The organism is Cytobacillus horneckiae, assembly GCF_002835735.1.
Taxonomy (GTDB): domain Bacteria; phylum Bacillota; class Bacilli; order Bacillales; family Cytobacillaceae; genus Cytobacillus; species Cytobacillus horneckiae.
Genome location: NZ_PISD01000041.1, coordinates 1 through 57,538 on the forward strand (window position 1 = coordinate 1; position 57,538 = coordinate 57,538).

Consider the following 57,538-nt stretch of genomic DNA (forward strand, 5'->3'; position numbering starts at 1 on the left):
AAAAGCGACCTTATTATCTTACCTCATCTTATTAAGTTGTGTCAACAACTTTTTTAAAATGTTTTTTATGTCGATGCTGTTTAGCAGCAACAGATAATAATATACCACCTTATTTCATGCGTGGCAATAGGTTTTTTATATTTTTTCATAGATTTTTAAAGATGTAATATTCTTATTTTTCCACTTATAAAAAAAGCAAAGTGCTTTTATTACACTTTGCTTTTATTCACAGCTTTTTATCGTTGTCGCATATGAGGAAATAATAGTACATCTCTAATAGACGCTGCGTTGGTTAATAACATAACAAGGCGGTCTACACCTATCCCTAATCCACCTGTAGGCGGCATACCGTATTCCAAAGCTTCAACAAAATCATTATCCATCATATGTGCCTCATCATTGCCTTGTTCGCGCTCTTTTAATTGCGCTTCAAAACGTTCGCGCTGATCAATAGGGTCATTAAGCTCTGTAAATGCATTTGCATGCTCACGAGCGACAATAAACAGCTCAAAGCGATCAGTAAAGCGCGGGTCTTCTTCATTCTTTTTAGCAAGAGGAGAAATCTCAACAGGATGGCCGTAAATAAATGTTGGCTGGATTAATTCCTCTTCTACCTTTTGTTCAAAGAATTCATTAACAATATGTCCATAAAGCATATTATCGTTAATTTCTACACCATGTGCTTTTGCATGAGCACGAGCTTCCTCTACACTTGTCTCTTTCCAGAAGTCTACTCCAGTGTATTCTTTTATCGCATCTACCATATGAAGTCTCTTCCATTCAGGTTTCAGGTCAATTTCATATTCTCCATATTGGATTGATGTTGTACCTAGTACATCCTCTGCTATATGAGCAACAAGATTCTCAGTGAGATTCATGATATCACGGTAATCAGCATATGCCTCATAAAGTTCAATCATAGTGAACTCCGGATTATGTCGAGTGGATACACCTTCATTACGGAAGACACGGCCGATTTCATAAACTTTTTCCATGCCACCGACAATTAGACGCTTTAAGTGCAGTTCAATGGCAATCCTCATATAGAGCTCCATATCAAGCGCGTTATGGTGAGTAATAAATGGACGAGCTGAGGCTCCGCCCGCAATTGCATGCATCATAGGTGTTTCCACTTCTAGATAGCCATGGTCATCCAAGTAACGGCGCATAGATTGAATAATTTTACTTCTAGTGATGAATGTCTTCTTGCTTTCTTCACTCACAATCAAATCTAAATAACGCTGACGGTAACGCTGTTCTACATCTTTTAAACCATGAAACTTGTCCGGTAATGGACGAAGTGACTTAGTTAATAACTCAAATTGCTTTACCTTTACTGAAAGTTCCCCTACTTTTGTTTTAAATAAAGTTCCAGATACACCGACAATATCACCTAAGTCAGCAGATCCGAAGATTTCATATGCCTCATCACCGATTGCATCCTTGCGGACATAAAGTTGAATTTGGCCAGAAAGATCTTGAATATGAGCAAACCCAGCTTTCCCTTTGCCGCGTTTTGTCATTATTCTTCCTGCAATTGTTACTTGTATATCTTCTTGTTGTTCTAGTTCTTCTTTTTCTAATTCTCCGTATTGGTCAATTAGCTGTTGCGCTTGATGTGTACGGTCGAATCTTTTACCAAAGGGGTCCATCCCTTTTTCACGAAGACTGTTCATCTTTTCACGTCTGACTACTAATTGGTCATTTAATTCTTCATGACTTTGACTCACTGATACCATCTCCAATTTTGTAAATCTTTTATGTAGGCGCATCTTGCGGATTCAATAAAATTTATTTATTTACTTCTATTATTATTCTACACAATGCAGCCTTTACAGACATCAAAAAGTTCATAAATAGAATAAAAACTGCCAGTTAGTCTACTGGCAGCCGATTGATTGTTAACAGAAATATTATAGATAATTATCATTTTTATGTCAAACTAGAAAGCGGAAGGGTCTCGCTCCCACCGCTGAAGTTAGACCTATCAAAAGTAAGGGACCTGGCTTAAATGGTTCCTTACTACTTATTAGACCGCTTCAGAAGCTTTGCGCTCTTTTTCCTCAATTTCTACGACAAGCTCATTTAAGAGCGTTACGACTTCTTCTCTAGAATTGCATTCGTTAATTCCGTTACGAGCTTTTGCATTGCCACGGATGCCTTTTAGGTACCATGCAGCATGTTTTCTCATTTCGCGGACAGCTATATCCTCATTTTTCAATGCAATTAGACGATCCATATGAAGAATACAAACGTCCATCTTCTCTCTTACAGATGGCTCATCCATTAGTTCTCCTGTTTCCAAAAATTTCACAGTACGGTAGATCATCCATGGATTTCCTAATGCAGCGCGTCCAATCATTACGCCGTCTACACCTGTTTCTTCCAACATTCTTTTTGCATCTTGCGGCGTTTTAACATCGCCGTTTCCGATTAATGGGATGTTTAAGTTTTGTTTTACTTCACGAATGATATCCCAGTTCGCAGTACCTTCATACATTTGTACACGCGTACGGCCGTGAAGCGCTACCGCTTTTCCGCCTGCACGTTCTACTGCTTGTGCATTCTTTACAGCATAGATATGGTCTTCATCCCAGCCCATACGCATTTTTACTGTAACTGGTTTTTCAACTTCTGCTGTTACTGCAGAAACCATTTCATAAATCTTATTCGGATCAAGTAGCCATTTAGCACCTGCATCGCATTTAGTAATTTTCGGTACTGGGCATCCCATATTGATATCGATGATGTCTGCATTCGTATTTTGGTCAACGAATTTAGCCGCTTCGACTAAAGTGTCTCTTTCACCGCCAAAAATTTGCAAGCTAAGCGGTTTTTCACGTTCATCAATATATAGCATATTCATCGTTTTCTCGTTTTTGAAAATAATACCTTTATCACTAACCATTTCCGCACAGACGAGACCCGCACCAAATTCTTTTACTGTTAAGCGGAATGCTGAATTACATACTCCGGCCATCGGCGCTAGTACGACTCTGTTTTTTAACTCAATATCACCGATCTTAAACAATGGGTACCTCCCAATATTATTTATTTATTTTTTGCTCCTCAGGCGGAGCTAAATCTTCTACAGACACATTTAGTTTCTGCGTAACCTTTTCTAATAATTGCTCCGTAGGCATGCGATTTCCTCTTTCAATTTCACCAATTATAGAAACCGATATACCTAGCTCTTTAGCAAACCCTTCTTGGGTAAAACCTTTTAGTTTTCGAAAAGCGCGAATACGTCTTCCCCATTTTTCCGCTTCCATATCCGAACTCCTTTTCTGTCTGGGATGGCCTCTAATAACCTTTGTAGAGGCTGTTCCATCTCCGGAAGGCTGACGTTTGGATGTATCTCTAGAAGTGGTATTAGCACAAAGGCTCTTTCATGCATCCGGGGATGTGGAATAATTAACTTATCTGTTTCAATATTTTCGTGATTATATAATAAAATGTCAAGGTCTATATTTCGCGGCCCCCAACGAAACAGCCTTTTTCTTCCAAGGTTTTTTTCTATTTCTAAGCACGCATCTATTAATTCAAAAGGGGTGAGTTCTGTTTCCACTTGAATGACCATATTTAAAAATTGATCCTGTTCTTCATAGCCAACTGGATCTGTTTCATAAATAGAAGAAGAATTTACCACATTGATTTCTTTGACTATAGATAGAGCTGTAATAGCTTCCCTTAAGTTTTCAAGTCTATTTTCTATATTGGAGCCTAGACCAATATAAGCGATATTTCCCACTTTTTATCTACCCCTTGTTATTTCTACAGCAACAGACTCATAATGTCCTGGTATAGGAGGGTCTGGCTTGATAACCTTAACAGTTACTTGGGCTATCGCAGGAAAATGATTTAGTAAATCCCCAGCTATTTTTTCAGCCACCGCTTCAACTAGCTTAAATGGTTTTCCCTCAACAATGCTTTTACACGCTTCATACAGCTCTGCATAATTGATAGATTGAGCTAAATCATCCTTTTCTCCTGCTTTTTTTAAATCTGTTTCCACTATTAAATCTACTATAAATCGCTGGCCAAGACGAGTTTCTTCGGGGAAAACACCGTGATATCCGTAAAACGCCATTTTATTCACAAAGATTTTATCCACTATATTCACCCTTCCCCATTAAAGCATCCATCATTTTTGCCATTCGACTAATTTCTTTGACATCATGTACACGCACGATTTGACATCCTTTTTGGATACCATAACAAACCGTTGCTCCTGTTCCTTCCATTCTTTCATTTACAGGTAGGTCGAGGACAGTACCAATCATACGCTTTTTAGAGGTGCCTAACAATACAGGATATCCGAAAGCAACAAGTTTATCTAGATGGCGCATCATTTCCATATTGCCATTAAAATCTTTAGCAAAGCCAATACCTGGATCTACTATAATGTTTTCATCCTTCACACCCGCTGCCTTCACTAAAGCAACACTTTCATAAAGATCATTCATACAATCGCGAAAAAAAGAATCATAATCTTCATTATTTCGATTATGCATTAACACAATTGGAACATTGGTTCTTGCAGCGATTTTTGCCATTTCCGGATCTGCCTTCGCACCCCAGATATCATTAATTATATGTGCTCCAGCTTCGATTGCCTGTTTGGCCACTTCCGCTTTATATGTATCAATCGAAAGCGGTACAGGCACTTCTTTTACAATTTCTTTTATTACAGGCACAACCCGCGCGATTTCCTCTTCGACTGAGATTTCCTCATATCCTGGCCGAGTAGACTCTCCGCCAATATCGATAATATCTGCACCGGCTTCAACAAGTTCCTTCGCTCTTAAAACCGCTTGTTGAAGGTCGGTAAATTTGCCGCCATCTGAAAAAGAATCAGGTGTAATATTTAAAATCCCCATAATCAATGTTTTCTTACTATAGTCTAAAGTGTATGGACCACAGATTATTTTTTCCTCTGTCATTATAAAACCTCCTATAATTCCAGCCTGCTCCATAGCCGCTTGCGGTATTGCCCGTATAGCTTCGTCAGTTCGTTCACCTTTAAACCCTTCAGTCCAGGCAAAGGTCGTTCCTCAAGGGATGATAGCGGGATGATTTCCTGAATAGAGTTCGTCATGAATACTTCATCCGCTTGCTTTACATCACCTATGTGATAAAAGCCTTCTTTTACTATCCAACCTTGGCTATATGCCAGGTCTATAATAAATTGTCTTGTGATTCCGTTCAGTATCCCTGTTCCTGCGGAAGGAGAATATAAAGTATCATTCTTCATCCAAAATAAGTTGGATGTAATTCCTTCTGCAACATAGCCTTCTGAAGTAAGAAAAATCCCCTCTATGTTTGGGTTTGATCCAATCTCATGCTTTGCTAATACATTATTAAGAAAATGATGCGACTTTAACCGCATCTTTCCTTCAGGTGTATTACGTGTTAGCGCCAAAACCGTTCCCTGCTTTTCATTCAGCGTGGGAACTGCCGGTAGCTCGCTTGCAAAAAGAAGGATATTGGGTTCAGTATACGGAGCAGCTTGCAAGCCGACATCAGCATTTCCGGCTGATACGTTTAGTCTAATTCTAGCATTCTTAAAGCCATTTTCCTTTAATAAAGGATTTAATTGATCCAGCAAATCCTGTCTTGTTAAATGAAAATCAATATTAATGGATATCAGTCCATCATTTAAACGCCGCAAATGATCGTCTAGTAAAAACGGATGGCCGTCATACACACGAAAAGTCTCAAAAAGCCCTAAGCCATATAAAAATCCATGATCAAAGGGAGAAATCCTAGCCTGTTCTTTATGGACAATGTGTCCATTTACACTAATATACAAGCGTGTCCCCTCCCCGCTTTACGGCAGTGCTACCATAATATGAAAGGAAGTTTTTCAGCAAGTCCTTTCCTGCAGAGGTCATGATAGATTCAGGGTGGAATTGGACACCTTCAACAGGAAGCTCCTTATGTCTAATTCCCATAATTTCACCGTCTTCCGTCCAGGCAGTTACTTCGAAACAATCAGGAAGTGACTCTTTTTTAACGATAAGCGAGTGATACCTCGTAGCTGGAAACTGCTGCGGTATACCTTGAAAAATCGTTTTGTCATCATGAACGATATTGGATATTTTCCCGTGCATAAGACGCTCTGCTCGAACGACTTCTCCCCCAAAGCTTTGAGCGATTGATTGATGTCCTAAACAAACACCGAATATAGGGATTTTGCCGGCAAATGCCTTAATGGCTGCCAAGCTAACACCCGCTTCATTAGGGCTGCATGGACCAGGAGAAATCATAAGGAATTCAGGATCCATTTCCCGGATTTCTTCAATTGTCACTTCATTATTCCTCCTAACAATCAGCTCCATCCCAAGTTCACCCAAATATTGGACAAGGTTATAGGTAAAAGAATCAAAGTTATCAATCATGAGTATCATAAAGAATCTCCTTTTATGCCTTCTGCTAGTTGTTTTGCTCTCCATAAAGCCTTCGCTTTTTTCAATGACTCCTTATATTCCGCTTTCGGGTTGGAATCGATGACAACACCTGCCCCAGCCTGAACATACGCCATGTTATCTTTAACGAGCATCGTTCTAATCATTATGTTAAGCTCCAGATCACCATTAAAATCAATCCAGCCGAGAGAGCCTGTATAGATTCCCCTTCTTACAGGTTCAAGTTCCTCAATTATTTCCATTGTTCTCACCTTTGGTGCACCCGTGATTGTCCCACCTGGAAAAGCAGCATCTATCAAGTCAAAACCATCCTTATCTTCCGCAATTTCCCCTTTTACATTTGAAACAATATGCATCACATGAGAGTATTTTTCAATCACCATAAACTCATCGACTTCGACGGTACCATAACGGCAAACTCGCCCTAAATCATTTCTTTCTAAATCAACAAGCATGACATGCTCTGCACGTTCCTTCTCATTGTCTATTAATTCATTAGCAAGCCTAAGATCATCGGCTTCATTCTTTCCTCGTGAGCGCGTACCCGCTATTGGGCGTGTGCTGACTATATTCCCTTTTTTCTTCACCAATAGCTCTGGAGAACCGCTTACAAGCTGATAATCAGGTGTGTGAACATATCCCATATAAGGAGAAGGATTTAGTTCTCTCAGCTGTTTATATACATCCAAAGCGGCCACTGCTATCGGCTTGCTGCCTCTCACTGATAAATTCACTTGAAAGACATCCCCTTGAGCGATATAATTTTGCACTTTTTTTACCGCTTCCACAAAACCTGCCTCATCCATAGATACCTCCAAATCGGAATGTATATCTATTGATGGGATTAATTCATCAGCCTGTATCTCCCTCGTCCAGCGGTCCATCCAATAATTTCTTTTATCCTCTATATCTTCTCCTTGTTCATGAAGAAATAATAACCATAATACTTTCTCTACATGGTCAAAAATAAACCATTCTTTGAACGCAAAAAAATGAAGTTCTGGCATTTCTAAATCATCTGTTGCACCTTCAGGCATTTGTTCAATATAACGGCCATAATCATAACTTAGAAAACCGATTGCTCCGCCTTTAAAATCAGGCAACCCTTCAACTCCTTCTATTTCAAAAGCACTAAACCAGTCTTTCATTAAGTGCAGCGGATTCCCCGCTAGCGTTTGCTTTTCGCCGCCTGTCATAATATCGAGCTTCGAATTTTTTCCGGTAAAAATGGTATCTGGATTAAATGCGGCTATGCTGTAACGCCCGCTTCTTCCGCTTTCTAAAAGTATGTGATAATCATATTTATCTGCAATCATTGTATATTGGTCAAAAAACCGATTATGTGAATATGGAATTTTTTTCGCATCAATTATTAATTTTTTCAAACGTAATCACCTCTTTTTCATCATACATGAATCAAGGCAATTTACTAGCTAATTACAGGGAAAATTTTGTGGCAATCACTGGGGAAAAAGAAGAAAACAGCAGCTATGAATTAGCTGCTGTTTCACTTAATTATTCTGTTTCAAATTGATATAGAGGGGTGCTCAAATAGCGTTCACCATTACTCGGGATGATCGCCAGCACCTTTTTGCCTGCCCCAAGCTCTTTAGCCACTTTTAATGCCGCATGGATAGCAGCACCGGAAGATATCCCGCCTAGTATTCCTTCTTCCTTCGCTGCACGTCTTGCTTGTGCGAAAGCATCCTCATTTACAACTGGAATAATTTCATCATAAATTTTTGTATCTAAAATATCAGGAACAAAGCCTGCACCAATTCCTTGGATTTTGTGAGGACCTGGTTTACCGCCGGATAAAACCGGGGAATCCGCAGGCTCTACCGCATAGATTTTAATATCATTATATTTCTCGCGAAGCACTTGGCCAGCTCCGGTGATGGTACCGCCTGTGCCAATGCCTGAAATAAAAGCATCCAGCTGTTCGCCCATTTGCTCAACGATCTCTTTACCCGTTGTTAAGCGATGAACTTCCGGGTTGGAAAGGTTCTTAAACTGCTGAGGCATGAAATAGCCATGCTCCTTCGCAAGCTCCTCTGATTTGCGAATTGCTCCACCCATGCCCTCTGGGCCAGGTGTTAAGACAAGCTCAGCTCCATAAGCTCTTAATAGGTTTCTTCTTTCCATACTCATTGTTTCAGGCATAACTAAAACTGTTTTATAGCCCTTCGCTGCAGCAACCATTGCAAGACCAATTCCTGTGTTGCCACTAGTAGGTTCAATTATGGTATCTCCTGCCTTTAAGTCTCCGCTTTTTTCAGCAGCTTCAATCATTGCATACGCAATACGATCCTTTACACTGCTTCCAGGATTCATATATTCCAATTTTAGATAAATGTCTGCACTGCCTTCTTCAGCCATTCGATTTAATTTTACAATCGGTGTTTGTCCAATTAACTCTATAATAGAATTTGCTACACGTACCATGTCCTCCACCCCTTAATCCGAGTATTTTTATTGGTTTTATTAAAACTTATCAATCCAAACATGAAAAGTCAATGAATAAGCAGGAATTTTGTCCTTGTTTTTTGCAAATATTCAAAACTTTATTCCCAACTATTACTTTGTATGCTGTTATTATCATACTCATGATTGTTTATTTTTAAATCGCTTCATCATAAAACCATTCAATATCGACCTCATCTTTAAATGGCTGAGTCGATACCGGAATATCCATCTGTTCAATCGCTACTTGACGGCGAATTTGATTCTTTACTTCTTTATATGAATAAGTCTCGCCAGGTATATGTTCATGCAGCATAACAATGGCAAACCCATCGTCTGTTTTGATAGGATCTGTCCATTTACCAGGCTTCATATCTTTTGCTTCGTCAATCAGCATGGCATATTCTTCATTTTCCTCATTCACATAGCCTATATTACCGCCTTGAACAGCCGTAAATGAATCCATCGATTTTTCCATTGCAAGTGCTGAAAAGCTCGATCCTTGTTTCAACTCATCCATCGTTTGCTTTGCTTCTTTTTCTGTTTTCACCACAATTTGTGATAAATGATATGTATCCTTTATGTTAAACTGACTAATATTCTCTTCATAATAGGCATCTAATTCTTCTTCAGGGACGCTTACATCCTTTGTTAATAATTCTTCTAATATAAGGCTATTTTCAATTTGCTTCCGCCATTTTTCCTCATCGGAAGCGAGCGCACTCGTAGTGGTTCCATATGTTGTTTTAAGCATTTTCATTTCACGATCAATTTCTTTATCAGAAATCTCTATTTTATATTTCTTCCCCGCGGCTTCAATTACCTTTTGATCAATCATTTCGTCTAATACTTCTTTTCCATATCTTGACTCCATTTCACCGAGCCATTCCTGCCTAGTAATTTCCTGTTTGCCTATTTTGGCGACGACTTCCTTCACACCTTGATCGCCCCTTCCTAGGAAAAAAGCAACAGTCACACAATTAATCAATACCAGGCCAATAATTACCAACCATAAATGCTGCCTCTTCAAGGCTCCTCCCCCTAATTCTAAAAGCGTTATTTATTTTACACAAAGAAGGAGATGACGCCTTTTAACAGTTGGGCTAAAAGGATCCACCCCTTCCAAAATTATTTTGCTTCTTGTTTTAACTCTTCAAGGTCTTCTTTTGAATAGTGGTATTTCTCGTTACAAAAATGACATTGTGCTTCAGCTTTACCATCTGTCTCGATCATATCTGTAATTTCTTCCTGACCTAAGCTAATAATCACATCTGCAAAACGCTCCTTAGAGCAAGTGCACCTGAAAGAAACAGGTAGTTTTTCTAAGAATTTCACTTCTTCTTTCCCTAGAACTTCTTCAAGGAGCTCTTCTGGTGTTAAACCTTTTTCAATCAATTTTGACACTGGAGGAATCGATTTTAATCTTTCCTCTATTAGTGTGATGATTTCTTCCTTTGTTCCAGGCATTAATTGAATGATAAAGCCACCAGCAGCAAGAATCGTATTATCAGGGTTCACTAATACACCTACACCTACAGACGATGGCGTTTGTTCTGATACAACGAAATAATAAGTGAAATCATCTCCTAGTTCCCCTGAAACAAGAGGTACTTGTCCTGAAACATTCTCACGCATACCAATATCCTTCACTACAGTTAATGTTCCTTCTGTACCAACCGCACGACGAACATCTAGCTTGCCATTTGCATTAGATTCGAAATGGACATGTGGATGAGTGACATATCCCCGGACATTGCCTTTTGCATCACTGTCTACAAGAATTGGACCAATTGGGCCATTTCCTTCGATTTTAACTGTTATTTTATTTTCGCCCTTAAGCATCGCACCCATCATCACACCTGCAGACATCGATCTGCCTAACGCTGCGGAAGGTATAGGCCATGTTTGGTGTCTGCGCTGAGCTTCTCCCACTGTTTCAGTTGAACGCAATGCATATGCACGGATCTGTCCATCATATGCTAGAGCTTTTACTAAATAATCACTCATTCTTTTACCCCTTTCAAAATCAAACACTGTTAAACTCATGATGAGATAGCGTCTTTATTATAATGACATTCATTTGTTTACTTTTTTATCGTATCCATATTTCGTTTATAAATAAGCTGAAGCCCTTTTAATGTTAAAAAAGGATCAACGACATCGATTATATTTGATTCTTTGGAAATCAAATTGGCAAGTCCTCCTGTTGCGATGACAGTTGGAGTTGTTTTTGACTCTTCCTTCATTCGTCTAACGATACCTTCTACTTGTCCAACATAACCAAATAATATGCCAGATTGCATAGCAGCGACAGTGTTTTTACCCACAATTCCTTCCGGACGTGCAATTTCTATCCGCGGCAGCTTGGCAGCTCTGGAATAAAGCGCTTCCGTTGATACACCTATCCCCGGAGCAATTGCGCCGCCCATATACTGTTTATGTTCGTTAATATAACAATACGTCGTCGCCGTTCCAAAATCGACAATGATGAGCGGAGAACCATAAACATGGATGCCAGCGATCGCATTCACAATTCGGTCTGCGCCTACTTCTTTCGGGTTATCATATTTAATGTTCAGACCCGTTTTAATTCCCGGTCCAACCACTAATGGCTTTATATGAAAGTACTTTTCGCACATTCGCTCTAACGTAAACATAATCGGGGGTACAACTGACGAGATAATGATTCCATCAATATCTGAAAAAGAAAGCTTTTCATGCTCGAATAAAGACTTTATGATCATTCCATATTCGTCCTCAGTCTTATGGCGATTCGTCTCGATACGCCAATGATACTTTAGTTCATCGCCCTCATAAACACCCAGAACCATATTTGTATTTCCAATATCAAAAACAAAAATCAATCATCTCACCACTTTAACTATAATATCAACTAAATTTTCACTGAAAACATCATATCACACCTCACCCAATATGAGAAAAGAAAAAGAAACTGGGTGCCTGTCACCTCCACGATTCGACACTTGTGTCGAACTGTGGAGGTGACAGGCACCCATATAAACTAAAAGGATCAAAAAAGCGCCCGCTTTGGGGCGCTTTGGGTGTGATTATTGTTTGCGATCTTCGTCGATTGCTGGAGGGTTTTCTTCTTCAGCAGGAGATTTGTTTTCTCTTACTTCTGTAATTTCCCCTTCTCCATCATTCTCATCGTCTTTTTTGATATTGATTTTTACTTTCATATCATCTGAAGTTTCGATTTGTTTGACAGCACGATCAGGAAGTTTTCCGTGATCAGATAAATGCTTGATTTGTTCTGCATCCAAAGTTTCTACTTCTAGAAGTGTTTTAGCAATCAAGTCCAGCTTATCGCGATGTTCAGTAAGAATTTGTCTGCATCGCTCATAGCTTTCTTTAATCATCCGCTGAATTTCTAAATCAATTTCGTATGCAATCGCATCTGAATAGTTTTGTTCGTTATTAAAGTCTCTGCCTAGGAACACTTGACCGCCTTGGGATTGACCGAATTGCATTGGTCCTAGTTTATCACTCATACCGAATTCAGTAACCATTCGACGCGCAATGCCTGTTGCACGCTGGAAGTCATTATGAGCACCTGTGCTCACTTCTCCAAACACGATTTCCTCAGCGACACGGCCGCCAAGTAATCCAACAATCTTATCAAGAAGCTCTGGTTTTGTTTGGAAGTAACGATCTTCCTTAGGTAACATCACCGCATAACCACCTGCTTGCCCACGAGGGACAATGGTTACTTTGTGAACCATTTCTGCTTCATCTAAGATCAATCCAATCACCGTATGACCCGCTTCATGGAAAGCAACAATGTTTCTTTCTTTTTTAGAAATGACGCGACTCTTCTTCGCTGGTCCCGCAATAACACGATCGGTTGCTTCATCGATATCTGTCATATCTATCTTTTTCTTATCGAGACGAGCGGCTACAAGCGCTGCTTCGTTAAGAAGGTTTTCTAAGTCTGCACCCGAGAAACCAGGTGTTCTTTGTGCAATCGCTTTTAGATTAACTGATTCATCAAGCGGTTTATTCTTAGCATGTACTTTTAATACTGCTTCACGTCCTGTAACATCTGGGCGATCGACAGTGATTTGACGGTCAAAACGACCTGGACGCAATAAAGCAGGGTCTAAAATGTCAGGGCGGTTAGTTGCCGCAATGATAATAATCCCTTCATTTGCACCGAATCCGTCCATTTCAACAAGCAATTGGTTGAGCGTTTGTTCACGCTCATCATGTCCGCCGCCAAGACCAGCGCCACGTTGGCGACCAACCGCATCGATCTCATCAATAAAGATAATACATGGTGCATTTTTCTTTGCATTTTCAAACAAGTCACGAACACGTGATGCACCGACACCGACGAACATCTCTACGAAGTCAGAACCACTGATTGAGAAGAATGGTACGCCTGCTTCACCAGCTGCTGCTCGTGCAAGCAATGTTTTACCAGTACCTGGAGGTCCTACTAGCAGGACGCCTTTTGGAATTCTCGCACCTAGCTCCGCGAACTTCCTAGGGTCCTTCAAGAATTCAACAACCTCTACAAGTTCTTGCTTCTCTTCATCCGCACCTGCTACATCTTTAAAGCGTACTTTCTTTTTACTTTCATCGAATAGCTTCGCTTTACTTTTACCAAAGTTCATCACACGGCCGCCACCGCCTTGAGCTTGGTTCAGCAAGAAGAAGAATAAGATGAAAATAATGATGAATGGAATCATCGTAGTAAAGAATGTAACCCAGCCGCTCGTTTCCTTAGCTGGAATAATTTCTACCTTTGAATTTGATGCAAGTTCATCAACTCTATCAAGGATTGCATCACTATTCGCAATATAAGTGATGAAGTATTTGCCTTCTTCATAATCCTCTAATTGACCTCGCACCTCAAAAACGCCTCGTTCAGGCTGTAAGGAGACTGACTTAAGCTCTCCGCTTTCTAAATATCCGACAAATTGATCATATGTAACCTGTTCTGTCGGTTCGTTATTGCCATTAAAGAAACTGACAACCCCTATAATGACTAAAAATATTAATAAATAAAAGATGGTATTACGGAAAATCCGATTCATCCCTTACCTCCTCCCACGGTAAACAAACTACATAGTATAGTATCATAGAAAATCGTGCCAATACAAGGATTTACACTTATCATAACCGGGTATTCTCATGTTGCAGTTAAGGGTTTTTCAAAGAAATTCACTCAAAACTTTCCTCTTAGTTATTATTGCTATATACCTCTGGTTTAAGGATACCAATATATGGTAGGTTGCGATATCTTTCCGCATAATCAAGACCATATCCTACTACAAATTCATCTGGTACATTAAACCCAACATAATCCGCTTTGATTGCTGCTTTACGGCCTGTTGGCTTATCAAGCAACGTGACAATCTTAATGGTCTTAGCTTTTCTATAACGGAACAGCTCTACCAAATAGCTCAATGTTAAGCCACTATCAATAATATCCTCAATAATTAAGATATCACGGCCCTCAACTGAAGTATCCAAGTCTTTTAATATTTTCACTTCTCCAGTAGAAACCATAGAATTTCCATAACTAGAAACGTCCATGAAATCCATTTCTAAATGAGTATCAATACGTTTAATCAAGTCGCTCATGAATGGCATAGCACCCTTAAGCACACCGATCACTAGCGGAAATCTATCTTGATATTCCTCAGTCAGATGAGCGCCTAGATCCTTAATCTTTTCCTGAAGCTCTTCTTCCGTTATTAAAACCTTTTCAATCTCATGTTTCATCATCGTTTTCCTGTGCCCCCTAGAAGATCATTGCTTTATGTATTTGAGAAGAATATAACTGTTATCAGACTGATGCTCTGCAGTTCCATTATATTTTTTCAAACATGGAAGCCACAATATTTGACCATCGCCATCTGTTACGACAGGCCAAGTCGCTCTTTCATTCAGAGGAATCTTATGATCAATAAAGATATCCTTTAACTTTTTACTGCCTTTTATTCCTTTCAATGTCATCCGATCTCCGTTTTGGCGTGATCTTATGATAATAGGAAGGACAGTACTGGATGATAAGAGGAGCCTATCAGAACATTGATTTCCTTCAATCTGTTCTGTCATTTCAAAAATAAGTTTTCCTCCATTTGGAATATTAACCTCCCCAGGTTGTGATAAATGAAAATGATATGGCTGTACGGTTTTATTCTCTAAAAAATGGAAGATACATTTTTGATAGGAACGTACAATATTTAAACCGTTAGGGAAATTTAAAGTTCCGGATGGATGAGGATGAGTAAGCAAGGAAAAAACATTCTCGATATGCGTTGCAGATAAAGAAGGTGGCTTTTCCTGATATAGATAGTTTAATATTAGTTGAATCGCTCTTCTTTGTAAAGGTTTTGGAATCCCCTGAAAAGCTTCAATATTAAGGGTAATCTCATCTGATTGCTTCTTATCCATTACTCTATTCAATTGCTCTCTCGTTAATTCCTGCAGAAATGCCTCATCGCTTTGCATTTCTTCACTAAATCTTTGAAAATGTTCATGCACATGAGGGTTTTCCTGTTTTAAGAAAGGCAGGATATTTTTTCTAAACCGATTTCTGCTATAGATTTCTTTTTCATTGCTAGGGTCCATGCGCGGGCTTAAATCATTTTTTGTACAGTAATTTTCAATTTCTTCACGATTCAAGCACAGAAACGGACGAATGATATATCCATTGCCAAATGCTCTTTTAAAAGAGATACCTGCTCTAGCACTGCCCGTACTTCCTCTTGTTAAACGCATAAGGATGGTTTCTACCTGATCATCCCCATGATGCCCCAAAGCAATATATTGCAAATCATCCTCTTCCATCACTTGCTTATAAAATTCGTAGCGGCACTCGCGAGCAGCTATTTGCGAACTCTTTCCAGTTTCAGCCATGTACTCAAGGACATTTACCCGCTTCATCTTGAAAGGGATGTTTCTCTCCTCACAAAACTGCTGAACATATAGGGCATCATGATAGGATTCTTCTCCCCTGAACATATGATCAACATGCATCACAGAGATATAAAACCCTTCTCTTTTGGATTGCTCGAACAAATAATGAAGGAGCGCTAAAGAATCAGGCCCGCCAGACACACCTATCCCCACTCTTTTATTACTCATATGAAAACCTTGTTTTTTTAAAAACGCTTTAACTTTTGAACCAACCATACGAATCTTCCTTATTCATTTAAAAGATAATTTCTAACAAGACATTCACCGAAAGACTCGAGGGACGCCAAGTTTCTCTAATAAAAGCATACACTTTTAAGCAAAGCTTTTCAAAAAACTTAAAGAATTATCCTCAAACTAATTGCCCATAAATATAGAAGAAATATAAGCAGGAAATGACTAGAATCAACATAACCGTCTCTTTAAACCCGCCCTTGCTCTTTTTGTGCTGACGACTCCGGCTCCTTATTGGTGCTGACTGATTAGCTGCTTTGGCGTTACGCGTCACAGTTTTTGTATTCTTTTTCGTCTGCAAAGCGCTCATCTCATCCAATAAGGCTCGTTTCATTTCAAGGGCCGATTGATATCTCCCTTTTAATGCGCCAACAATTACCTGCTCATATGGTTGTAGCAGCTTACTTTGCTTTACCCTTCCTCTTAGCTGGTCCAAACCTCCAGAATCTTTATTAAATCTGCTAGGGTATGCACAATTAATAAAAATCATAGCAGTGGCGAATAAATCATAAGCAGGATCAGCCTTTCGGGAGCCAAGTCCCCAATAGCCTCGATCATAGAACTCTGTAAATTCCTTTATAGCACGTCCTTTCATCGTTGTTCCTCCCACATCGATGCACCGTATTTTAGGCGGTGGACCAGTCACAATTAAATTTTCAGGCTTTAAATCACCAAAAACCCAGCCTGCACGATGCAATTGATCAAGGTCGTTTAAAAGTTGTAAAATAAGGACAATCGTCCATGAACTTCCATTACTCTCTATGAACTTTAATAAGTCTGGACCATGAATATATTCCATCACGTAAAATGAATAGGTTTTCCCTTGTGATGTTTTCCAATCATCAACATCAAGCAAAGAAGGTCCTAGGGTAGACCCTTGGACCTTCGAGAAGGATTTTAAGACATTAACCTCGGATGTGACAGACAATCCATTATCACTCATCTTCAAAGCTACAAGCGTACCCTTTAGCCTCGCTAAATAGACTACGCCATTTGCGCCATATCCTAATTCCTTCTCAATTAAATAGCGATTTTTATGCCATTTCCCATCAATGCATGTTCCTTTAGTGACGTTAAATTGACTCTTCATAGAATTCATCATCATCACGAGAAAGTAGATTTCTTAATGAACGCTTCTTATTGAAATAGGTGAGGGCCTCACGTATTGCTGGTCCTGTCGGAGTGATTCCTCCAGTCGATAATTTAGAAAAAATGCTTGTTAATGATTCGAGCTTTGGCGTCCAATCCAGCATTTTTTCGACATCATTCTTTTTCCCGGGAAATACAAATAGCGAAAATCGGTTTTGACCTGAACGTGCATTCAAGCTTAATGAAAGATCAAATAGCGCCTCCTTAACGGTAGGGAGTTTATGCTTCATACTCGCACTCGTATCAATGAGAATGAGGACCTCCACTTCAACTGTTTCACCTAGCTCATCTACAACTTCCATGACCTCTCCACGCTGATCTGGTGGTAAATCCTCAATCGTTGTTTGTTTATTTCCTAATATTTGTGTAAGTTCACGATTTACAACCCCTTGCAAGGTTTGTGTCATCGCCTTCCTTGTCACCATTTGTACGGTTTGTGAAAGCTGCTTCGCATATACAACTTGACTTACGCCTCCACCTGACATCGCAATGCCTTCGATTTCTTTTAAACCTTGGTCATCAATTACATCATTTTCCATTACTCCGATGACATTGACTGAAATTCCTTGTTCTTTTGCCAATGCAGCCATAGCAATAGGGTCTTCTCCTTGATTTGAGCAACCATCAGTAATAAGCAAAATTTGCTTCAATGTTCCAGTTTTCATATTTTCCCTCCTAGAAATGTGGAGGTGGCTTCTTCTTCAGAAAAAAATACAACCACCACAACTAGATTTATGATTACTACCATTTTCAACTTCTTTTCGAGGAAATATACATATTAAAACTGAATACTGGAGAAGATAATTTATTAATCATCTATAAGTAAGCAGAATATCATTCTGTTATTATCTTAATTTGCCTTTTTTTGCAAGGGAATACTCGACCACTTAGGTATATTATGCTTCACTTTCGATACAACAACAGTCATGTCATCTTCAATATGGCCAGACCTAGATCTTATCACCTCCTCCATAATTAAATCAGCAACCTCCTGCGGATCATCTGTTTTTAGTTCAGTAATTTTCCGCTTCATCCATAAATCAAAGTTCTCTACATGCTTCGGCCCCTCAAACACCCCATCACTCATCATAATTAATAAATCTTCCGCCTTCAGCTGCTTGCTTACAACATCCACATCAAATTCTTCTATGATGCCAATTGGTAAATTGCTTGCTTGCACCTTCATTACTTGCGCACCTCTCTTAATAAAGCTTGGCGTTGAACCTATCTTTAAAAACTTGGCGTCAGCATTTTGCAAGTCAATCATGGCCAAATCCAATGTAGAAAAAATCTCATCAGTCGTTCGTAAAGAGAGAACGGAATTCACTGATTTGATAGCAACTTGTTCCTCAATACCTGATTGAAGGATTTTTTGCAATAGCTGCAAGGTTTCCTGGCTTTCACTATGAGCCCTTTCTCCATTGCCCATCCCGTCACTAATGGCAATTGCATATTTACCGCTACCCAACTGGATCGTAGAGTAGCTGTCTCCCGAGACGAGACCGCCATCTTTAGCTGCATGTGCAACCGCCGTGTCGACAACAAATGCTTTAGCAGAATGGAAAGTCACATGACAGAAGTCGCTGGCAAAGGCCGCGCATTCCTCTGAATTAACTAATATCGTTTCTCCTAAAATGTCTGACAGCATCGGTGCAATTAATTTTTCACATTCGCCAAGCCCATTGCAATACGGGATGGTCATTTCTATATCAACATTCCCCTGTTCTAAGCTATATATTTCTACCTGCTCCACTTGTATACCAAATTCCTGCATAGCTTCTAAAATAAGCTCCTCCTGCTTATGATGATTTTCCCGCTCTCTCTGAATTTCCTTAGCAAAGTCGCCCATTACTGCTGATACGCCTAATAATTGATCAGCGACAAGCTTTCTGCTTTCCTGTACCTGTTTTTTTAATTTTTGGTTCGCTTTATAGAAAGTTAATTCCTGTTGAATGACCTCTGTTGTTTTCTTTGCGCGTGTACAGTGCTTATCCCATTCTCTTGCAAGCCGAGGCGAAATCTGACCATCCTCATAATCTAAATCATTCATAATTTCCTTCATATAATCATATGTTGTATCAAAGTTCCTTGCCCAGCAATGATCCTTTTTAAAGCAGGTTTGGCACGTCTTTTCTGTCACATTGCTTAAAAAATAATCAAATTCTCTATCTGAATTCTCCTCCCAGCCAGAAGGCTCATTATGGGCGGAGAAGCTTTTTGACAGTGCCTGAAACACATTTGAAAATTGTGAAACCCTTTGTGCTGTGACATCCCGCATTTTTCGCATATATTGCTGCTGCTCTGCAGCGTATTCAGGTGTGCCCGGTATGTGCTTTGATAATTTCATTGTTAAATTTTGCGGTGTAAGCAAAAAGAGGAGAATCGCGGCTCCTGTTTCGTATAAGCTAATAATTAAGTTCGCACCACCGTCTACATACATGCCCATTAATAAAGTGGCAATTAATAATCCCAGTGCTACGCCAATTTTTCTCCCCTCTTTTAATAACCCGCCCAGCAAACCTGAAAAAGCAAGCAAGCTCATATGGTACAGGCTTGAGATGTTCGCTAGACTAAAGATTAAACCTGTCACAACGCCGACTGTCGACCCTACGGTTGCACCTGCGACAAAAGCAAAGATTAACACTAAGTACCTCGACATAATATGTTCAACTGAAAGATCATACACATTCCAGCCTATTGTCCCAGTCATTACAGACGCGAGCATAATAATTAAGCAGACAATTTCTTCTGTTTTTAATGATTGCCTTCTTCTATTTAAGGATAAGAGCGGCAAGCTTTGTAAAAAGATTAGGCAAAGGATAAACCCTAAACTCGCTTCTACTCCTGCCATCATCAGTTCATATAATGACACATGACCTTTTAAAATAAAGGTTTTCGCTACGGTGCCCGCAAGCAATGTCCCGGCGACAAAGAAAGGCAAAACTTTAAGCTCATTGCGGACCCACTTTTTTGATATTCGAAAAACAAATAAAAATAAAAAACAAATGATAAATGTTGTTGCTGCATGGGTAAAGGATAATGTAGCAGCCCCTCCTATTAAGCCAATGAGAGCCAGCGGCGCCTTCTCTCTCCTTACTAAATAAATTGCGGCAAAAAACGGAAGTGTGAATGGGGTGAGCTGCGAAAGTATAAGCGCTCTACCAAGTAAAAATCCGATAATTAAAAATAAGTATCCCTTTTTTATGAAAAAGGTTTCTAACCCAGCCTGGATTTTACCGAACAGTTTTCCAATTTCCACTTTGGGCCGATTAAGATCCACTTCACCAATCGGCTCAGTAATTGTCCTTTCTAGCTTTTCCATCATTTCCACTCCCCACGTTTTTACGTTTGCCCCTTATTATAAAAGGATAGAACCTAAAAGTTTGTCAAAATGATGGACAAGCAACCTATTTTCGTTCGACTGTTTTCCCCGTCATAACCAATAAGAAAACAAAAACTCACAAAACAATGAACACCCTTCTGATTTTTATAAGATTAATAATAGAGTTAAACCCTAACATTATCACTTTTTCTCCTTTAAAAAGTTGACGAATCACTTGGATGATTTTCCGACAAGTTTCTTGTAAATAATGATTGACATACGTATAAATTCTTTGTAATATATAGCTTGTGCCTTGGATTAAATCATCTCCAGCACACGTTCTTACAATAGGGGTTATTATAGATTTGGCGGTGTAGCTCAGCTGGCTAGAGCGTACGGTTCATACCCGTGAGGTCGGGGGTTCGATCCCCTCCGCCGCTATCTGCAATACGTCGAAGAATATACGGCCCGTTGGTCAAGCGGTTAAGACACCGCCCTTTCACGGCGGTAACACGGGTTCGAATCCCGTACGGGTCATCATGACAAATAGGCATTGCTACTTAGCAATGCCTATTTTTTTATGTATATTATTATGCAATAAAAAAAGCAACCCACAATGGGTTGCTTTTTCCAAAGGGAATCATGAACGATGAACCCTGCTTATATATAGTAAATTCAGCAGCAAGTTAACCTCGTCTAGCTCCTCTGCCTCCACGTTTTGATTCAGTATTGCGTTTTAAAGAGGATAAGCGATCTTCACTATCTTTTAAGAAACGAGCCATTTTCGTTTCAAAATTCTCTCTAGGTGCGCGGTTATCATTCGTTCTGCCTTGACGTGGACGCCCAGAGTTTCCTCTAGACTCTCTTCTTTCAGGTCTTTCTGTTCTCTCAGGTCGGTCTTTCGCCTTTTTGATAGACAAACCAATTTTACCATCTTTCTCAACATTAATGACCTTAACCTCAACCATATCGCCTACTTTAAGGTGATCATTAATATCCTTAACATAATTGTCTGCAACCTCGCTAATATGCACAAGACCTGTTAAACCTTCCGGCAGCTCTACAAACGCTCCGAAATTCGTAATTCCTGTGACCTTTCCTTGTAACTTGCTGCCTACTTCGATTGACATAAAAAGAAATTTCCTCCTTAAAGATATAAAGTGAAACTAAATAATCATACTTATATCATATTATACCGAATTATAAAAAAGAGTGTCAATACATGGCTATTCGGATGTATTTTCCTTTTTCTTCTGTTTCTCCTCTTTTTCCTCTTTATCTTTCAATTTCTCATCTTCTGCACTATCCGGCATTTTAAATAGGATTTCTCCTTCTTCAGATAAATAATAATCTTTTCTTGCCAGCTTGGCGATATATTCATCATCATTTAATTTAATAATTTCTTCATCGAGTATTTTTTGTTTCTTTTCAAGCTCTGTTAATTGTTGATCAAGCTTTTCCTTTTCGGCAGCTTTATCATTCAGAGTGGCAGATTGAGATACGAGTGTAGTAATCATAAATATAGAAATAGCTGCCACTAGAATAAAAAACGCTCCTAGTCTCCTGTAGAGAAGCTTTTTCTTTCTTTGCTTGCTAATTTCTACTGCTTCACGCTGCTTCACATAGCTTGTATTCATTTTAGCTATATTTTTCTTCCTGTTGTTCACACTCATCTAACCGCTCCCTTCTGCTTACTCTTTCTTCTTCCATTTTGCTATCTGTTTCTTTACATATTCTTTAATCCGTTGTAAATATCCTTCCAATTTTCCATATAACTTCTCGACCGATTTTTTAAGACGTTTCGGCAATAGTTTCCAAATTAGGCGCATCAGCCATCGCATTGGCAGAAAAATAATTTTTATCATTGCCCAAACAAGCTTGGCCGCAGTTTTTAAAAGAATGAGTACGCCCTTCACCAGCATAATAACTAAAGCAATCACCATAGAAATTAACGCTCGGACTGGATGAACGAGTAAAACTTGTACAACTTTCACCAAAAAACGATAAATCGAGATCACGATGGATATGAATATCTCTAATAATTTGACATAAATATTTTTTAATAAACTTTGATATGCTGCAAATCCACAAAGCAGGGCAAGGAAAATATACAAACGCAGCTCTCCTTGATTGACCAAAAAGAGGATATAAAATACAGCTAGTCCTTGAAGAAGCCAAAAAAGAATATCATTGATAAACACAATCCAGCCTTTTCTTGTTGGCCTCTTTAAGAACCGCTGGTAAGTATCTAACCCCGCCCCAAAAAGGGCACCCATGCCAATCATAGATAGCATGGTCACGAATTGGGTAGTAAGCGTCATCGGAATAACTTGCTAAAGAAGCCTTTAGCCTTTTCCCCATGTTGATCATCCATATAAACGAGATCGAATACCTTCCCCTTTATTGAGACAATCCCTTTATCTACATCCAAATTCTTCATTTGTAGATTTTGCCCTTTAATAGCTAAAAACCCCATGACTGTTTCCAGTAAAAACTCTTCATTATCAAAGCTTTCTACATGTTTAACTCCCGTAATATCCAGCAGACGCCTTCCTCGCATAATGACATCATGATCAGGTGTACTCGCTTTACTCGAGTTATTCTCATAGTACTGGCTCATATCTAATCCCTCACAATCCATAGTACATTCCTTTGGTACATATTTATGAATGAGAACAGGGAATTAGAACAAGCTGAATAGAAAATCAAGCACGTAAAGTTAGATCAGTAATCGGACTATGTATAATAGGCTGAGACCGCTTCTCTGCTATTCTTGGCTAAGCTTTTCTTCCTTAATTACAGTATACATATCAGCCGCTTCTTCTTTTTTAGTTGTCTCTTGAACTTTGTCAATCTTCACAGTAACAAGCTTTTGGCCAAATCTGATGGATAGCTCATCTCCTGCTTTTACATTCGAGCTTGCCTTAGCAGGTATGCCATTAACAGAAATTCTGCCTTGGTCAGAGACCTCCTTGGCAAGTGTTCTTCTTTTTATCAATCTTGATACTTTTAAAAACTTATCCAATCTCATAACTAATCACTTCCTTATACCCATTTTATACGTTTTAATAACCTCTTTTTTTCGCTTCATTCCAAAATGCATCAAGCTGATCTACAGAAAAAGATGAAATATCCTTTCCGCTTTCTCTTACCTTTTCCTCTATATATAAAAACCGATGATAAAATTTATTATTCGTTCGATTTAATGCTTCTTCCGGGTTGATTTGATAATAACGAGCAATATTGACAAAAGCAAACAATATATCTCCAAACTCAGAAATCATATTTTCATTATTATTCTCGGTTTCTATTTCAAATTCTTTAATTTCTTCTCTTACTTTATCCCAAATTGAGCTGACTTCTTCCCAATCGAATCCGACCTTCGCTGCTTTTTTTTGCAACGCTTCCGCCTTCAATAACTGCGGATAGGAAGCTGGTATCCCATCAAGCAGGGAAGCTGGCTTTTCTCCCTTTTCTTCTGCCTTTATGCTTTGCCAATTTTGCAGCACTTCATCGACATTCTCTGCTTCCACTCCGCCAAATACATGGGGATGACGGCGGATCATTTTCTCTGACAGCCCTTGAATAATATCCTCAATGGAAAAGAACCCTTCATCTTCCCCTATTTGAGCATGAAGCAATACCTGTAAAAGGACATCTCCTAATTCCTCAATGATATGATCGATATCATCTTCATCAATTGCTTCAATTAATTCATAGGCTTCTTCAATTAAATATTTCTTAAGAGATTCATGCGTTTGTTTTTTATCCCATGGACAGCCATTTGGCCCCCTAAGCACTGCAATGATTTCTCTGAGCTTATTAAAGCTTTTATTAAGAAGCGCTTCATCTGACACAGGCGGAACATATACAGATGTGAGGTTATTCAATCTCATATGATGATCTAATTCAAATAAAGGAACCTCTCTCAACTCTTCCTCTTTGCTGCCTGCTGCTGTAACAATCCAAACTTTATAATCAAATGGAAGTAAATCCATTAAAGAAAGCTTTACCTCAGAAGCCACAAAACTATCATAGACCTGACCGATAATCATATGCTGCTTTAATGAGAGTTCATCTTTATTTAAGCTTGTTCCATCTAAAAGCTGAAAGCCTTCAACCGGGTCAATTTTTAGCGCTTGAAACATACTATCAAGGAAGCTTTGTCCGCCGTTTATTTCTAATTCTATTCCTGCCTCTTCAGCGCGCTCAATTAATAGCTGAACGGTCTTTTCAGCTACAAGCGGATGTCCTGGAACCGCATAGACAAGATTGTATTTACTGGCTTCCTGTAAAAGAAAAGAACAGATTTCTTCATAAACAGCATCAAATTGATCATGTGCTTCATAAATATGGTCAAATGATTGATAAGCAAGCCCCTCTGATTCCAATTCTGCAATGACAGGATGCTCCTTCGTCCGTAAATACAAATGGTCTGACGATTTTAACTGCTTGTACACACCCATTGGAAGTTGTTCAAAATCCCCTGCCCCTAAACCGATAATGGAAATTTTCATTTCATCTTCATCTCCTTATTCCCTTTTTAAATAGAAGCAGCTTATTTCCGAAAGGCAGCATTTCCAGCTCTTCTTCAGTAAAGGTATTACCCCGTATAACAATAAACAAATATACAACCGCTCCAATAACTACCGCACTTAATGCTTGAATGCCGGCGGAGATTCTTTCATTGCTATAACTATCATACAGCCCGTTTGTTACTTTTAAGTAATAGGTTAATAACAAAACCATAACCGCTGCTGCAATAAAAATCACAAATAAAAATCTTATTGAGATAAACGGACCTTTTACATGCCGTCTAAGCTTGATTAGCAATAACACAAGAATCATGCACAATGTGATGCAAGAAGCTGTTGCGGCACCAGTCAAACCGTAGACAGGTACATAGATGGTGTTTAATACATATTTTAAACCGCAGCCTAAAAGGATGAGCACCGCTGAAAAAAACGGATAACCTAAACCTTGTAATACAGCTGTTACAGTAATAATTAATGAACTTAGTAAAATAAGGATACTTAAGATAGCTAATACATCTGAACCCTTTCCATTTTCAAATAGCATCCTATTGGTTGGCTCTATAATAGACCACAGACCAGCAGTAGCTGCTACACTAATCATGATACTAATACGCAGAATCAAGTTGATTTTTGCATTTAAAGTATTTGACTGGTTCATCTGCTCCTTTGTAATTAATGGCACTAGCGAAAGTGCCATTGAAGTAGCAATCACAGATCCAAGTTGTATAAGAGGCTGACCTCTATCATACACACCCTTCAACTCTTTCGCTTCCAGCTCACCAAAGCCTGAGGCGACTAATAACGAATATAAATTAAGGGAGTCAGCCAGCTGAATAAAGATGAGTAATAAGCTGCTCACACAAATGGCAAATCCTTGGGTCAGAAGCGCTTTAGCAATTAACCAGCTGCCTTGGCGCCGCATCCTTATTTGGATTGGCAAACCGGCACGGCTCTTAATAATAAACAGCACCAAAATGAATAAAGCGGTAAATCCCCCAACAAATGCGCCATAATATGCGCCGCCGCTTACGTCATATAATGAGTAGCCCTGCTTTGTGAGGAATAGGGCAGCACCTAAAATAACCGCCACTCTGACAAGCTGCTCTGCTACTTGAGAAACAGCGGTGGGAATCATATTCGCTTTTCCTTGAAAATATCCTCTTAATAAAGAAAGAATAGGGAGAATGAGAAAACTGTATGAAGCAACCTGCAGCGGTTTGGCAAGAGCTGGGTCATCCATTTTTACCGCAAGCCATTCAGCTCCGTAATACAAAGTGAAAAAACCAACAAAACCAACAATCATTAATATTGAGGCACCAATAGCAAATAGCTGTTTAATTCCTGATATACCGTACTTACTCTTCTGTTCAACATATAACTTCGAAATCACCACTGGAAATCCTGAAGTGGCCAGCACCAACGCAATGCCATAAAACGGATACACTTGCTGATATATGTAATAACCCACGTCCCCAACAATGTTTTGAAAAGGAACTCGATAGGTTGCACTTAATATTTTTATAAATATCGCCGCTGCCGTTAGGATCAGCGCACCTTTAAGTATGTCTTTTGAAGTATTGACAGAATCCAGCTCGCCTCCCCCTTTCATCCATAGTTATGCAGTCATAACCTTTATGTCCTCTTTTCGAATTGTATTATAGCATAATTATTATATGGTTAATATGTATGGAAAATGGCCATAAAAAAAGGCAGCATAGCCGCTGCCTTTTTAATATTTATGATTCCATTTGCCTAGCTAGAAAACCTGCTGCGGTCTCCACTGACTTTTGTTCTACTTCACCTAATGAATCTTCTTTTGCTAAAATTACAACGGCTCCGATTGGATCTCCATTCGCTACGATTGGACCAATCGTGTAGGATGATACAGATTCCGTGTTGCCATCAACAATTGAAATTTCACCTGATTGGGTAACGAGAACAGAGCTGCGATCTTCCATTGTTTTTTCTACAAGTTCGCTTATGCTCTTGTTTAAGTAATCCTTTTTGGAACCTCCTGCTACTGCGATATATGTATCTCTGTCGCAGATTAAGACCGGGTTGCCTAAGCTGTCATAAAGCGCTTCGGCGTACTCCTTGGCAAAGTCGCTTAGTTCACTTATAGGTGAATATTTCTTTAAGATGACTTCCCCATCACGGTCTACAAAAATCTCAAGAGGGTCTCCTTCACGAATTCGCAAAGTTCTGCGAATCTCCTTAGGAATGACTACACGACCCAAATCATCAATACGACGAACAATACCAGTTGCCTTCATTCAACGTTGCCTCACTTTCATCTGATGATTTTTAATCGAAAAGCTGAAAGCTTTTTCACTTAACCGGGTCAGACTTCTAGGACTATGCCCTTCAAAAACCCTCCCATGATCACTAAGCTCTCTCTTTAAAGTAGCAATGATATGGTTTCTGAAATCCCTTTGCTGATGAAACTAGGCTAAGCTTCGGTCATCACGCCCTCAATGTTATTTTGTAACAATAGCGCGATTTCCCTTCAGTAGCTTTTACTTTTCTTACGGCTATGATTCATTGGGAGATTATGAATGCATCGCCATGTTTGAACTTAGTATCTTTCATATGGAAAGTTATATGCACGTCCAAATATTTTTTTCTTGTAGGTGTGATTCATTCCAGAAAGGGATAAACATTCCAAAATAAGTGCTCTATCCTTGAATTACCCTAGTCTTGTGACAATAAACATTTCAATTATGACATTTAATTTACCATCATTTTACTGTTTTATCCTGTATTTTCTTTGCATCATTCATTCCCTTAATGAATTCAAATGCAATTTGCAACCACTCATGAGCAGGTACACCTTTTACATGAAGGACAGCCTTTAGTTTTTTTCCATCCATCCCAAGACCAATCATCCGGCCGTATTTACTGCTCAACTTAAATACTTTTTGACCGTCAATATCAGAACTGCCTTGCTCAGATAAAAGAACCAATACCTCTTCTTTTGATTGTTTAACGATTTCAACGCCTGCCATTTCACCATATACCTTCATTTCAGCGATTTTAAATAAGTAACCAACTTCATCCGGATAGTCGCCAAAGCGATCTATCATTTCATCCTGAAGTTCTTCAACATCTTCCAATGCTGCGACTCCTCTAAATCGTTTATACATTTCAATCTTCTGATGTCCATCTGAGATATACGCATCCGGGATGTATGCATCCACTTCGACATCGATTTCCATGCTTTCTTTCTTCGGTGTGCCATCAATTTTTTCTTTTCGTTCTTCAATCGCCTCTTTAAGCATTTGAGAATACAAATCAAAGCCAACCGAATCAATAAATCCATGCTGCTCTGCTCCGAGAAGATTACCTGCTCCGCGTATAGTTAAGTCACGCATCGCAATTTTAAAGCCAGAACCAAGTTCAGTAAATTCTTTAATCGCCTGTAATCGTTTCTCGGCGATTTCGGTTAATACTTTATCTTTTCTATAAGTGAAATAGGCATAAGCAACACGATTGGAACGCCCTACACGCCCTCTTAATTGATAAAGCTGTGACAATCCCATTTTATCCGCATCATGAACGATTAATGTATTTACGTTTGGTATGTCTACTCCCGTCTCAATAATCGTTGTACTGACTAAAACATCATACTCTCCCTCTAAAAATCCGAGCATGACACTTTCCAGTTCGTTTTCGCTCATTTGTCCGTGCGCATACGTGACCCGCGCATCCGGAACAATCATTGAGATTTCTTCAGCTTTGCGCTCTATGTCTTCCACTCTGTTATATAAGAAGTAGACTTGGCCATTTCGGGCTAATTCTCTCTCAATCGCCTCTCTCACCAATACCCCATTGTATTCCATCACATAGGTTTGCACAGGGAAACGATTTTCTGGCGGCGTTTCAATGACAGATAAATCCCTCACACCTAGCATTGACATGTGAAGCGTTCTCGGAATTGGTGTTGCTGTAAGAGTTAATACATCCACATTTGTTTTTAGCTGTTTAATTTTCTCTTTATGGGTTACGCCAAAGCGTTGCTCTTCATCGATAATTAATAATCCAAGATCACGATAACTTAAATCCTTTGATAGAATTCGGTGAGTACCTACCACTACATCAACTGTTCCAGCCTTTAAACCTTTAATCGTTTCTGACTGCTGCTTCTTTGTTCTAAAGCGGCTCAGCATGCCAATTTCCACCGGATAGTCTTGAAAACGCTCACGCATCGTTTCGAAATGCTGCTGGGCAAGAATGGTTGTAGGCACCAAGAAAGCAACCTGTTTTCCGTCTGCGATCGCTTTAAACACAGCTCTAATCGCCACTTCTGTTTTCCCATAGCCCACATCTCCACAAAGGAGACGATCCATCGGCCTTTCTCTTTCCATATCCTTTTTAATCTCGTTTATGGAACGGACTTGATCTTCTGTTTCCTGATAAGGGAAAGCTGCCTCAAAATCCCGCTGCATATCGCCATCAGGACTGAAAGCATAACCTTTTGACGCTTCCCTCTCAGCATAAAGCTTAATTAAATCATCAGCGATATCTTGAACGGAAGATTGAACCTTTTTCTTTACCCGTTTCCAATCGTTGCCGCCTAATTTATAAATTTTAGGCTCTTTTGATTCTGAACCTACATATTTCTGCACTAAATCAATTTGTTCAACAGGTACATATAATTGGTCGCTACCTTGATAGCGAATATTTAAATAATCCTTGTGCACTCCGTTGATTTCAAGCGTCTCTATCCCTAAATATTTACCAATACCATGATTAACATGAACAACATAATCACCAATTTTCAGCTCTGAATAGCTTTTAATTCTCTCTGCATTCGAAAGCTTTTGACGACGTGTTTTCTTTTTTGTCCGTTTATTAAACAACTCTTCCTCAGTGATTACAGCCAGCCTTTGGTTAGGTAATTCAAATCCTGTTTGCAAGCCGCCTTCCATGATTTGCACTCTTCCTTGTGCAAGCGATTGATCACTAACAGCAACCATACTGTCAATTTCATAGTCCTCCAACACGTTTTGCAGCTTTTGAACGCGCTCATCATCCACACCAAGAAAGACGACTGCATAATTGCCCTTTTTCCATCTTTCTAATTCAGATTTAAGCACATGCATTTGTCCGTGAAAATTTTGCATTGGCTTGCAAGATAGATTGATGATATTTTGCGGACTCGTATTAGGAACATGACGAAGAAACAAAGACATATACGTAATTGGATGCTTTGTTCGATGCAATAATTCTTTTAATGGATGAGATGTTTGCACATCATGTATAATCTTCCCTTCACCTAATAGGCTTGTATACCATTCGGCCTCCTCTTTCTCAAGAGAATCATTCATTTCTTGCACCCGGCTGATTTCATCAATAAAAACGAGCCCATTTTGCGGAAGATACTCTATTAAACTACTTCCGCCCTCGTAGGCTAATGATAAATATTTATATAACTGTTCGGGTTTATTGCCCATCTTTAATTGCTCAAGCTCGTAGCCAATATTTTGTGTTAAGCTCTGCTTCGCTTGATCATCTTTTAATTTTTTCAAGCTGGTGCCAAGACCTTTTTCAAGCTGATTAATTAATCTATCAAAGTGTTCAGCCTCCATCGGCGTCTCAGTTGCAGGGCCAATTAACACTTTATCTATTTTTTCTTTTGAACGCTGATCCTCTAATGAGAAATAACGAATAGAATCCACTTCTGTATCAAATAATTCAATCCGAATTGGATTCATTTCCGTTAACGGATAAATATCGATAATACCGCCACGCACACTGAATTCACCAGGAGAAGATACCATATCAACTCTCGTATATCCCATTTTGACAAACTTCTTTAGTTGATCCTCTGTTAAATCATCCCCGATTTTAACTAAGAGCTGGGTATTTCTCCACAAGTCAGATGGAGGCAGGATTTTGCGTAAACCAGCCATCGGCACAATCATAATACCTGATCGATGATTACTCCAATGATTTAATGCCTCAATCCGTTGTGACTTTAGCTCTGGACTGGCAATACTCAACTCTGCCGCAATTAATTCATTGGCAGGATATAGAAAAACCTCTTCCTCTCCTGTTAAATGAATCATATCGTCATATAATTTTTGTGCTTGTAAGAGATTATGTGTGGCAACGAGCATTGGCCTTTTTGATTGAGCATAGACCGATGCTAAAAATAATGTTCTTGCTGACCCTGTAAGCCCAGCAATCATTTGTTCCTTCAACCCTTCATCTATCCCCGACAAGACGGACATTACCTCGTCCTGCTGTGTAAAAATGCGTTTAAGCCCTAACATGCAGTGGTCCTCCTATTTAGAAAAGCTCAGGGCACCCGTCCTTTAGTTGACATATAAACTTCTAATAAGCCACAACTAGTTAAATGAAACTTCTTCAGTGTGTTAGTCCCATTCTACTGTCGCTATGTCTACGCTTCAATCAATCGCCAGTACGTAGCCAATTGGGTTAACTGAACGAAGATTAAGTTTCACTGTATCTCACCATTTTCACAGGCAGCTGCTTCTCCCACTTATCCTTTATGGGTTAAAGTGGGGGTCTTACTGTCCGTTCATGGGCGAGAAATGAAATTGATTTGCTGAAGTTTGATAGTTTATAGGTGCCGGAGCTATGCAATTATTGTTCAATCTAGTATTACTTTTAAAACAGCTGCAGCTCTTTTAAACACTCTAAGCTCCCCAAACTTTTCAGACTTAGGAAGCTTTTTTTCATTAGAGCTGTATTCGCAAGTTTTTATAATATATTAACTATTCGTGCTGCCATGCAAAAGTACCTTCTCTATCCACATAAGCTTTTTTTCCTGACTCAGAGCAAACTGGATAGGTATTTTCAGCCATCTTATGTGAAATAGAAAAACGCTTTGGATAACTGTCCAAAGCTTTTTAGTGAATAAGAAAATCCTGTTGATGAAAATCAGGATTGCGCTCTAGCGATTCTTGACAATCTTCACAGATTGCCTTCACACTCATATCACCAGATGTATCATAAGATATCATGTCATGCCGTTCTTCATCATTTAATTTATGAAAGCCTAGTTGTTCAGTATGAACAGATTTTTCTTCAAGCGTACCTAATTTAGTGCCGCAGTGGCGGCAAAAATAATGGATCGCCAAGCAATCACTCCCTAACCTGATTCAATCATATTGCTATTATTGACTCATAGCAGGAAGGTTATTCATCATCATAAAACTCATAAAGGCTCTTTATATTAATTATATATGAAAAATTATTGATTATATACATTCATTACTTGTAAAAATGGTGAATCCAGCCATTCTTCACAAGCTTCTGTACATTTTTTAACAATTTCTTTCAGTTCTCCCTGCTCTTCAGCTGTAAATTTCCCGAGAACATAATCCGGCACCTTCATACCGCTAGGAGGCCGGTCTATTCCTACACGAATGCGGTTAAACTCCTGAGTGCCTGTATGGGCAATCGTTGACTTAATACCGTTATGACCGCCTGCGCTGCCTTTTTGGCGAAGTCTGATTCTTCCTACTGGTAAATCCAAATCATCATAAATGACGACTAAGTCCTCAATATCAATATGATAATAATCCATTAGAGGTCTAATAGACTCACCGGATAAATTCATATAAGTAAGTGGCTTTAAAAGAAAAACTTTTTCGCCTTTTATATGGCCCATTCCATACATACCCTTAAACTTTGATTGATTTAATGGAATGCTCCACTTTTCCGAAAGTGCATCAATTACTTCAAAACCAATATTATGTCTTGTGCGATCGTATGGTTTACCAGGATTCCCTAATCCAACAAACAACTTCATACTTCTTCAACCCCTTATAAAATGTGGAAGAGGCCTTTCTCTATAGCATGGAGGTCCAAAGGCGCTTTTATTGTCCAAATGCAGCCACGTCCTGCGGGCCTCGAGCTTAAGATACATTGAAAATAGAAGAGGTATAGAACACCTTTTATTTTCAATGTATCTTAAGTCCCCAAAGGGCTTGGAGCGGTAGGTTGACAAAAAACAAGGGCTGACCTTCTTTAATTATCGGTCGGCCCTGCATTTTTAAAGTTAAAATGACCTTTATGCTTACTCAGCTTTTGTCTCTCGTCCTTCTTCTTGATCAGGTGTACCAGCTTCCTGCTCTTCACCACTATTGATTTCCTCTTCAACTTTTGGTGGAAGAATAGATACGAGTACCTCTTCCTCATCATGATTAATTTTTATTGATACTATATTTGTCAAATCAGCTATTGTCAAGTTTTCATTCACTTGAAGATTGGATATATCAACATCAATTGATTGTGGAATATTATCTGGTGTTCCTGTCACGGAGACTTCATGCAAGATTTGTTGCATTACTCCGCCATCCTTTACTCCAGGCGATACACCTACAAGATTGACTCGTACATCCGCTGTCAATTCTGTTGTTTTATCTACTGATAGGAAATCAGCGTGAATCATATTGTTCTTTAAAGGATCTGCTTGATAATCAGTAAGAACAACATCTACTTTTTTCCCATCTAAATCTAAGGAAAAAACGCCATTTCTTCCTACTTCCTTTATTGTTTTTATAAGATCCGCCTCATTGAAGAAAATAGGTTTACTTTCCATTTTTGTCCCGTATACTACAGCTGGAACATTCCCTTCTTGACGAATCTGTGTCAAAAATGAATGACGAAATTCTTTTCTTTCCTGCGCTTGCAATACAGTAGCCATAATTATGACCCCTTTCTTTTTTAAGGCTCTTTAATAGAAAATTCCCTAAATGTAAGAAAGATAAACATCATATTATAAAAAAACAGGAAAAGAATCAGGTTTTAGAGAAACGCTTTTCAAAAAATAAAAATGATAGGTTTGGGATTCTCCAAGGCTTATCACTCGCTTTTTAGCGGAGCGAGCGTCGATCCACTTCCGTCGCAACACACCTTTAGTGTCTCGGCTGTCTCGCTACTCTGAGCAGGAGTCGAGCGGATAGCTTTCCGAATCCAACTAATTTTTTTATTTACCCTTTTTCAACACTCTGAAATATATATTCTTCTCGTCTCTTTTCAAAGGAAGACTTGCTAAATTAGCAAGTCTTCCTTTTTTATATCATTTTTGATGTATTAATCAAACAATACGCTTACTGATTGCTCTTCATGTACGCGAATGATCGCTTCGCCAATAAGAGGAGCTACAGATAACTCAACAATTTTATCTGTTTTCTTTTCCTCTGCTAGAACGATGGAGTTCGTTACGACTAGCTCTTTAATTTGAGAGTTTTCAATTCTTTCGATTGCAGGGCCTGAAAGCACAGGATGCGTACAGCATGCATATACCTCAGCTGCGCCATTTTCAACCAATGCATTCGCGGCTAATGTAATTGTACCTGCTGTATCAATAATATCATCAATTAAGATAGCAATCTTGCCTTCGATATTACCTACAATGTTCATAACTTCCGCCACATTTGGTCGTGGACGGCGTTTATCGATGATAGCGATTGGCGCTTTTAATTGATCAGCCATTTTACGCGCTCTTGTAACACCTCCGTGGTCAGGTGAAACGACAACAATATCTCCTTCGACCCTATCTTTAAAGTACTCGGAAAGAATAGGCACACCCATTAAGTGGTCGATCGGAATGTCAAAGAAACCTTGGATTTGCGGCGCATGCAAGTCAAGAGTGATTACGCGTGTTGCACCAGCAGTCTCAAGCAAGTTAGCTGCTAATTTAGCTGTGATCGGTTCACGCGCACGGGCTTTACGGTCTTGACGCGCATAGCCATAATACGGCATAACGATATTAATTGTTTTCGCAGATGCACGCTTTAATGCATCAATCATGATTAACAACTCCATTAAATGTTCATTTACTGGATTGCTAGTTGATTGAATAACATACACATCACATCCGCGGATACTTTCTTCGATATTGATTTGGATTTCTCCGTCACTAAAACGAGTGACAGAACACTTCCCTAATTCTACGCCGATAAATTTAGCGATTTCACTAGCTAAACCTCTGTTTGAATTTAAACTAAATACTTTTAAATTTGGATCTAAATACTGATTTGACATGATGCGCCTCCATAGATTTTATTTCTTATTTAACTTTTCCACGTAGTCTTCTTTGTTCACTTGTCGTGCACGGGCAATCGAAAGGGCATTGCCAGGTACATCTTCCGTAATGGTAGAACCTGCAGCAATGTATGCGCCTTCTCCAATCGTAACTGGTGCAACAAGATTTGAGTTGCAGCCGACAAATACACCATCTTCAATTTTTGTTAAATATTTATTTTTACCATCGTAGTTAACTGTAATAGAACCGCAGCCTAAGTTTACATCTTTGCCTACTTCTGCATCTCCAATATAACTTAGATGAGAAGCTTTACTGCCTTTTCCAAAAACGGCCTTTTTCACCTCAACAAAGTTGCCAATCTTCACTTCATCATGAATATTTGTTTGAGGACGAATATGTGCAAACGGTCCAATATTAACAGAAGCTCCAATCTGACTGTCATGGGCTGCTGATTGACGAATAACAGTGCCATCACCAACTGAGCATTCCTCAATTTGCGTGTTCGGGCCAATAATGCACTCAGATCCTATTTGTGTCTTGCCTGAGAGCATCGTTCCTGGATGAAGAACTGTATCCATGCCGATCTTTACATCAGGTCCAATATAAGTATTTAATGGGTCAATGATTGTTACACCGTTTCTCATATGCGTTTCATTAATCCGTTTTTTCATAAAGGCCTCTGCTTGTGACAATGCCACACGGTCATTTACACCTAAGGTTTCCTCGAAGTCTGCTGTTTGATACGCTGAAACAACTTCTCCTTCACCTTTTAATATTTCAATTACATCGGGTAAATAGTATTCACCTTGAACATTATCATTTGATACTTTCTTCAAAGCTTGAAACAATGCCTGATTATCAAAGCAGTAAGTACCAGTATTTATTTCCTTAATCATGCGCTCTTTATCTGTTGCGTCTTTATGTTCAACAATCTTTTCAACCAAGCCATTTTGATTACGGACTACTCTTCCGTATCCAGCTGGCTGATCCGTCCATGCCGTTAAAACAGTTGCTTTTGCAGATTGTTCATCATGATGCTTAAAAAGCGCTTCCATCGTTTCTGATTGAATCAACGGTGTATCGCCGCAAACAACGATGGTGACACCTTCCTTACCCTCTAAATAATCCTTAGCTTGCATGACAGCATGAGCGGTTCCAAGCTGCTCCTCTTGAAGGGCATACACGCTACTTTCACCGAGCTGTGATTTTACTAAATCGGCCCCATGTCCAATGATGGTGACGACCTTTTCCATTTTAAGCTTAGAAACTTGATCTAAAACATGTTGCACCATTGGCTTTCCACATACAGGGTGCAGAACTTTATATAGCTTAGACTTCATTCTTGTTCCCTGTCCGGCAGCTAAAATGACCGCAAATCGATTAGACATTCCGAGTCCTCCAATTAACCTTTTTATCCACTAAAAAATATATCTTAAATATGGCATTATTTCAAGGAAACAAAGCAAAGTACATATTTTTGTCAATTCAAAGATTGTTATTTTTGATGAAAAAAATTGTAAATGAGGATATAAATTCTAGAAGAATGGGTATAGTAACACATCTGCTATTGCGGATATACAATAAAAGAGAGCCCGCACTTATGTACAGGCTCCTACTGCTTGTCTATTTTTTACGAAGCACCTGCTTCTTCAAATTCTACTTCTAACTCTCCTAATCGATGGTACTCTGCTAGTACAGCCTCTTGGATTTTACCGCGAGTCCCGGAATTAATCGGATGGGCAATATCTCTAAACTCTCCATCCGGAGTGCGCTTACTTGGCATCGCAACAAACAACCCGTTGTTCCCATCAATCACGCGAATATCATGAACAACAAATTCCTGATCCAAAGTAATAGATGCAATCGCCCTCATGCGTCCATCCGTATTAACGCGGCGTAATCTTACGTCAGTTACTTCCATTCTGTTCACCACCTTTTCCAGAAGATAAAATCCTAAATTATACAATTCCACACACACTTTAAATCTCCTTCTTCAAAATCAAAAATATTTCGGAATTTTAGGTCAAATGTATGGTGTTGTCACAAAATGCTCTAGGTGTGGTTAGTAAGACAGGAACCTTGACTAAGACAAGCCTACTAATAAGCTAGGCACAGTTCAATAGAATTGGATTAAGGAGGGACTTTTGTGGTGTGTTGATGATTTAATAATAAAAAAACGCCCGTATTATTTCACGAGCGCAATGACTTCAATTTCAATTTTTACATCTTTAGGCAATCTCGCCACTTCCACGCAAGAACGTGCCGGTTTATGAGTATCGAAATACTCTCCATAAACCTCATTTACAAGAGCAAAATCATTCATATCTTTTATAAATACTGTTGTTTTGATTACTGTTTCAAGCGATGCACCAGCTTCTTTTAATACCGCTTGCAAATTTTTAAATACTTGGTGCGTTTGTGCCTTTACATCACCCTCGATTAAATCCCCGCTTGCTGTAAGTGGGATCTGGCCAGAGCTGTAAAACATATTATTGACAATCAATCCTTGTGAGTATGGTCCGATTGCTGCTGGAGCTTCATTTGTTTGAACTACCTTCATCAACGTTCCCTCCTAATTAACTGTTCTGGTAAAGTAATTGCCTTCTGTCACATTTATGCGTTTCTCTTTCACATCAACATCTGATAATTGTACAAGAGACAAGTATTCATCTACTAACCGTTCATCTGATTTCTCAGACTCCACGAGTACAGCAATACCAGCAAGCTTGGCTTTAAACTCATCAAGCATGCTGATCATACCGTTTACCGTTCCGCCGGCTTTCATAAAGTCATCAACAATTAAAACGTTTGAACCCTCATCTAAACTTCTTTTAGAAAGAACCATTGTCTGAATTCTTTTCGCCGACCCTGATACATAGTTAATACTGACTGTGGAGCCTTCTGTTACTCTGCTATCTCTACGTGCAATCACAACAGGTACGTTCAAATAGTTTGCAACTGCATAGGCAAGAGCGATTCCTTTTGTCGCAACTGTCATTACCACATCAATCTCTTTATCTGCGAAGGCAGAAGCAAATAGACGTCCACATTTTTGCACAATCATTGGATCGCCCAATATATCCGTCATATAAAGATAGCCGCCAGGTAAAAGCCTGTCAGGACTAGCAATTAATTCGCAAAGATCTGCAATAATTGGTGCTGCATCCTCTTCCCTTACCCTCACCTGATACCTTACCCCACCTGCTGCTCCAGGAACCGTTTGCAATGTCCCTATTCCACGATGCTCAAAGGTTTCTTTAATAATCGCCAAGTCTTCGCTGATCGAGGACTTAGCTGACCCATATCTTTCTGAGAAAAAGGTCAAGGATACCAATTGACGCGGGTGTTCTAATAAATAATTTGTCATATCTATTAAACGCTCGCTTCTACGAAACTTCATGATTGGAACCCCCTTATTAAATCCGAATAATTTAAGCTTAATATATCACCAACATACGGATTTAATCAAGTCTGTGTCTCTCACCTAACATACGTACAGCAAAAACCTGGTCACAGAATCCCCTAAGTCCATTATATATTCGATGCATTCTGGAATCATGATGTACAAGGCCGAAGACCGTTGGACCACTTCCGCTCATTAGCACCGCATCTGCTCCGAATCTTTTCATTTGCTCTTTAATTTGATTTACCTCAGGATGCATTTTTAAAGTAACATCCTCTAACACATTCGCCAAATGACGGCATACAAGTCCGTAGTCGCTTGTATGAATCGCTTGAATCATCTCTTTCGTATTCGGATGCTTCAATCCATTTAGATTCAACTTTCGATAAACATCTGCTGTTGACACACCAATAAATGGCTTGGCTAAAATAACCCAGCAAGTTGGCGGCGCAGGAAGCGGTTGAATCATTTCTCCTCTTCCGGTAGCTAATGCTGTCCCGCCATAAACACAGAATGATACGTCTGAACCAATTTCTGCACCGATCTCAGCTAATTCGTCCAAAGTGAGGCCTAGGCCCCACAGCTTATTTAATCCTCTTAAGGCAGCCGCTGCATCACTGCTTCCTCCAGCCAATCCTGCTGCTACTGGGATAACCTTCTCAATTGCAATACTTACACCTTTGTTTACATTAAAGCGCTCTTTTAATAATACCGCTGCTTGATAGGCAAGATTCCTATGATCATCCGGTACAAAGCGGTTATGTGAAACGATTTTAATTTCATTTGTTTCTAATAATGTCAATTCGAGGCGATCTGCTAAATCAATGGTTGTCATAATCATTTCTACCTCATGATAACCGTCATCCCGCTTGCCCAGGACATCCAATGATAAATTGATTTTAGCAGGAGCCTTAACTAAAAGCTTCAAAATCTCCACCCACTTTACAAAATTCAACGACTCCATTTTTTGTCCTATTTTACCACAAAACTATAAAAGTAAGACCTCTTAGGTAATATTATTCAATATTAAGATTAGTTTTCACCGAAAAGTGGAGGCAACTGGTCAGCTCCTACAAGCATAAGATGAATCAAACTGGAGGTCGTTATTAAACTCTAGGTTGATTTAGCTTATGACCTCAAGGGGCTAGGCGCGGGAGCTGGACAACACTGAAAAGCGCGATGGGGCTTGCCTAATACACCTGCACCAGTTAGCAACATACGAAAGTGAGAAATGTTGCGCTGGTCTGGCATTGGGAGCTAGAACTGCACAGAGGGCTTATTTCATGCATCCTCTACTAAACTAATCGCCATGACTTAGCTAGAGGGAATTAGATTGTTTTATTCGGTTCACTAACTTTACATTCGGTTTATTGGTTTATTCCTTTAAGCATCTCCTATTTCTCTACCTTCATGCGAATAAATCGCTTTTCTTCACCGGAACAACTCCTTTTTCTCTACCTTCATGCGAATAAATCGCTTTTCTTCACCGGAACAACTCCTTTTTCTCTCCCTTCATGTGAATAAATCGCTTTTCTTCACCGGAACGACTCCTTTTTCTCTCCCTTCATGCGAATAAATCGCTTTTCTTCACCGGAACAACTCTTCCGAAAATCTCCCACAATCACCGACCTCAGCTCATGCCTTAGCCTGAATTTCAACGAGGTACCGGCACCGCGTCCCCTAATGAAATAAAAAAGCCGAAGCGCATGGCTCCGGCTTTAAGCAGTGATAGACTATTGTTTATATTTAGTTTAACTACGGTTTTGCAGATTTTGTTGTGCGATTTCTACCGCACGTTTGACCATATTTCCTGCGTCTTTGGCGGTAATGCCGCCCCAGCCGTCTTTTTCGACGACATTATAAAAACCTAGTTCTTTTGCTATTTCCTCTTTTAGTCTCTGTGACATGATGCCTTTATTCCTGCCCATCATTACCCACTCCTTTTCACCGCTTACGTTTATTATGGCAATGCGGGTCAAAATCATCCGTTCACTATGAGCAAAAACAGATTTTCCAGTGTGGTAAATTCCCTCTCTAGACAACTTGCTTTTCCAAAGGGTATGAAACCGGTTTTTCCGAACTGTCACACCCTCTGCATCAATCATCAGCACCAAGAGCTTGAACATAGCTATAAAAATACAAAAAAGCAGCAAACAAGTGTCTGCTACTTTCTTCGAGGTTATATAATTCAGCTTAAAGCAACATGTCCTGATGTGTCTTCATAGAAGGTAATTTGAACCGTTTCCGTTAAAACATCCGCATAGCTGTAAGATACGCGTTCAAACGCATTTTCATCCTGATCTAATTCAATGACAAATACAGATGGATAGGTTTCAGCTAAAACGCCTGAGCGTTCAATCGTCTTTCTGCGTCCGCCATTAGCCTTGAGCAAGAGCCTTTTACCAAGATTTGAATCAAGAGCTTTTTTAATATCCGATAATGTTTTTCCCATTCGGTCCACCTCACTATGTAAAGTATAACACGCTGACACAAAATAGTCAAATAAAAATATAAATTATAACAGGAATCAAATATGATTTCAATATATTTTCATCTACTTTTTCTGCTATTTTTCAACATTCTTATCTTTTCCCACTCATTTGGTAAATATGTATACAAATTAAATCATTTATGTAAATTACGACCATCTTTTTATGGACAAACGCAAAAAAAAGCCGTTGTTACGGCTTTATGAAACTAGACCATCTCTCCGTCAGTACTCTCTTCTTGTAGGTTAAAAGGCATTCCTATTCTTAATACACCCTTTGACTCTATTCCGCCTAATCCTCGCTGCCCTGTCAGCGTATTCCTCAACACATCCCACACATTGATGTGTTCGTTAAAAGGAGTAAAACTGATTTTACTAACAATATAAACAGGATCGAGCGCATGTATATTCACTCTTGATGGAGAACTTGCAAAATTTGCCCCTGCATGTATGAGCGATTCAAAATGAGACTGGCAGGCTCCTGCAAAAATGACTAATTGGTCCAAATTAGGGATTTTCTTTCGCGCTTCTCTCACTGTTTGAACAAAATGCTTTGAATGCCGGTAAGCTTGAATATCCGATTTATCACCTTTCGCTTTTGAATAAGCATCATGTCCAGTTATGACTAAAATATCAGGGCGATGGTATTCGATGAGGTCACCGATTATTTTCGGCATATCCTTTTCATTAAAATGCAATCCCGTCACTGGAATACCAATTTTCTCATAAAGTGATAAGCATTTTTTTAGATAGAACGGATCGCCATCTAAATGCAGCACCCTCCCAGGTAATTGAAAATAATTTCCTGGTTTACTGTATCCATCTGTAACAGTAAATTCTCGTTTTTCCTTCAACAAAAATACTTCTTGACGGAATAACTCTAAAGATTGCTCCTCTAGTGAACGGTATTCTTGAGCAAGCTTCCTTCTATCCGACTGACTCATTAAGATTAAATCCTCGTATGGAGCATCTGCTATGAGCCGTATATCTTCCCCATATAACACCGCCTGCTTCTTCCCATCCTGCTCTTTTATGTCAATTACTCGAAACATAATATCACAATGATAAGAAACCCTCCCGACGATATCCATAATATTTATTGTCACTGTCGTCACTCCAATTAGGCCGTTTCGGAATATGTTTCAGTGATAAAATATGCATGGGTGCATGTACTTGTGCTTGAAAGAACCACTTAACATCCTCGCCATAAATAAAAGGGACGCCCAGATCATTCTATAAGGGCGTCACTTAATTATTGAAAGTACGGATAAAGTTTGTCACTTAGGATGGCAAATTCATCGAGTGAAAGTGTTTCACCACGTCTGCCAGGTTCTATAGCCGCTTCAGTTAACGCTTCTAAAATTTGCTCTTTCCTCTGTTTCCCATTTGGAAGCTGATTCGTTAAATTATTTAAAATCGTTTTTCTCCTTTGCGCAAAGCTTGCTCTCGTCACTTGGAAAAAGAATGATTCACTTTTTACTATTACTGCAGGTTCCTCTAGCTTCGTTAGTCTAATAACAGCTGAATCGACATTTGGCTGCGGGACAAACACTGTTTTTGGCACAATCATTACTGTTTCAGCTTTTGTATAATACTGAATCGCAATCGAAAGCGAGCCGTAATTTTTTGATCCTGGCTTAGCGGCGATTCGATCAGCTACTTCTTTTTGCAGCATGCAGACGATGCCTCGAATCGGCAATTGGTCTTCTAGCAGCTTCATAATAATCGGTGTTGTTACATAATACGGGAGGTTCGCTACAACCATTATGTCACTTAATCCGGCAAACTCTTCCTCTATTGCTTTTTGCACATCGGCCTTTAATATATCTTCATTAATTACCTTTGTATTCGGATAGGGAGAAAGCGTTTCTTCCAAAATAGGCAGCAAGCGCTGATCAATTTCAAACGCAAGTACCCTTTTGCTTCTGCGCGCCAGCTGCTCTGTTAATGCACCAATACCCGGACCGATTTCTATTGCTCCAGATTCAGCCGTTAGCTCGGCGTGATCAACTATTCTATTTAAAATATTTGTATCTATCAAGAAATTTTGACCTAAGCTCTTTTTGAAAGAAAAGCCGTATTTTTCTAGTATTGCTCTTGTTCTTATAGGGGTAGCGATATCTTTATCCATCGTACTCCTCCTTGCTTATATTTTCTATTGCCTCTGCAAACTTGGCTTTACTAATTTGAAACATAATGAGTCTCTTGTGCAGCTGTTTGCCATTTGTATAGCCAATTTTTAAATACTGTCCAAGTTTTTCTCGTCTTTCCCTTGATCCTGCTCCACCAATTAATCCAGCAGTGATAAGATCATCCTGTGTAATATCAGAGACCGCTTCTTCATTCATTACATGCGAGTCCTTCAAGGCAGCCCGTATCACTTCAGGTGAAGCATGTTCCACACCAACACCCTTGCCATATTTATGAAGTGCCGCATGTTTCTCAATAAAAGCATGCTTACACCCAGGAACATGTTCAGAAATTGTGTTTCTAATTTTTTGACCTGGATAGTCCGGATCAGTTAAAACAATGACGCCTCTTGTTTCTTGTGCTAGTTTTATTTTTTCCAATGTAACCATATTAATTGCCGATCCATTCGTCTCAATCGTGTCTGCATCGAGTGCGCGCTTAATCGCTACAGTATCATCCTTGCCTTCAACAACAATAATTTCCTTAATTTTCATCTATACACCCGCCATTTTCATCCCGCTAAAAAAATCTTTTAAAAAAATTGAATTAATTGCAAAAAAAATGAAACATTTTTGTAATGTTTATCGTCTAATTATATATAAATGTATTACATTCACTTTCACGGTTTTTATTATATATGAAAGTGACTTTGAATGAAAACTCACTATATCATTTGGAGTAAAAAGAACAAAAAAAAGCAGAGGAAGAATCCTCTGCATAAGTAGACTAATTGAGAATTTTTATTTTCACTTGTTTGCGACCCCAACGGTAAGCATCGGACTTATTCGCAAAGAATACATCAATTTTATTGCCTTTAATTGCAGAACCGGTGTCTGCAGCTATAGCATAGCCGTATCCTTCAACATAGACCTTCGTGCCTAAAGGAATCACACTTGGATCAACGGCAATTACCTTAGCACCCGGATTTGATTTTAAATCCATTCCAGTCGCTGTTACACCTGAACAGCCATTACAGCTTGCAGTATAAGCCGTTGAACTTACATACAGCTCCTTGCCGCCCGGCTCGCTATTCGTTGTTCCGCGAGAAGCAACCTTCGTGACAGGGGCAGCAGCTTTTGTACCAACTGCAACAATTTTGTCTTTCTTGTTCTTTATAGTTTCCTCACTAATGAGCTTGCGTGAAATTTCTTTGCCGTTTTCACGAACGATTTCAAATTCTTTTTTCAAAAGGCCTTCCTTGCCATTTTCAATGACCTTTTCTGCGCCTTTATCCATGCTGTTGTCTTTTTTTGTTACAACGGCAAACCCAATTGGTTCTTCCACTACATCGGTGACCTTTTCAACTCTTATGACTTTAATTACGTCATTTTCTTTGACTGTCTCTTCCAACTCTGGCTCAACACGATCTAATTCATTCAGCTTAATATCCTGATTCGATAAAAAGTCAGCGACCGTAGTCGAAGTTGACCATACTTCCTTTTCTTTATCCTGGCCTCCGTCAGCAAGCTTTAGCTTAAATGCTTTATCAATCTCTATCTCCATTTTGCTTTTTATGGCTGCTTCTGGAAGGGGATTAATGACGTCATGTTTACCTAATTCGACCTCTTGCTCTTTTAAGAGTTCATTTACGGTATCAGCCGTCGTCCAAACTGTATCTGACTCATCACCCTGAGTAATTTGCACCTGCTTTGCCGGCTCCCAAACTACTTCTATGTTGTTTTTTACCTCGCTATTGACCGAGGGATATACATAGTCTTCTGAGCGTAATCCTATATCCATTTCATCAAATATATCTTGAATGGTCTTTGCATGTGTTTTTATCGTTTGTTCCTGGCCATCTAATGTCAGAGCGACTGTTTTCTTTGATGTTTCAAAGATTAAAAAGCCGCTAGCTGCTATAAATACTATTAGACTAGCAATAATTATGGCCCAATTTTTCTTACTCAAAGACTTGGATAACAGGTTTTTCATGGATTTTATCACGATGAAAAACGCCTCCTTTTCTCTCGGAGTGATTATATAGACTATCTTGCTGGCTGTCAACACTCTCGTTCTGATTTTTCAAGAAAGGATCTAGGCTTACATCTCCGTTAAACACGCTTCCTCCCTCTCTCAAAACTGCACAAGGACTGGGAAATTTCAACTTTCCCAAGACCATGTGTCGTGAACCTAACAATTTTTTTAAAAAAATAAGTTATTGAGGGACTTTACGTCATCCTCACCCCTTTTATTCTCCAAAACCTATCTTTTTTCCTCTTGAAAAATCAGAATATTCCCAAATGTAGTCTCTATTATGCAAAAAAACATAGAATTTGGAAAGCGAGACTTATCGACATGGTTATCCTATGAGAGTAAGAAGTCATGTAGAACTTTTTAGAATAAGAAAAATTTAGGACAAGCTTCGTCTTAAATTGACATGATTTACTGTCAGTTTATGCCGAATAATTTTTTTGCATTATCTGTGGTTTTACTTGCAACCTCTTCCACCGTGAGACCTTTTATCTCAGCAATTTGTTCTGCCACTAGTGTGACATAGCTCGGTTCATTTCTCTTACCGCGATAAGGATGCGGTGCAAGATATGGGCAGTCGGTTTCGATTAATAATTTTTCCAACGGAATCTCAGCGGCCACTTCTTTCGGCCTTTTCGCATTTTTGAACGTAACCGGCCCTCCTAAAGAAATATAAAAATTCATGTCAATACATTCCTTCGCAATTTCTGGACTGCCGCTGAAACAATGCATGATACCGCCTACTTCTCCGGCATCTTCCTCTTTTAAAATTTCAACAATATCAGCTGTTGCTTCACGATTGTGAATCACTATTGGCAATTTCACTTTTTTAGCTAATTGAATTTGTTTTTTAAATACTGCTTTCTGAATCTCTTTCGGGGATTTATCCCAATGATAGTCAAGGCCCATCTCACCAATTGCCACTACTTTTGGATGTTGGGAAAGTTCCTCAATCCATAATAAATCTTCTTCAGTCATATCAATTGCATCAACTGGGTGCCAACCAATGCTTGCATATAGAAAATCATATTTTTCAATAAGCTCCATTGCTTTTGTAATTGTCGGACGGTCAAACCCAACTACGACCATTCTTGAGATGCCTGCAGCCTTTGCGCGGTCAATCACTTCTTGTAAATCTTCACTATATTGCAGATCATTCAAATGAACATGTGTGTCGAAAAACATTTGGACATCTCCTAAATAACAATTTTTATATTTTCATTACAAATATTACACCAATGAAACAAGACATCGTTTGATTGATGTTTTTCTAGAATAATTTACTATATTATGTTCAAAATTATAATGTATAATTATCAACAATTTAATAGGCTTCATTTTACAAAGATACTATTTGAAAATAAAAACATAGAAATGTCATTCGTAGCTCTTCTACGCAAACATTTCTATGTTAAATTGTTTTGTAATACTAGAAATTAGCTATTACTTCACCCTTGCTCCTATTGGAAGTGACTCTGCGATTGTTGCTAATGAAAGTTCACCATCTTCGCTGCCGGCAAGTATCATTCCTTCTGAAAGTTCTCCACGTAATTTAACCGGTTTTAAATTTGTAACACATATTACTTTCCTGCCAACTAAATCTTCAGGCTTATAAAATTTAGCAATACCTGAGACAACTTGACGCTTCTCATATCCTAGGTCCAATTGAAGCTTCAATAGCTTATCCGCTTTTTTTACAGCTTCAGCTTCAATTACTTGTGCAACACGAAGGTCGACTTTCATGAAATCATCGATTGTAATTTCTTCACTATCCGGCTTTTTAATCGGCTTCTTCTCTACCGGAGCAGGAGCTGCACCTTGCATTTTTGTTTTAATAAATTCCACTTCTTCATTTATATCCAGACGTGGGAAAATTGGATCACCTTTTTGAACTTGTATCCCCTCTGGGATAGTGCCAAAAGTGTCTAGGCTTTCCCATGAAGTAAGCTCTACTTTATCAATATTTAATTGAGTGAATATTTTCTTCGGTGTTCTTGTTAAGAACGGCTGTAAAAGAACGGAAATTCTCCTTAAAGATTCAGCCAAATGATACATTGTACTTGCCAATGCTTGTCGATCAGTTTCTTCCTTTGCAAGCACCCAAGGTTTAGTTTCATCAATATACTTATTCGATCTGCTAACAAGCTGCCATATTGAAGCTAAAGCAACTGAAAACTCCATATTTTCCATTGCTTCTTCATACTTGATTACCGTTTCTTTATTCATTTGAACGAGAGCTTGGTCAAATTCCCCATTTGATCCCTCGTAAGCAGGTATAACACCATCAAAGTATTTATTAATCATCGCAATCGTACGATTTAATAAATTGCCCAGGTCATTGGCTAAATCAAAATTTATTCTCTCTACAAACCCTTCTGGAGTAAATACACCATCAGCGCCAAACGGAACCTCTCTTAATAAATAATAGCGCAGGGAATCTAGACCGTAACGGTCAATTAATGTAACTGGATCGACAACATTTCCCTTTGATTTAGACATCTTGCCATCTTTCATTAATAGCCAGCCGTGAGCAAATACCTTTTTAGGTAAAGGTAAATCTAATGCCATCAGCATAATTGGCCAATAAATGGTATGGAAGCGCACAATTTCCTTGCCTACCAAATGAACATCTGCCGGCCAATATTTCAAATACTTGGAATCATTATCTGAACCGTAGCCTAAGGCAGTAATATAATTGGATAATGCATCAATCCAAACGTAAATGACATGCTTCGGATTCCCCGGCACTTTAATTCCCCAGTCAAACGTTGTACGTGATACAGCTAAATCTTCTAGTCCCGGCTTAATAAAGTTGTTAATCATTTCATTCTTCCTCGATTCCGGTTGAATGAATGATGGGTTCTCTTCATAATAGTTCAGGAGACGTTCAGCATATTTACTCACTTTAAAGAAGTATGATTCTTCTTTGACACGATGCACAGGTCTGCCGCAATCAGGGCAGTTTCCATCAACAAGCTGTGTTTCTGTATAATATGATTCACAAGGCGTACAATACCAGCCTTCATATTCACCTAGATAAATGTCTCCTTGCTCCAATAATTGAGCGAAGATCTTTTCAACAATTTCTTTATGGCGATTTTCTGTTGTCCGAATAAAATCATCATAAGAAATATCAAGTTTCTTCCATAATTCTTGAATACCTTCTACTATACCGTCGACATATTGCTGCGGGGTAACATTTGTTTCTTGAGCTTTCTCTTGAATCTTTTGTCCATGTTCATCGGTTCCCGTTAAATACATTACATCAAATCCACGCATACGCTTATAACGGGCCATTGCATCACCAGCAACTGTAGTATAGGCATGTCCAATATGTAGATTACCACTTGGATAATAAATTGGGGTCGTTAAATAAAAAGTCTTTAATTTTTCCTCCATGTTTATTCCTCCTCAACTTTAGAAAAAACTGGCATTCGAATCAAGCGATAGGCAGCTAATTTTATTTTGAATAAAATTAGCATTAAAGGCGCTTAGCATTCTTACTTTTCTTCCAGCTAAAAAACCCGCCCAATAGACGAGCTGTCGCATACATTTTTTCCTTAAAATGACATCCAGTCTATCCGTCTTTTACCTGATTTTACTTTACACGAATATACTTGTCAGCTTAGCCTCTTCTATCATCAAAATATACCTAAAATAAAGAAAATGTGCAAGACACGAAGCGAAGGTGGCCTGATTGGATTTATACCGCAATGGGCTAGGAGCGAAAGCTGGATAGTGAAGTGCAAGGAGAAAAAAAAACGTTCTTGAAAAACTCTCTATTAGGATCATCACAAAAAGGATTTTATGAAAACCACTCAGATACCATGATAAAATCTATGTCTTTTACGAATACCTTTAAAATAAGTAATGAGAGGAAAACCGACAAAATGATGAATAAAGAAGAAAAATGTCGAATATTGTCGAATTATAATTATCCCCTTTTCTGTATAATTTATTAATAACCCATTTAATTACAACCATAAAACCCTTATACACCAATGGTTTTATCCTTGTTAATAATTCCCACATATTTTTAATATAAAGTAATTGACGAATATGGCAATGATTGGTATTATAATAACAACAGAGATTTTTGTCGAATAATGACGAAAAAAGATAAATAATATTATGGAGAATTGAGAGGAGAAATTATAATGAAATCTACTGGTATTGTTCGTAAAGTTGATGAATTAGGTCGCGTAGTTATTCCTATCGAATTAAGACGTACGCTTGGTATTGCAGAGAAGGATGCGCTTGAAATTTATGTGGACGACGAAAAAATCATCCTAAAAAAATACAAACCAAATATGACTTGCCAAGTAACTGGTGAGGTATCTGACGATAACATCACACTTGCAGGCGGAAAATTGATTCTTAGCCAGGATGGTGCTGAGCAATTATTAAAAGAGATCCAAAATAGTTTCGAACTTTCAAAATAAGTATAGATTTTAAGGGCCTCTTTTAGAGGCCCTTTTTTATTCTTCAATATGATAAATGCGGTAAACCTCTCTCTTATTTAAATCCCGATCGACGGCCGTCTGTTTGATTGCCTCTTTACTTTTTAACTCTTTTTCTTCCATATAATAGTTCACGTGCTCAGCAATGCTTAACTCATTCCACCAAGCATCACCTTCTTCCGGAATGACCTCGGTTGCCCCCTCAAGAATGAGGCAAAACTCTCCCCGTACTTCATCATTCTCTGCCCAGGCAATGGCTTCTGTTATTGTGCCTCTAATAAATTCTTCATATTTCTTCGTAAGCTCTCGGCACAGTACGATTTTCCTATCACCCATATGTTCAATCATAAGCTTTAACGTTTCCTTTAAACGATGAGGAGACTCATATAATATGATTGTAGAGGATAGCCGGGATAGCTCTTGTAATTCCTTCTTCTTGTTCTTTTTCTGTCTCTCTAGGAAACCGTAAAAATAAAATGGCTGTGTTTGTATACCAGATGCAATTAATGCTGTCATAGCTGCATTTGCTCCAGGAAGCGGCACAACTGTTAATTGTTCTGCTACTGCAGATATAACAAGCTCATAGCCCGGGTCAGAAATTGTAGGCATACCTGCATCGCTAACTAGGGCGATTTTTTGGCCGCTTTTCAACTTCTCAATAATCTTTTGCCCGCTCGATTCTTTATTATGCTCATGATAGCTAATGACCGGCGTTTCGATTTCAAAATAATTACATAGCTTTTTTGTATTTCTCGTATCCTCAGCAGCAATAAAATCCGCTTCCTTCATCATTCTGATTGCTCTGAAGCTAATGTCTTCTAAATTACCAATGGGTGTGGGCACAAGATACAATATACCCTTTTCTTCCTCGTTGTTAAAGCTTTTTTGCTGTTGCATAAATGCGAGTCACCTATTTCTTTTCATAGCTAATGCTATTTTTCATTAAATTTATATGATCAAGCTTCTGTTTCCTATTTAACTGTTTAAAGGTGTATTCTGCTCTCATCGCTTCTTGTTTGTTATCAAAGATTTGATGGTAAACTAATTTAAGTGGTCCTCTCCCTCTTGTGTACTTGGCACCTTTACCTTCATTATGCATCTTAATTCTGCGCTCTAGGTTATTTGTATATCCAGCATATAAGCTCCCGTCATTACATTCTAAAACATAGAAATAATGGTGGTTATTCTCCATACAACATCGCCCTAATTTCATCTGTATATTCATTTTCTTCATTATAAATAAAGATCGGGGGGAGAATTTTCAAATCTGGTTTGCCATTTTTTATCGCCTCTACAAGCAGTACATTTGCTTCCTTGCCTTGTTGCGGATATACCAATTGAATTCTTTTTGGCTCGAGCTTATATTGTCTCATCAGCATAATCATATCTAACAGTCGTCCAGGACGGTGTACAAAGGCAACCTTACCACCTTGTTTAACGAGCTGGCTTGAAGCACGGACTGCATCTTCTAGCGTACAAAGGATTTCATGACGAGCAATAGCTAAATGCTCATTCTCATTTTTATAATCATTAGACGGCGTTGTGAAATATGGCGGATTACATGTAACAACATCAAATTTGCCATAGCCAAACTTAGCAGTCATCTCTTTAAGATCACCATGCACCATCTGAAGACGATCCTGCAATCCATTATAAGCAATACTCCTGCATGCCATATCATAAAGCCGCTCTTGAATTTCAACACCTGTAATATGCCCTTTAGTCCGCGCACTTAAGAATAAGGGAATGACTCCGTTACCGCTGCACAGGTCTATTATTCTTCCTTTCTGAATAGGAACATACACAAACCTGGAGAGCAGGACCGCATCAAGTGAAAACGAAAACACTGATGGACTTTGTATAATACGTAAATTTTCCGCTAATAGATGATCTAATCTTTCATCTCCCTTTAAGAACTCCATTCCATATCCTCCATCATAATCAAGCAACTCTTTTCCCATGAAAAATGCCTCCCTATGATTAGGAAGGCAATCGTTATTTCTTATTAAGAAAAGATAAACAGAACAAACAATCTCCTTCTTTTCGCGGACTGCCAAAGTGCAGATTACATATATGAAAACCTTCTTGATATAATCTGGCTAAATTGTCGTAACCCTCGCCTATATCAAACAGCTTCTCTTCATCCGTTTCTTCTGCTGATTGTTTTGATTGCTTCTTCCCTGGCTTTTTTTCTTTATCTGTTGTAATTTTTAATCTTCTTCTCAAATGATCATTTTCAAGCTTTAAAGAATTGTTTTCTTCCAACACTTCCGCTAAATGCTGTTTCAATTCCCCAAGCTGCTGATATAACTGGCCAATTTGAGATTCCATATTATCTACTGAATCAAAGATTTCTTTTTTATCCAAGCATTCCACCTCATTAATCTGTGGATTGAACTGATACAGCACCTTCATTAATTTCCTCAAGTGTGAACTCAAGTACTCTTTCTTGTTCCTTTAGATTTACCTGTAATATTCTTTCAAGAATATTAAGTCCTACTACTTTACCTGATCCTTCAGGTGTTTTCACCCATTCTCCAATATCAGGCAGCTGCTTCTTCGCTTCCTCATACTCATCATTTTCATACTTTAAACAGCACATTAAACGGCCGCATAGCCCAGATATTTTCGTAGGGTTTAATGAAAGGTTTTGATCCTTCGCCATTTTAATTGATACCGGGTCAAAATCACCCAAAAATGTGGAGCAGCAAAGCATTCTGCCACATGGGCCAATTCCCCCCAGCATTTTTGCTTCATCACGAACGCCTATTTGGCGAAGCTCAATTCTTGTCCGAAAAATTGCCGCCAAATCTTTTACAAGCTCTCTAAAGTCAACGCGACCATCAGCTGTAAAATAGAAAATTACTTTATTCCGGTCAAAAGTATATTCTACATCTACCAGTTTCATGTCCAACTGATGAGTAGTTACTTTTTCACAGCAAACATCATAAGCTTCTTTGGCTGCTTGTCTATTTTCCTCAACAATCATCCGATCCTTTTGATCAGCAATACGCAGGACCTTTTTCAATGGCAGGACAACATCATGTTCGTCAACCTTTTTAGGAGCGATAACAACTTTACCATACTCCACTCCTCTTACAGTTTCAACAATGACAAAGTCATCCTTTTGTATTGAAAGATCTCCGGGATCAAAATAATAAATCTTGCCCGCTTTTTTAAAGCGCACCCCAACTACATCATACAAATGAAGATCCCTCCTGCATTTTTAACACAAGCTGTTCCATCAACAGTTGCGGATTCATATTTGCTTGCAATTTCCCCTTAGATTCTAGAACAGCTGTAATTTGATCTGTTAGCCTTTTACCAGAGGATTGAAGCGCATATTGCTCTAACCGGCTCTGCTCATGTGCAAAGGCAATATTTTCACCTTTACCGAGCTGTATATATAACAAATCTTTTAATAAAAGAAGTAATAAGTCTAAGCCAAGATCTAGTTGATCCTTCTCCTTAAAGTGCGGAAACCATTCCTCCTGAAGTGTAACCATTGCTTGCAGAGGATTTTTTCTTAGCACTTCGTATAATTTTAACACTATTTTTTGTGCTTGTACAAACCAATCATCTTCACTATACGCTAAAGCCTCATCCAAATTATGGGTGATTTGTACTAAGATTGGGGCCATTGACGCATTTACCCCATTTGATTTGAACTCTTCTACCATTTTATCTTTAGGCAGAGGCTGGAAGGATATCGACTGACATCTAGATAGAATTGTTGGAAGCATGCGCTGCATTTGCTCAGTAATGAGAATAGCTGTTGTATCAGCATTCGGTTCTTCTAAAAACTTCAGCAAACTATTCGCTGCATTTACTGTCATTTTATCTGCATGAACAATTACATATATTTTTTTACTTGATTCTACGCCCCTCTTAGAAAATTCTTCTTGAAGAGATCGTATTTGCTGCTTTTTTATCGATTGACCATCCGGCTCGACTAAGTGAACATCCGGATGATTATGATGATTAATTCGCTTACAGTTTAGACATGTTTCACATGGAACATATCCATCAATCGGTTGAATACAAAGAATGCTTTTCGCTAGCAGCATACTTGCATTCCTTTTCCCTGTACCTTTCATACCCTCAAAGAGATAGGCATGGGCTAGCCGATTTTTAGTTAAGCTATTTTTAAACATCTTCAACACGACAGGCTGCATTTCTTTGAACTGCTCCCAGTTTTTCGTCATGCTGATCAACTCGCTTACGTATATAAATTTATTAATAATCCTTTGATTTCGCCAATTTTTCCTAAAATATCGATGGAATCTACCTCTTGCTGCAGCACTTGATTAGCCAGCTCAGCCAGCTTTTCATCAATTGTTTCTACAATTTTGAGCGACTTACCTTGACCAAGCTGATTCCAGCTATGGGATTGTTTTAAATCCAAGCCATATTCAACCGTCTCTTTAATAAACTTCTTAACTAATGTTTTATACTTGGCCATGTCTTTAAAACTGCGTGATCTGGCTAACCGGCTGCCAGCAGATTCTATATCACCTAACAGCATTTGCAATTGCGAAATTTGCATTTTTTGCCCTTGCTTCTGAACCAATTCATTAAACCTGAATTGTGTTCCAGCTGTCTGCTTTTGGTCTTGGCGAACTTTATCAACATTTATGCGTAAATCATGGTTTATTTTCATCTATTACCCCCGGCTCATTTCTTAATTAGAAATGATGAAATTGTTCAACCGGTAATACGAATACCGTTGCTCCTCCTACCTCTACTTCAACTGGGTATGGAATATAGGAGTCTGCATTTCCACCCATTGGAGATACGGGTGCAACGAGCTGCTCTCTCGATTGACAATTATCTTTAATGACCTGCAATGCTTTTTCCACACGGATATCTTCCGTTCCAATTAAGAAAGTTGTGTTACCCGATTTAAGGAAACCACCTGTGCTGGCTAACTTCGTCGCACGGAAATTGTGATCCACCAACGCTTTCGATAATTTATTACTATCTTGATCTTGAACAACTGCTAATACGAGCTTCATTTTACCACCCTCCTCAAATTTTGCGAAAATGACTTTATACATATTATATCAGTTATTTTATGCACAAACAGAGTTAACCTGACCGTTTTTTTATGACATTCGCTTATTTATCCTTAATTGCTTGCAGGATAAGGTTCTCTGCTTGACTATAAACCTCTTCAATCGATTTGGATGCATCAATATCTTTTATTCTATCTGGGTTGCGTTCTTTTAAAAGCATATATCCTTCTCTCACCTTTTTATGAAAAGCTAGATCTTCTAAATCAAGGCGATTAACTTCTCTGCCTTTATTCAAATTAATTCGCTCTAAGCCTTTTTCAGGCTCAATATCAAAGTAGAGTGTAACAGCAGGCATTGTATTTTCAATTGCAAACTGATTAATGGACCAAACTTCATCAACGCCAATTTCACGCGCATATCCTTGATACGCGATGGAGCTGTCAACAAAACGGTCACATAAAACAATTTTACCCATTTCTAACGCAGGCAAGACCTTTTCTACTAAATGTTGTCTTCTCGCTGCTGCATAAAGGAGCGCCTCTGTCCTCGCATCCATTGTCGTATTGGACTGATCTAATATAACCGCTCTAATTTGTTCAGCGATTTCTATGCCTCCTGGCTCTCTTGTTTGCATTACTTCATAGCCTTCCGCAATTAAACGTTCAGCTAACATTTGAATGATTGTTGTTTTCCCGGCTCCATCAGGACCCTCTGCTGTAATAAAAATACCTTGATTCATCTTTCAACCTCCGGATAGCTCATATATTTCGATATAGCGCTTATGTAAATTCCTCGTATTTTGAAAACGTGCACCTGTATTTAATAAGTTTTTTAAGACGTCAATATGTTCCTTCGTAATGATTTCTCCAGGATATAGTAACGGGATTCCTGGTGGATAAGGAAGAACCACCTGTCCACATACATTTCCAACAGCTTCATCTAAAGTGACTTGCCTAAGTGGCGGGTTTTCTTCTATGGTGATGAGCTTCGATATTCTTGGAAATTGATGGACTGCTTGACTCTTTGCCTTTTTGGCAACAGGTATCGTTTCCATAATAGCTTTTAAAGCATGAATTGCTTTTTCGAAAGGATATTCCGTCTTTGCTTTTAATAATGGAAGGATAAATAATACATTTGCAGGGTCCGCCAGCTCTGTGTAAATCCCCTTATCCTCCAGCAGCTTCTGAAGTTCAAACCCGCTTAAAGACGAGGCATGAATGGTAACCTTTAACGGGTCTCCTATCGACTGATTATATTTTAGTACATGAATCCCTTCAATCAAATCAAGCTGGTCTTTGAATCTTTTTATTTGTTTATTTAAATTAATCTGGTCCTGATTTGTATAATTTGCAAGATAATATCTGGCTATATCTAAAGATGCCATAATTGGATAGGACGGACTGCTTGATTGTAACATATTTAAATAAAGCTGTATTTTCTCTGGCGGAATTAGCTCACTATTAATATGTAAATAGGCACCCATTGTCATTGCCGGCAACGTTTTATGAGCTGATTGTACAACGATATCAGCATTAAATTGCAGCGCAGAGTCAGGAAACATATCCCCAGCTGCAAAATGAGCACCATGCGCTTCATCCACCAATACAACGATACCGTGATTATGGCAAAGCTTAATGATTTCCTCCAAAGGATAGACCATTCCATAATAATTTGGATAAGTCAAAATGAGTGCTTTTGTATCTGGATACTGCCTAATCGCCTCTTCAACAAGCTCTAGAGTCACTCCACCTGCAACACGCCATTCATAATCATATTCTGGTGTAATAAAAACAGGATGAGCTCCAACTAATGAAACCCCATTCATAATTGACTTATGACAGTTTCGCTGAATAAGTACTGTGTCGTCCTTTGAAAGAGCGGCATAAATCATTGCTAAATTACCAACTGTCGACCCATTTACTAAGAAAAAACTCTTCTTTACACGATGAAATTCAGCAAGGAGAGTCTCTGCTTCTTCTATTGCCCCTTCAGGAGAATGCAAATCATCTAATCCACTTAACTCAGTTAAATCCAAGGGTAAAAATGATTGAAAGTACTGATCTATCTCTTCTCTGCCTGACAATAACCTGCCACTCTTATGCCCAGGCACATGAAAGGAAACAGGCTTTTTATTTATATAGTTTATTAATTGTTCAACTAACGGCATTTGTTTTTGATTCATATTCTACAATCCTTTTCATTTCTTTCTTTATTTTATCAAAACGTCTTTAAAAAAGAAAAAATCCTGAAAACATTTACAATAGAGACATACACCCATAACCATTTTGCATCATACAATATAACACAGCACCCAGGATGAAAATTCAAAAGATTGTATACAAATTTCTGTTTACGGGCATGATTGAGTGTATGGAGGTGGAGTGATTGAGTACGCTATTAACGGAGAAAAAATTAGGAGAACGCTGTGTCATCTGTGAAGAATCAAAAGTAAAGGGCATTCATCTATACACTTCTTTTATCTGTTCTGACTGCGAAAAGGACCTTATCGCAACCGATACAGACGATCCTAAATATAAATTTTACTTAAATAAGCTTAAAAAGATTACTACCCCTGAAATCTTATCTTAAAAGTCTCTTGTTGGAGGCTTTTTTGTTTTTAGTTTGGCTTTTTTGGACGGGTCGCGCCTCGGCAGGATTTGCGGTGGAGAGGCCTGCCGCTAGTAAAGCTAGCATCCGAAGCAGATATAAACCACACCACATTTCTTGCTAACAAAGCTTGTGAGTACATGCCTTGAATTAAGTCATTGTAGTGAAGACATGGACTGCTACAGAATATCAGTCTGATTGTTGTTCTAAAAAGGTCTATTACTTTATCGAAAAATAGAGTAGTTCAACTTAAAAACCAAAAAAGAGAGCACCTCTACAGGTGCTCTCTTCTATTTGCCCGGCA

At 38.8% G+C, this 57,538-nt stretch carries 57 protein-coding genes and 2 tRNA genes; 4 read left to right on the forward strand and 55 right to left on the reverse strand.

The annotated features are described in order from the left end of the window. Positions 1-236: 236 nt before the first annotated feature. The 19 genes from lysS to spoIIE all read right to left on the reverse strand — a co-directional run bounded on the left by lysS (position 237) and on the right by spoIIE (position 20,544). On the reverse strand, positions 237-1,730 hold the full coding sequence (gene lysS, locus CWS20_RS18145) for a lysine--tRNA ligase (protein WP_276328320.1): 1,494 nt from the start codon (positions 1,728-1,730) through the stop codon (positions 237-239). Between the two features lie 299 nt (positions 1,731-2,029). After that, positions 2,030-3,031 carry a tRNA dihydrouridine synthase DusB gene (gene dusB / locus CWS20_RS18150; protein WP_066192126.1) on the reverse strand — a complete coding sequence of 334 codons (1,002 nt, stop codon included), beginning with the start codon at positions 3,029-3,031 and terminating at the stop codon, positions 2,030-2,032. A gap of 16 nt (positions 3,032-3,047) precedes the next feature. Then, on the reverse strand, positions 3,048-3,272 hold the full coding sequence (locus CWS20_RS18155) for a helix-turn-helix domain-containing protein (protein WP_066192125.1): 225 nt from the start codon (positions 3,270-3,272) through the stop codon (positions 3,048-3,050). Then, entirely contained in the window at positions 3,224-3,751 is a 528-nt protein-coding gene (gene folK / locus CWS20_RS18160) for a 2-amino-4-hydroxy-6-hydroxymethyldihydropteridine diphosphokinase (RefSeq protein WP_066192124.1), read from the reverse strand. The genes CWS20_RS18155 and folK overlap by 49 nt, the downstream gene beginning before the upstream one ends. A gap of 3 nt (positions 3,752-3,754) precedes the next feature. Then, a complete protein-coding gene (gene folB / locus CWS20_RS18165) occupies positions 3,755-4,114 on the reverse strand; it encodes a dihydroneopterin aldolase (protein ID WP_066192123.1) in 360 nt (119 codons plus the stop codon). Further along, the gene (gene folP, locus CWS20_RS18170; RefSeq protein ID WP_066192122.1) at positions 4,107-4,943 is read right to left on the reverse strand and encodes a dihydropteroate synthase; all 837 of its coding nucleotides are present in this window, start codon (positions 4,941-4,943) and stop codon (positions 4,107-4,109) included. Before folP ends, folB begins: the two co-directional genes overlap by 8 nt. Before the next feature lie 11 nt (positions 4,944-4,954). After that, entirely contained in the window at positions 4,955-5,812 is an 858-nt protein-coding gene (pabC, locus tag CWS20_RS18175; RefSeq protein WP_066192121.1) for an aminodeoxychorismate lyase, read from the reverse strand. Further along, positions 5,802-6,410 carry an aminodeoxychorismate/anthranilate synthase component II gene (gene pabA, locus CWS20_RS18180; RefSeq protein WP_066192120.1) on the reverse strand — a complete coding sequence of 203 codons (609 nt, stop codon included), beginning with the start codon at positions 6,408-6,410 and terminating at the stop codon, positions 5,802-5,804. Before pabA ends, pabC begins: the two co-directional genes overlap by 11 nt. Beyond that, positions 6,407-7,813: an anthranilate synthase component I family protein gene (locus CWS20_RS18185; protein WP_066192119.1), complete on the reverse strand. Its 1,407-nt coding sequence runs from the start codon at positions 7,811-7,813 to the stop codon at positions 6,407-6,409. The genes pabA and CWS20_RS18185 overlap by 4 nt, the downstream gene beginning before the upstream one ends. Before the next feature lie 130 nt (positions 7,814-7,943). Continuing rightward, on the reverse strand, positions 7,944-8,873 hold the full coding sequence (gene cysK / locus CWS20_RS18195; protein ID WP_066192117.1) for a cysteine synthase A: 930 nt from the start codon (positions 8,871-8,873) through the stop codon (positions 7,944-7,946). 175 nt (positions 8,874-9,048) lie between these two features. Further along, positions 9,049-9,921 carry a peptidyl-prolyl cis-trans isomerase gene (locus tag CWS20_RS18200; protein ID WP_066192116.1) on the reverse strand — a complete coding sequence of 291 codons (873 nt, stop codon included), beginning with the start codon at positions 9,919-9,921 and terminating at the stop codon, positions 9,049-9,051. 98 nt (positions 9,922-10,019) lie between these two features. After that, positions 10,020-10,898 carry an Hsp33 family molecular chaperone HslO gene (gene hslO / locus CWS20_RS18205; RefSeq protein ID WP_066192115.1) on the reverse strand — a complete coding sequence of 293 codons (879 nt, stop codon included), beginning with the start codon at positions 10,896-10,898 and terminating at the stop codon, positions 10,020-10,022. A 77-nt stretch (positions 10,899-10,975) separates the two neighbouring features. Then, the gene (locus CWS20_RS18210; RefSeq protein WP_083957210.1) at positions 10,976-11,755 is read right to left on the reverse strand and encodes a type III pantothenate kinase; all 780 of its coding nucleotides are present in this window, start codon (positions 11,753-11,755) and stop codon (positions 10,976-10,978) included. Positions 11,756-11,959: 204 nt separating this feature from the next. Further along, complete coding sequence (gene ftsH, locus CWS20_RS18215) at positions 11,960-13,951, reverse strand: ATP-dependent zinc metalloprotease FtsH (RefSeq protein WP_066192114.1); 1,992 nt, start codon at positions 13,949-13,951, stop codon at positions 11,960-11,962. Between the two features lie 145 nt (positions 13,952-14,096). After that, on the reverse strand, positions 14,097-14,645 hold the full coding sequence (hpt, locus tag CWS20_RS18220) for a hypoxanthine phosphoribosyltransferase (RefSeq protein WP_066192113.1): 549 nt from the start codon (positions 14,643-14,645) through the stop codon (positions 14,097-14,099). A 24-nt stretch (positions 14,646-14,669) separates the two neighbouring features. After that, entirely contained in the window at positions 14,670-16,058 is a 1,389-nt protein-coding gene (tilS, locus tag CWS20_RS18225; protein ID WP_066192112.1) for a tRNA lysidine(34) synthetase TilS, read from the reverse strand. Between the two features lie 133 nt (positions 16,059-16,191). After that, complete coding sequence (prkT, locus tag CWS20_RS18230) at positions 16,192-17,178, reverse strand: serine/threonine protein kinase PrkT (RefSeq protein WP_066192111.1); 987 nt, start codon at positions 17,176-17,178, stop codon at positions 16,192-16,194. Beyond that, the gene (locus CWS20_RS18235; RefSeq protein ID WP_276328321.1) at positions 17,147-17,905 is read right to left on the reverse strand and encodes a vWA domain-containing protein; all 759 of its coding nucleotides are present in this window, start codon (positions 17,903-17,905) and stop codon (positions 17,147-17,149) included. Before CWS20_RS18235 ends, prkT begins: the two co-directional genes overlap by 32 nt. 167 nt (positions 17,906-18,072) lie before the next feature. Then, positions 18,073-20,544, reverse strand: a complete 2,472-nt coding sequence (spoIIE, locus tag CWS20_RS18240; RefSeq protein WP_066192109.1) for a stage II sporulation protein E — start codon at positions 20,542-20,544, stop codon at positions 18,073-18,075. 367 nt (positions 20,545-20,911) lie between these two features. Between spoIIE and CWS20_RS18245 the strand changes: the two genes are divergently transcribed. After that, positions 20,912-20,985 (forward strand) — tRNA-Met (locus CWS20_RS18245). Between the two features lie 24 nt (positions 20,986-21,009). Beyond that, positions 21,010-21,081: transfer RNA gene (locus CWS20_RS18250), tRNA-Glu, on the forward strand. A gap of 149 nt (positions 21,082-21,230) precedes the next feature. Here the strand turns inward: CWS20_RS18250 and CWS20_RS18255 are convergent. The 26 genes from CWS20_RS18255 to metG form a co-directional block, all read right to left on the reverse strand. Continuing rightward, positions 21,231-21,674 (reverse strand): S1 domain-containing RNA-binding protein, encoded by a 444-nt coding sequence (locus tag CWS20_RS18255; protein ID WP_066192108.1) that lies wholly within the window; start codon positions 21,672-21,674, stop codon positions 21,231-21,233. 96 nt (positions 21,675-21,770) lie between these two features. After that, on the reverse strand, positions 21,771-22,217 hold the full coding sequence (locus tag CWS20_RS18260; RefSeq protein WP_066192107.1) for an FtsB family cell division protein: 447 nt from the start codon (positions 22,215-22,217) through the stop codon (positions 21,771-21,773). An 18-nt stretch (positions 22,218-22,235) separates the two neighbouring features. After that, complete coding sequence (gene yabQ, locus CWS20_RS18265; protein ID WP_066192106.1) at positions 22,236-22,865, reverse strand: spore cortex biosynthesis protein YabQ; 630 nt, start codon at positions 22,863-22,865, stop codon at positions 22,236-22,238. Next, positions 22,862-23,164, reverse strand: coding sequence for a sporulation protein YabP (gene yabP / locus CWS20_RS18270; RefSeq protein WP_066194137.1), 303 nt, complete (start codon positions 23,162-23,164; stop codon positions 22,862-22,864). The genes yabQ and yabP overlap by 4 nt, the downstream gene beginning before the upstream one ends. A gap of 147 nt (positions 23,165-23,311) precedes the next feature. Continuing rightward, positions 23,312-23,575 (reverse strand): RNA-binding S4 domain-containing protein, encoded by a 264-nt coding sequence (locus CWS20_RS18275; RefSeq protein ID WP_066192105.1) that lies wholly within the window; start codon positions 23,573-23,575, stop codon positions 23,312-23,314. Positions 23,576-23,609: 34 nt separating this feature from the next. Beyond that, positions 23,610-25,061, reverse strand: a complete 1,452-nt coding sequence (gene yabN / locus CWS20_RS18280; protein WP_066192104.1) for a bifunctional methyltransferase/pyrophosphohydrolase YabN — start codon at positions 25,059-25,061, stop codon at positions 23,610-23,612. Between the two features lie 7 nt (positions 25,062-25,068). Continuing rightward, positions 25,069-26,688: a putative polysaccharide biosynthesis protein gene (locus CWS20_RS18285; protein ID WP_066192103.1), complete on the reverse strand. Its 1,620-nt coding sequence runs from the start codon at positions 26,686-26,688 to the stop codon at positions 25,069-25,071. A 127-nt stretch (positions 26,689-26,815) separates the two neighbouring features. After that, positions 26,816-27,352 carry a stage V sporulation protein T gene (gene spoVT, locus CWS20_RS18290; RefSeq protein ID WP_066192102.1) on the reverse strand — a complete coding sequence of 179 codons (537 nt, stop codon included), beginning with the start codon at positions 27,350-27,352 and terminating at the stop codon, positions 26,816-26,818. A gap of 465 nt (positions 27,353-27,817) precedes the next feature. Next, positions 27,818-31,354 (reverse strand): transcription-repair coupling factor, encoded by a 3,537-nt coding sequence (gene mfd, locus CWS20_RS18295; protein WP_066192101.1) that lies wholly within the window; start codon positions 31,352-31,354, stop codon positions 27,818-27,820. Between the two features lie 600 nt (positions 31,355-31,954). Continuing rightward, positions 31,955-32,185 (reverse strand): anti-sigma-F factor Fin, encoded by a 231-nt coding sequence (gene fin / locus CWS20_RS18300; protein WP_066192100.1) that lies wholly within the window; start codon positions 32,183-32,185, stop codon positions 31,955-31,957. A gap of 113 nt (positions 32,186-32,298) precedes the next feature. After that, entirely contained in the window at positions 32,299-32,859 is a 561-nt protein-coding gene (pth, locus tag CWS20_RS18305) for an aminoacyl-tRNA hydrolase (protein ID WP_066192099.1), read from the reverse strand. A gap of 267 nt (positions 32,860-33,126) precedes the next feature. Further along, the gene (locus CWS20_RS18310; RefSeq protein WP_066192098.1) at positions 33,127-33,756 is read right to left on the reverse strand and encodes a 50S ribosomal protein L25/general stress protein Ctc; all 630 of its coding nucleotides are present in this window, start codon (positions 33,754-33,756) and stop codon (positions 33,127-33,129) included. A gap of 389 nt (positions 33,757-34,145) precedes the next feature. Next, positions 34,146-35,099 carry a ribose-phosphate diphosphokinase gene (locus CWS20_RS18315; RefSeq protein ID WP_066192097.1) on the reverse strand — a complete coding sequence of 318 codons (954 nt, stop codon included), beginning with the start codon at positions 35,097-35,099 and terminating at the stop codon, positions 34,146-34,148. 18 nt (positions 35,100-35,117) lie between these two features. Then, positions 35,118-36,488 carry a bifunctional UDP-N-acetylglucosamine diphosphorylase/glucosamine-1-phosphate N-acetyltransferase GlmU gene (gene glmU, locus CWS20_RS18320; protein ID WP_066192096.1) on the reverse strand — a complete coding sequence of 457 codons (1,371 nt, stop codon included), beginning with the start codon at positions 36,486-36,488 and terminating at the stop codon, positions 35,118-35,120. 242 nt (positions 36,489-36,730) lie between these two features. Further along, a complete protein-coding gene (gene spoVG, locus CWS20_RS18325; RefSeq protein ID WP_066192095.1) occupies positions 36,731-37,021 on the reverse strand; it encodes a septation regulator SpoVG in 291 nt (96 codons plus the stop codon). Positions 37,022-37,285: 264 nt separating this feature from the next. Beyond that, positions 37,286-37,660: a RidA family protein gene (locus tag CWS20_RS18330; protein WP_066192094.1), complete on the reverse strand. Its 375-nt coding sequence runs from the start codon at positions 37,658-37,660 to the stop codon at positions 37,286-37,288. A 12-nt stretch (positions 37,661-37,672) separates the two neighbouring features. Further along, complete coding sequence (gene purR / locus CWS20_RS18335; RefSeq protein ID WP_066192093.1) at positions 37,673-38,500, reverse strand: pur operon repressor; 828 nt, start codon at positions 38,498-38,500, stop codon at positions 37,673-37,675. Between the two features lie 61 nt (positions 38,501-38,561). Continuing rightward, positions 38,562-39,431, reverse strand: a complete 870-nt coding sequence (ispE, locus tag CWS20_RS18340) for a 4-(cytidine 5'-diphospho)-2-C-methyl-D-erythritol kinase (protein WP_066192092.1) — start codon at positions 39,429-39,431, stop codon at positions 38,562-38,564. 823 nt (positions 39,432-40,254) lie between these two features. Then, positions 40,255-40,431 (reverse strand): small, acid-soluble spore protein, alpha/beta type, encoded by a 177-nt coding sequence (locus CWS20_RS18345; protein WP_066194134.1) that lies wholly within the window; start codon positions 40,429-40,431, stop codon positions 40,255-40,257. Between the two features lie 260 nt (positions 40,432-40,691). Then, positions 40,692-40,955: a biofilm formation stimulator Veg gene (gene veg, locus CWS20_RS18350; protein ID WP_066192091.1), complete on the reverse strand. Its 264-nt coding sequence runs from the start codon at positions 40,953-40,955 to the stop codon at positions 40,692-40,694. Between the two features lie 245 nt (positions 40,956-41,200). Next, positions 41,201-42,097, reverse strand: a complete 897-nt coding sequence (gene yabG, locus CWS20_RS18355) for a sporulation peptidase YabG (RefSeq protein WP_066192090.1) — start codon at positions 42,095-42,097, stop codon at positions 41,201-41,203. 146 nt (positions 42,098-42,243) lie between these two features. Continuing rightward, the gene (rsmA, locus tag CWS20_RS18360; RefSeq protein WP_066192089.1) at positions 42,244-43,122 is read right to left on the reverse strand and encodes a 16S rRNA (adenine(1518)-N(6)/adenine(1519)-N(6))-dimethyltransferase RsmA; all 879 of its coding nucleotides are present in this window, start codon (positions 43,120-43,122) and stop codon (positions 42,244-42,246) included. Continuing rightward, entirely contained in the window at positions 43,115-43,675 is a 561-nt protein-coding gene (gene rnmV, locus CWS20_RS18365; protein WP_066192088.1) for a ribonuclease M5, read from the reverse strand. The genes rsmA and rnmV overlap by 8 nt, the downstream gene beginning before the upstream one ends. Positions 43,676-43,907: 232 nt before the next feature. Then, a complete protein-coding gene (locus tag CWS20_RS18370; protein WP_066192087.1) occupies positions 43,908-45,113 on the reverse strand; it encodes a resuscitation-promoting factor in 1,206 nt (401 codons plus the stop codon). 456 nt (positions 45,114-45,569) lie between these two features. Further along, positions 45,570-46,337, reverse strand: a complete 768-nt coding sequence (locus CWS20_RS18380; RefSeq protein WP_066192086.1) for a TatD family hydrolase — start codon at positions 46,335-46,337, stop codon at positions 45,570-45,572. A gap of 258 nt (positions 46,338-46,595) precedes the next feature. Next, positions 46,596-48,551, reverse strand: a complete 1,956-nt coding sequence (metG, locus tag CWS20_RS18385; protein ID WP_066192085.1) for a methionine--tRNA ligase — start codon at positions 48,549-48,551, stop codon at positions 46,596-46,598. 752 nt (positions 48,552-49,303) lie between these two features. Between metG and abrB the strand changes: the two genes are divergently transcribed. Then, on the forward strand, positions 49,304-49,594 hold the full coding sequence (gene abrB, locus CWS20_RS18390) for a transition state genes transcriptional regulator AbrB (protein ID WP_180321504.1): 291 nt from the start codon (positions 49,304-49,306) through the stop codon (positions 49,592-49,594). 36 nt (positions 49,595-49,630) lie between these two features. Here the strand turns inward: abrB and rsmI are convergent, their stop codons facing one another. The 10 genes from rsmI to CWS20_RS18440 form a co-directional block, all read right to left on the reverse strand. After that, positions 49,631-50,509, reverse strand: a complete 879-nt coding sequence (gene rsmI, locus CWS20_RS18395) for a 16S rRNA (cytidine(1402)-2'-O)-methyltransferase (RefSeq protein WP_066192083.1) — start codon at positions 50,507-50,509, stop codon at positions 49,631-49,633. Positions 50,510-50,522: 13 nt separating this feature from the next. After that, complete coding sequence (locus CWS20_RS18400) at positions 50,523-50,804, reverse strand: GIY-YIG nuclease family protein (RefSeq protein WP_066192082.1); 282 nt, start codon at positions 50,802-50,804, stop codon at positions 50,523-50,525. Further along, entirely contained in the window at positions 50,794-51,534 is a 741-nt protein-coding gene (locus CWS20_RS18405; protein ID WP_066194131.1) for a tRNA1(Val) (adenine(37)-N6)-methyltransferase, read from the reverse strand. The genes CWS20_RS18400 and CWS20_RS18405 overlap by 11 nt, the downstream gene beginning before the upstream one ends. 73 nt (positions 51,535-51,607) lie before the next feature. Then, positions 51,608-51,979: a DNA replication initiation control protein YabA gene (yabA, locus tag CWS20_RS18410; protein ID WP_066192081.1), complete on the reverse strand. Its 372-nt coding sequence runs from the start codon at positions 51,977-51,979 to the stop codon at positions 51,608-51,610. A 13-nt stretch (positions 51,980-51,992) separates the two neighbouring features. Continuing rightward, positions 51,993-52,817, reverse strand: a complete 825-nt coding sequence (locus CWS20_RS18415) for a PSP1 domain-containing protein (protein ID WP_066192080.1) — start codon at positions 52,815-52,817, stop codon at positions 51,993-51,995. Further along, positions 52,810-53,817 carry a DNA polymerase III subunit delta' gene (gene holB, locus CWS20_RS18420; RefSeq protein ID WP_066192079.1) on the reverse strand — a complete coding sequence of 336 codons (1,008 nt, stop codon included), beginning with the start codon at positions 53,815-53,817 and terminating at the stop codon, positions 52,810-52,812. The genes CWS20_RS18415 and holB overlap by 8 nt, the downstream gene beginning before the upstream one ends. A 14-nt stretch (positions 53,818-53,831) precedes the next feature. Further along, a complete protein-coding gene (locus CWS20_RS18425) occupies positions 53,832-54,272 on the reverse strand; it encodes a YaaR family protein (protein WP_066192078.1) in 441 nt (146 codons plus the stop codon). A 25-nt stretch (positions 54,273-54,297) separates the two neighbouring features. After that, a complete protein-coding gene (darA, locus tag CWS20_RS18430; RefSeq protein ID WP_066192077.1) occupies positions 54,298-54,627 on the reverse strand; it encodes a cyclic di-AMP receptor DarA in 330 nt (109 codons plus the stop codon). 103 nt (positions 54,628-54,730) lie between these two features. Beyond that, on the reverse strand, positions 54,731-55,366 hold the full coding sequence (tmk, locus tag CWS20_RS18435; protein ID WP_066192076.1) for a dTMP kinase: 636 nt from the start codon (positions 55,364-55,366) through the stop codon (positions 54,731-54,733). Positions 55,367-55,369: 3 nt separating this feature from the next. Continuing rightward, positions 55,370-56,809: an aminotransferase class I/II-fold pyridoxal phosphate-dependent enzyme gene (locus tag CWS20_RS18440; protein ID WP_066192075.1), complete on the reverse strand. Its 1,440-nt coding sequence runs from the start codon at positions 56,807-56,809 to the stop codon at positions 55,370-55,372. Between the two features lie 203 nt (positions 56,810-57,012). On the opposite strand from CWS20_RS18440, the gene CWS20_RS18445 reads away from it, so the two are divergent. Further along, positions 57,013-57,216: a sigma factor G inhibitor Gin gene (locus tag CWS20_RS18445; RefSeq protein WP_066192074.1), complete on the forward strand. Its 204-nt coding sequence runs from the start codon at positions 57,013-57,015 to the stop codon at positions 57,214-57,216. Positions 57,217-57,538: the final 322 nt, after the last annotated feature.

Bases quoted from the DNA above. Each gene is read 5' to 3' on its own strand.
- CWS20_RS18440 (WP_066192075.1), bottom strand. From the start codon at position 56,809: ATGAATCAAAAACAAATGCCGTTAGTTGAACAATTAATAAACTATATA.
- CWS20_RS18425 (WP_066192078.1), bottom strand. From the start codon at position 54,272: ATGAAAATAAACCATGATTTACGCATAAATGTTGATAAAGTTCGCCAA.
- yabQ (WP_066192106.1), bottom strand. From the start codon at position 22,865: ATGACGCTTACTACCCAATTCGTGACCATGCTATCTATGATTGGCATG.
- holB (WP_066192079.1), bottom strand. From the start codon at position 53,817: ATGACGAAAAACTGGGAGCAGTTCAAAGAAATGCAGCCTGTCGTGTTG.
- yabP (WP_066194137.1), bottom strand. From the start codon at position 23,164: ATGAGCCAGTACTATGAGAATAACTCGAGTAAAGCGAGTACACCTGAT.
- CWS20_RS18285 (WP_066192103.1), bottom strand. From the start codon at position 26,688: ATGAAAGGGGGAGGCGAGCTGGATTCTGTCAATACTTCAAAAGACATA.
- spoVT (WP_066192102.1), bottom strand. From the start codon at position 27,352: ATGAAGGCAACTGGTATTGTTCGTCGTATTGATGATTTGGGTCGTGTA.
- rsmA (WP_066192089.1), bottom strand. From the start codon at position 43,122: ATGGATAAAGATATCGCTACCCCTATAAGAACAAGAGCAATACTAGAA.
- glmU (WP_066192096.1), bottom strand. From the start codon at position 36,488: ATGTCTAATCGATTTGCGGTCATTTTAGCTGCCGGACAGGGAACAAGA.
- CWS20_RS18260 (WP_066192107.1), bottom strand. From the start codon at position 22,217: ATGAGTGTGAACAACAGGAAGAAAAATATAGCTAAAATGAATACAAGC.
- CWS20_RS18405 (WP_066194131.1), bottom strand. From the start codon at position 51,534: ATGGAGTTCTTAAAGGGAGATGAAAGATTAGATCATCTATTAGCGGAA.
- folP (WP_066192122.1), bottom strand. From the start codon at position 4,943: ATGACAGAGGAAAAAATAATCTGTGGTCCATACACTTTAGACTATAGT.
- CWS20_RS18310 (WP_066192098.1), bottom strand. From the start codon at position 33,756: ATGGCTACTGTATTGCAAGCGCAGGAAAGAAAAGAATTTCGTCATTCA.
- CWS20_RS18400 (WP_066192082.1), bottom strand. From the start codon at position 50,804: ATGGAGAATAACCACCATTATTTCTATGTTTTAGAATGTAATGACGGG.
- cysK (WP_066192117.1), bottom strand. From the start codon at position 8,873: ATGGTACGTGTAGCAAATTCTATTATAGAGTTAATTGGACAAACACCG.
- pabA (WP_066192120.1), bottom strand. From the start codon at position 6,410: ATGATACTCATGATTGATAACTTTGATTCTTTTACCTATAACCTTGTC.
- tmk (WP_066192076.1), bottom strand. From the start codon at position 55,366: ATGAATCAAGGTATTTTTATTACAGCAGAGGGTCCTGATGGAGCCGGG.
- rsmI (WP_066192083.1), bottom strand. From the start codon at position 50,509: ATGCAACAGCAAAAAAGCTTTAACAACGAGGAAGAAAAGGGTATATTG.
- ftsH (WP_066192114.1), bottom strand. From the start codon at position 13,951: ATGAATCGGATTTTCCGTAATACCATCTTTTATTTATTAATATTTTTA.
- CWS20_RS18345 (WP_066194134.1), bottom strand. From the start codon at position 40,431: ATGGGCAGGAATAAAGGCATCATGTCACAGAGACTAAAAGAGGAAATA.
- hpt (WP_066192113.1), bottom strand. From the start codon at position 14,645: ATGATGAAACATGAGATTGAAAAGGTTTTAATAACGGAAGAAGAGCTT.
- hslO (WP_066192115.1), bottom strand. From the start codon at position 10,898: ATGAGTGATTATTTAGTAAAAGCTCTAGCATATGATGGACAGATCCGT.
- metG (WP_066192085.1), bottom strand. From the start codon at position 48,551: ATGGAGGAAAAATTAAAGACTTTTTATTTAACGACCCCAATTTATTAT.
- yabN (WP_066192104.1), bottom strand. From the start codon at position 25,061: ATGAAAATTTCCATTATCGGTTTAGGGGCAGGGGATTTTGAACAACTT.
- spoVG (WP_066192095.1), bottom strand. From the start codon at position 37,021: ATGGAAGTAACTGACGTAAGATTACGCCGCGTTAATACGGATGGACGC.
- CWS20_RS18380 (WP_066192086.1), bottom strand. From the start codon at position 46,337: ATGTTTTTCGACACACATGTTCATTTGAATGATCTGCAATATAGTGAA.
- CWS20_RS18370 (WP_066192087.1), bottom strand. From the start codon at position 45,113: ATGAAAAACCTGTTATCCAAGTCTTTGAGTAAGAAAAATTGGGCCATA.
- rnmV (WP_066192088.1), bottom strand. From the start codon at position 43,675: ATGAAAATTAAGGAAATTATTGTTGTTGAAGGCAAGGATGATACTGTA.
- CWS20_RS18315 (WP_066192097.1), bottom strand. From the start codon at position 35,099: ATGTCAAATCAGTATTTAGATCCAAATTTAAAAGTATTTAGTTTAAAT.
- mfd (WP_066192101.1), bottom strand. From the start codon at position 31,354: ATGTTAGGGCTTAAACGCATTTTTACACAGCAGGACGAGGTAATGTCC.
- tilS (WP_066192112.1), bottom strand. From the start codon at position 16,058: ATGGTTGGTTCAAAAGTTAAAGCGTTTTTAAAAAAACAAGGTTTTCAT.
- CWS20_RS18255 (WP_066192108.1), bottom strand. From the start codon at position 21,674: ATGTCAATCGAAGTAGGCAGCAAGTTACAAGGAAAGGTCACAGGAATT.
- spoIIE (WP_066192109.1), bottom strand. From the start codon at position 20,544: ATGGAAAAGCTAGAAAGGACAATTACTGAGCCGATTGGTGAAGTGGAT.
- prkT (WP_066192111.1), bottom strand. From the start codon at position 17,178: ATGATGATGAATTCTATGAAGAGTCAATTTAACGTCACTAAAGGAACA.
- darA (WP_066192077.1), bottom strand. From the start codon at position 54,627: ATGAAGCTCGTATTAGCAGTTGTTCAAGATCAAGATAGTAATAAATTA.
- purR (WP_066192093.1), bottom strand. From the start codon at position 38,500: ATGAAGTTTCGTAGAAGCGAGCGTTTAATAGATATGACAAATTATTTA.
- pth (WP_066192099.1), bottom strand. From the start codon at position 32,859: ATGAAGTTGTTTGTTGGATTAGGGAATCCTGGTAAACCATACGATCGC.
- CWS20_RS18330 (WP_066192094.1), bottom strand. From the start codon at position 37,660: ATGAAGGTAGTTCAAACAAATGAAGCTCCAGCAGCAATCGGACCATAC.
- veg (WP_066192091.1), bottom strand. From the start codon at position 40,955: ATGGGAAAAACATTATCGGATATTAAAAAAGCTCTTGATTCAAATCTT.
- CWS20_RS18275 (WP_066192105.1), bottom strand. From the start codon at position 23,575: ATGAGATTGGATAAGTTTTTAAAAGTATCAAGATTGATAAAAAGAAGA.
- CWS20_RS18155 (WP_066192125.1), bottom strand. From the start codon at position 3,272: ATGGAAGCGGAAAAATGGGGAAGACGTATTCGCGCTTTTCGAAAACTA.